Annotated in this window: 50 protein-coding genes and 1 tRNA gene (2 of these 51 cut by a window edge); 16 read left to right on the top strand and 35 right to left on the bottom strand. The window is 62.0% G+C overall.

The features are described from left to right. The 5 genes from Cocul_RS12245 to Cocul_RS12250 form a co-directional block, all read right to left on the bottom strand. Nucleotides 1–175, bottom strand: the start of a protein-coding gene (locus tag Cocul_RS12245) for a DUF8175 domain-containg protein (protein WP_150114364.1). Its footprint begins 452 nt before the window's first position; only the first 175 of its 627 coding nucleotides appear in the window; the start codon lies at nucleotides 173–175; its stop codon lies off the left edge, out of view. A 312-nt stretch (nucleotides 176–487) separates the two neighbouring features. Next, on the bottom strand, nucleotides 488–796 hold the full coding sequence (locus Cocul_RS04215; protein WP_055122081.1) for a hypothetical protein: 309 nt from the start codon (nucleotides 794–796) through the stop codon (nucleotides 488–490). A 44-nt stretch (nucleotides 797–840) separates the two neighbouring features. Then, on the bottom strand, nucleotides 841–1,482 hold the full coding sequence (locus Cocul_RS04220) for a DUF6668 family protein (RefSeq protein WP_150114365.1): 642 nt from the start codon (nucleotides 1,480–1,482) through the stop codon (nucleotides 841–843). Nucleotides 1,483–1,528: 46 nt separating this feature from the next. Continuing rightward, nucleotides 1,529–3,382 carry a cutinase family protein gene (locus Cocul_RS11785; RefSeq protein ID WP_160318489.1) on the bottom strand — a complete coding sequence of 618 codons (1,854 nt, stop codon included), beginning with the start codon at nucleotides 3,380–3,382 and terminating at the stop codon, nucleotides 1,529–1,531. 140 nt (nucleotides 3,383–3,522) lie between these two features. Continuing rightward, complete coding sequence (locus tag Cocul_RS12250; RefSeq protein ID WP_150114367.1) at nucleotides 3,523–4,152, bottom strand: hypothetical protein; 630 nt, start codon at nucleotides 4,150–4,152, stop codon at nucleotides 3,523–3,525. Between the two features lie 234 nt (nucleotides 4,153–4,386). On the opposite strand from Cocul_RS12250, the gene Cocul_RS04235 reads away from it, so the two are divergent. From Cocul_RS04235 to Cocul_RS04245, 3 genes are all read left to right on the top strand, one after another. Continuing rightward, nucleotides 4,387–5,193: a helix-turn-helix transcriptional regulator gene (locus Cocul_RS04235; protein ID WP_055122085.1), complete on the top strand. Its 807-nt coding sequence runs from the start codon at nucleotides 4,387–4,389 to the stop codon at nucleotides 5,191–5,193. 867 nt (nucleotides 5,194–6,060) lie between these two features. Beyond that, on the top strand, nucleotides 6,061–6,843 hold the full coding sequence (locus tag Cocul_RS04240; protein WP_150114368.1) for a class E sortase: 783 nt from the start codon (nucleotides 6,061–6,063) through the stop codon (nucleotides 6,841–6,843). A gap of 2 nt (nucleotides 6,844–6,845) precedes the next feature. Further along, on the top strand, nucleotides 6,846–7,052 hold the full coding sequence (locus Cocul_RS04245; RefSeq protein ID WP_055122087.1) for a hypothetical protein: 207 nt from the start codon (nucleotides 6,846–6,848) through the stop codon (nucleotides 7,050–7,052). Between the two features lie 1,540 nt (nucleotides 7,053–8,592). On the opposite strand, the gene Cocul_RS12255 is transcribed toward Cocul_RS04245, so the two are convergent. The 4 genes from Cocul_RS12255 to Cocul_RS04260 all read right to left on the bottom strand — a co-directional run bounded on the left by Cocul_RS12255 (nucleotide 8,593) and on the right by Cocul_RS04260 (nucleotide 12,001). Further along, complete coding sequence (locus Cocul_RS12255; RefSeq protein WP_055122088.1) at nucleotides 8,593–9,774, bottom strand: hypothetical protein; 1,182 nt, start codon at nucleotides 9,772–9,774, stop codon at nucleotides 8,593–8,595. Nucleotides 9,775–10,047: 273 nt separating this feature from the next. Continuing rightward, complete coding sequence (locus tag Cocul_RS04255; protein WP_055122089.1) at nucleotides 10,048–10,509, bottom strand: hypothetical protein; 462 nt, start codon at nucleotides 10,507–10,509, stop codon at nucleotides 10,048–10,050. A 38-nt stretch (nucleotides 10,510–10,547) separates the two neighbouring features. Then, nucleotides 10,548–10,778, bottom strand: coding sequence for a hypothetical protein (locus tag Cocul_RS12260; RefSeq protein ID WP_150114369.1), 231 nt, complete (start codon nucleotides 10,776–10,778; stop codon nucleotides 10,548–10,550). Nucleotides 10,779–11,095: 317 nt separating this feature from the next. Further along, nucleotides 11,096–12,001 (bottom strand): hypothetical protein, encoded by a 906-nt coding sequence (locus Cocul_RS04260; RefSeq protein WP_150114370.1) that lies wholly within the window; start codon nucleotides 11,999–12,001, stop codon nucleotides 11,096–11,098. A gap of 409 nt (nucleotides 12,002–12,410) precedes the next feature. Between Cocul_RS04260 and Cocul_RS04265 the strand changes: the two genes are divergently transcribed. Continuing rightward, nucleotides 12,411–13,265, top strand: a complete 855-nt coding sequence (locus tag Cocul_RS04265; protein ID WP_055122091.1) for an MT-A70 family methyltransferase — start codon at nucleotides 12,411–12,413, stop codon at nucleotides 13,263–13,265. On the opposite strand, the gene Cocul_RS04270 is transcribed toward Cocul_RS04265, so the two are convergent. The 3 genes from Cocul_RS04270 to Cocul_RS04280 form a co-directional block, all read right to left on the bottom strand. Next, nucleotides 13,237–13,950 (bottom strand): BglII/BstYI family type II restriction endonuclease, encoded by a 714-nt coding sequence (locus Cocul_RS04270; RefSeq protein WP_055122092.1) that lies wholly within the window; start codon nucleotides 13,948–13,950, stop codon nucleotides 13,237–13,239. The two genes, Cocul_RS04265 and Cocul_RS04270, sit on opposite strands and share 29 nt — an antisense overlap. 73 nt (nucleotides 13,951–14,023) lie before the next feature. After that, the gene (locus tag Cocul_RS12995; protein WP_160318490.1) at nucleotides 14,024–14,335 is read right to left on the bottom strand and encodes an antirestriction protein ArdA; all 312 of its coding nucleotides are present in this window, start codon (nucleotides 14,333–14,335) and stop codon (nucleotides 14,024–14,026) included. A 341-nt stretch (nucleotides 14,336–14,676) separates the two neighbouring features. Then, nucleotides 14,677–15,000, bottom strand: a complete 324-nt coding sequence (locus Cocul_RS04280) for a hypothetical protein (RefSeq protein ID WP_055122093.1) — start codon at nucleotides 14,998–15,000, stop codon at nucleotides 14,677–14,679. A gap of 469 nt (nucleotides 15,001–15,469) precedes the next feature. Here Cocul_RS04280 and Cocul_RS04285 point away from each other — a divergent pair, with 469 nt between their 5' ends. After that, nucleotides 15,470–15,772: a hypothetical protein gene (locus Cocul_RS04285; RefSeq protein WP_150114373.1), complete on the top strand. Its 303-nt coding sequence runs from the start codon at nucleotides 15,470–15,472 to the stop codon at nucleotides 15,770–15,772. Nucleotides 15,773–15,825: 53 nt separating this feature from the next. Here Cocul_RS04285 and Cocul_RS12795 read toward each other — a convergent pair whose 3' ends face one another. The 6 genes from Cocul_RS12795 to Cocul_RS11820 form a co-directional block, all read right to left on the bottom strand. After that, nucleotides 15,826–16,122, bottom strand: coding sequence for a hypothetical protein (locus tag Cocul_RS12795; protein WP_082422215.1), 297 nt, complete (start codon nucleotides 16,120–16,122; stop codon nucleotides 15,826–15,828). Nucleotides 16,123–17,024: 902 nt separating this feature from the next. Next, on the bottom strand, nucleotides 17,025–17,951 hold the full coding sequence (locus tag Cocul_RS11805) for a cutinase family protein (RefSeq protein WP_082422171.1): 927 nt from the start codon (nucleotides 17,949–17,951) through the stop codon (nucleotides 17,025–17,027). Between the two features lie 90 nt (nucleotides 17,952–18,041). Continuing rightward, the gene (locus Cocul_RS04300) at nucleotides 18,042–21,026 is read right to left on the bottom strand and encodes a hypothetical protein (RefSeq protein WP_150114374.1); all 2,985 of its coding nucleotides are present in this window, start codon (nucleotides 21,024–21,026) and stop codon (nucleotides 18,042–18,044) included. A 143-nt stretch (nucleotides 21,027–21,169) separates the two neighbouring features. Beyond that, the gene (locus tag Cocul_RS11810) at nucleotides 21,170–21,820 is read right to left on the bottom strand and encodes a DUF3710 domain-containing protein (protein WP_082422172.1); all 651 of its coding nucleotides are present in this window, start codon (nucleotides 21,818–21,820) and stop codon (nucleotides 21,170–21,172) included. 524 nt (nucleotides 21,821–22,344) lie between these two features. Continuing rightward, a complete protein-coding gene (locus Cocul_RS12800) occupies nucleotides 22,345–22,803 on the bottom strand; it encodes a pyrimidine dimer DNA glycosylase/endonuclease V (protein ID WP_082422216.1) in 459 nt (152 codons plus the stop codon). 15 nt (nucleotides 22,804–22,818) lie between these two features. After that, on the bottom strand, nucleotides 22,819–23,727 hold the full coding sequence (locus Cocul_RS11820) for a TIGR01777 family oxidoreductase (protein ID WP_082422173.1): 909 nt from the start codon (nucleotides 23,725–23,727) through the stop codon (nucleotides 22,819–22,821). 163 nt (nucleotides 23,728–23,890) lie between these two features. On the opposite strand from Cocul_RS11820, the gene Cocul_RS04320 reads away from it, so the two are divergent. Beyond that, the gene (locus tag Cocul_RS04320) at nucleotides 23,891–24,322 is read left to right on the top strand and encodes a pyridoxamine 5'-phosphate oxidase family protein (RefSeq protein WP_055122101.1); all 432 of its coding nucleotides are present in this window, start codon (nucleotides 23,891–23,893) and stop codon (nucleotides 24,320–24,322) included. Nucleotides 24,323–24,449: 127 nt separating this feature from the next. Here the strand turns inward: Cocul_RS04320 and Cocul_RS04325 are convergent, their stop codons facing one another. The 4 genes from Cocul_RS04325 to Cocul_RS04345 form a co-directional block, all read right to left on the bottom strand. Then, nucleotides 24,450–24,869 carry an HNH endonuclease family protein gene (locus tag Cocul_RS04325; protein ID WP_425388770.1) on the bottom strand — a complete coding sequence of 140 codons (420 nt, stop codon included), beginning with the start codon at nucleotides 24,867–24,869 and terminating at the stop codon, nucleotides 24,450–24,452. Nucleotides 24,870–25,652: 783 nt separating this feature from the next. Next, nucleotides 25,653–27,068, bottom strand: coding sequence for a helix-turn-helix domain-containing protein (locus tag Cocul_RS04330; RefSeq protein ID WP_055122102.1), 1,416 nt, complete (start codon nucleotides 27,066–27,068; stop codon nucleotides 25,653–25,655). Nucleotides 27,069–29,230: 2,162 nt separating this feature from the next. Continuing rightward, a tRNA-Met gene (locus Cocul_RS04340) sits at nucleotides 29,231–29,304 on the bottom strand. 125 nt (nucleotides 29,305–29,429) lie between these two features. Then, nucleotides 29,430–32,402 carry a UPF0182 family protein gene (locus tag Cocul_RS04345; RefSeq protein ID WP_055122104.1) on the bottom strand — a complete coding sequence of 991 codons (2,973 nt, stop codon included), beginning with the start codon at nucleotides 32,400–32,402 and terminating at the stop codon, nucleotides 29,430–29,432. Nucleotides 32,403–32,567: 165 nt separating this feature from the next. Between Cocul_RS04345 and Cocul_RS04350 the strand changes: the two genes are divergently transcribed. Together Cocul_RS04350 and Cocul_RS04355 are read left to right on the top strand one after the other, a co-directional pair. Next, nucleotides 32,568–33,089 carry a PPA1309 family protein gene (locus tag Cocul_RS04350; RefSeq protein WP_055122105.1) on the top strand — a complete coding sequence of 174 codons (522 nt, stop codon included), beginning with the start codon at nucleotides 32,568–32,570 and terminating at the stop codon, nucleotides 33,087–33,089. Nucleotides 33,090–33,132: 43 nt separating this feature from the next. Further along, nucleotides 33,133–33,783 carry a hypothetical protein gene (locus Cocul_RS04355; RefSeq protein ID WP_069723568.1) on the top strand — a complete coding sequence of 217 codons (651 nt, stop codon included), beginning with the start codon at nucleotides 33,133–33,135 and terminating at the stop codon, nucleotides 33,781–33,783. A gap of 34 nt (nucleotides 33,784–33,817) precedes the next feature. On the opposite strand, the gene Cocul_RS04360 is transcribed toward Cocul_RS04355, so the two are convergent. Continuing rightward, nucleotides 33,818–34,870, bottom strand: coding sequence for a YlbL family protein (locus Cocul_RS04360; RefSeq protein ID WP_055122107.1), 1,053 nt, complete (start codon nucleotides 34,868–34,870; stop codon nucleotides 33,818–33,820). Between the two features lie 81 nt (nucleotides 34,871–34,951). Between Cocul_RS04360 and Cocul_RS04365 the strand changes: the two genes are divergently transcribed. Beyond that, nucleotides 34,952–36,340, top strand: a complete 1,389-nt coding sequence (locus tag Cocul_RS04365) for a zinc-dependent metalloprotease (RefSeq protein WP_055122108.1) — start codon at nucleotides 34,952–34,954, stop codon at nucleotides 36,338–36,340. Here the strand turns inward: Cocul_RS04365 and mmuM are convergent. Both mmuM and Cocul_RS04375 read right to left on the bottom strand, forming a co-directional pair. Continuing rightward, entirely contained in the window at nucleotides 36,337–37,227 is an 891-nt protein-coding gene (mmuM, locus tag Cocul_RS04370) for a homocysteine S-methyltransferase (RefSeq protein ID WP_055122109.1), read from the bottom strand. The genes Cocul_RS04365 and mmuM overlap by 4 nt on opposite strands. Before the next feature lies 1 nt (nucleotide 37,228). Next, complete coding sequence (locus Cocul_RS04375; RefSeq protein ID WP_055122110.1) at nucleotides 37,229–37,780, bottom strand: M48 metallopeptidase family protein; 552 nt, start codon at nucleotides 37,778–37,780, stop codon at nucleotides 37,229–37,231. A gap of 409 nt (nucleotides 37,781–38,189) precedes the next feature. Between Cocul_RS04375 and Cocul_RS04380 the strand changes: the two genes are divergently transcribed. Beyond that, nucleotides 38,190–38,687, top strand: a complete 498-nt coding sequence (locus tag Cocul_RS04380; protein WP_055122111.1) for a hypothetical protein — start codon at nucleotides 38,190–38,192, stop codon at nucleotides 38,685–38,687. 6 nt (nucleotides 38,688–38,693) lie between these two features. Here the strand turns inward: Cocul_RS04380 and Cocul_RS04385 are convergent, their stop codons facing one another. The 7 genes from Cocul_RS04385 to Cocul_RS04415 are packed head-to-tail and all read right to left on the bottom strand — an operon-like array spanning nucleotide 38,694 to nucleotide 50,249. Continuing rightward, on the bottom strand, nucleotides 38,694–40,742 hold the full coding sequence (locus Cocul_RS04385; protein ID WP_055122112.1) for an ATP-dependent DNA helicase UvrD2: 2,049 nt from the start codon (nucleotides 40,740–40,742) through the stop codon (nucleotides 38,694–38,696). Next, nucleotides 40,739–41,830, bottom strand: a complete 1,092-nt coding sequence (locus Cocul_RS04390; protein ID WP_055122113.1) for a potassium channel family protein — start codon at nucleotides 41,828–41,830, stop codon at nucleotides 40,739–40,741. The genes Cocul_RS04385 and Cocul_RS04390 overlap by 4 nt, the downstream gene beginning before the upstream one ends. 56 nt (nucleotides 41,831–41,886) lie before the next feature. Beyond that, on the bottom strand, nucleotides 41,887–45,204 hold the full coding sequence (locus Cocul_RS04395) for an ATP-dependent helicase (protein ID WP_055122114.1): 3,318 nt from the start codon (nucleotides 45,202–45,204) through the stop codon (nucleotides 41,887–41,889). Next, on the bottom strand, nucleotides 45,194–48,277 hold the full coding sequence (locus Cocul_RS04400; RefSeq protein WP_055122115.1) for an ATP-dependent DNA helicase: 3,084 nt from the start codon (nucleotides 48,275–48,277) through the stop codon (nucleotides 45,194–45,196). Before Cocul_RS04400 ends, Cocul_RS04395 begins: the two co-directional genes overlap by 11 nt. A gap of 2 nt (nucleotides 48,278–48,279) precedes the next feature. Beyond that, nucleotides 48,280–49,155 (bottom strand): TIGR02569 family protein, encoded by an 876-nt coding sequence (locus Cocul_RS04405; RefSeq protein WP_055122116.1) that lies wholly within the window; start codon nucleotides 49,153–49,155, stop codon nucleotides 48,280–48,282. Then, nucleotides 49,152–50,021, bottom strand: coding sequence for a DUF3152 domain-containing protein (locus Cocul_RS04410; RefSeq protein ID WP_055122117.1), 870 nt, complete (start codon nucleotides 50,019–50,021; stop codon nucleotides 49,152–49,154). Before Cocul_RS04410 ends, Cocul_RS04405 begins: the two co-directional genes overlap by 4 nt. Then, the gene (locus tag Cocul_RS04415; RefSeq protein WP_055122118.1) at nucleotides 50,022–50,249 is read right to left on the bottom strand and encodes a DUF3107 domain-containing protein; all 228 of its coding nucleotides are present in this window, start codon (nucleotides 50,247–50,249) and stop codon (nucleotides 50,022–50,024) included. It abuts the gene before it with no gap. Nucleotides 50,250–50,360: 111 nt separating this feature from the next. Between Cocul_RS04415 and Cocul_RS04420 the strand changes: the two genes are divergently transcribed. Further along, the gene (locus Cocul_RS04420) at nucleotides 50,361–51,689 is read left to right on the top strand and encodes a DEAD/DEAH box helicase (protein WP_055122119.1); all 1,329 of its coding nucleotides are present in this window, start codon (nucleotides 50,361–50,363) and stop codon (nucleotides 51,687–51,689) included. Next, nucleotides 51,686–52,927, top strand: coding sequence for an Rv3212 family protein (locus Cocul_RS04425; RefSeq protein WP_055122120.1), 1,242 nt, complete (start codon nucleotides 51,686–51,688; stop codon nucleotides 52,925–52,927). The genes Cocul_RS04420 and Cocul_RS04425 overlap by 4 nt, the downstream gene beginning before the upstream one ends. 58 nt (nucleotides 52,928–52,985) lie before the next feature. Here the strand turns inward: Cocul_RS04425 and Cocul_RS04430 are convergent, their stop codons facing one another. Continuing rightward, nucleotides 52,986–53,399, bottom strand: a complete 414-nt coding sequence (locus Cocul_RS04430) for a hypothetical protein (protein WP_055122121.1) — start codon at nucleotides 53,397–53,399, stop codon at nucleotides 52,986–52,988. A 541-nt stretch (nucleotides 53,400–53,940) separates the two neighbouring features. On the opposite strand from Cocul_RS04430, the gene Cocul_RS04435 reads away from it, so the two are divergent. Continuing rightward, on the top strand, nucleotides 53,941–54,198 hold the full coding sequence (locus Cocul_RS04435) for a WhiB family transcriptional regulator (RefSeq protein WP_055122122.1): 258 nt from the start codon (nucleotides 53,941–53,943) through the stop codon (nucleotides 54,196–54,198). Between the two features lie 130 nt (nucleotides 54,199–54,328). Next, nucleotides 54,329–54,403: a 50S ribosomal protein bL37 gene (locus tag Cocul_RS13140; protein ID WP_370513925.1), complete on the top strand. Its 75-nt coding sequence runs from the start codon at nucleotides 54,329–54,331 to the stop codon at nucleotides 54,401–54,403. Between the two features lie 90 nt (nucleotides 54,404–54,493). On the opposite strand, the gene Cocul_RS04440 is transcribed toward Cocul_RS13140, so the two are convergent. Both Cocul_RS04440 and Cocul_RS04445 read right to left on the bottom strand, forming a co-directional pair. Next, complete coding sequence (locus Cocul_RS04440) at nucleotides 54,494–54,754, bottom strand: hypothetical protein (protein ID WP_055122123.1); 261 nt, start codon at nucleotides 54,752–54,754, stop codon at nucleotides 54,494–54,496. Further along, complete coding sequence (locus Cocul_RS04445) at nucleotides 54,751–55,365, bottom strand: sigma-70 family RNA polymerase sigma factor (RefSeq protein WP_055122124.1); 615 nt, start codon at nucleotides 55,363–55,365, stop codon at nucleotides 54,751–54,753. The genes Cocul_RS04440 and Cocul_RS04445 overlap by 4 nt, the downstream gene beginning before the upstream one ends. A gap of 107 nt (nucleotides 55,366–55,472) precedes the next feature. Here Cocul_RS04445 and aroA point away from each other — a divergent pair, with 107 nt between their 5' ends. Further along, a complete protein-coding gene (gene aroA / locus Cocul_RS04450) occupies nucleotides 55,473–56,765 on the top strand; it encodes a 3-phosphoshikimate 1-carboxyvinyltransferase (protein ID WP_055122125.1) in 1,293 nt (430 codons plus the stop codon). Next, a protein-coding gene (rsgA, locus tag Cocul_RS04455) for a ribosome small subunit-dependent GTPase A (RefSeq protein ID WP_055122126.1) crosses the window boundary here: on the top strand, nucleotides 56,758–57,671 show its 5' portion. It continues 82 nt past the right edge of the window; 914 of the gene's 996 nt are visible here — the first part of the coding sequence; its start codon is at nucleotides 56,758–56,760; its stop codon lies beyond the right edge, outside the window. The genes aroA and rsgA overlap by 8 nt, the downstream gene beginning before the upstream one ends.

The raw sequence follows: 57,671 nt of genomic DNA on the forward strand, positions 1-57,671 counted from the left end.
AAGGCAAAACCAAACACCCCACCGAAGAAGACCACGTCATCTCCTGCGGCGCCACACCGGTATCCCACCCCTGTGCCGATAAAGACTCATCCCCACCTGAGGAACACCCCACAAGCAGCGCAGCGCACAGCCCCATCACAACACCGACAGGCTTGAAACTTATACAATCAGACATTCAAAACACCTCCCTACTCTTCCCCATGAGGAAAGATAATTCTTCCTCAGAAGAAGACTTTCGCTATAGAACCAGCACTTGTCATCACCAAGACACCAAGAGCAATCTGAAACACCCTCACCGCAGGAGAAGTAGCACTCACCGGCTGACCTCGATCACGATCCAAAACCAACATCGCACCGAAAATAATGACCGCGAGAATAGAGCAAGCCAAGCCAACATAGAGCGCTATTTCCAACCACCTCACAATGGTGTTGAGCACATCATCCGACGGACGCCACGGAGAAACCGGAGGACTCGAGGACAACATCATCACATCAACATCTGCACAACACCGCTAGCACTACCCACCAGCAAACACCCACCACCGATACGCAGCGCCATTTCAGTAACCTCCTCAGACATCCCCCTGTTGCGCGCAACCAAAAACGTGATACCCGAAGCAATCACACCAAAAATACAAATAGCAATCGCAACCCAGGTCGCAATGTTGAGAAGATTATTAATCTTCGCACCAAACTCACCGGGAGCCTGCGGCCGAATATTCTGCCCAGGCATCGCCACCACATCAACAAAACCCATCACCGCATCATGCGATTGGACAACCATATCCGTAATCATATTTCCCACCTATCCTATCTCCACATTTTACAAGATGGAATGTTTTACATTCTCACTTTCCTCATCACTCTTTGAAATGAGGTAAAAATTTCTTGCCCGATCTCCCCCACAACAGGAGGTACCACTCCAGGAGGCAGCCTTCCGCGACGTTTACGAGGCAGTTCATCTCCCGGCACCCACACGGGCAGATCTTCACGCATCTCACCACGCCACTGATCGATATACGGCACACGCCATACCTTCTGAGTGATCTGGCTAAGCACGGCGATTTTCTGCTCCAGGGTTTTCGGTGTACGCCCTGGGGCATCAGCAACAACCACCAGCCCCAGCACCACCACATCTCCTGCCAACCCATTGCGGGCTTGGATCAGCACATCATGAGCGTCCTCCAAACCCATCGCCGTCGAACGGCACACCAGCACACAGCACATCGAGCGCTCACCTGAAGGCCACATCATCCCAGCATCCCCAGCCGGAGCCAGGACATGTGCCAGAGTGGACACCCCAGCACCACCATGAGCACCAACAAGCCACACGGCCGGATCATCCTCCCCCGGTGCTACCCGCGAGGTAGCCGCCACAGGCAGTTTCAACTTAGAAGGATGAACCACAATCCCCTTGGCCTGTACCTCCTCTTCCTGAGCAGTGTTTTGCTCGACATCGACCTGCTCACCGGGTAAGTCCACGGCTCGTAACGCTCCCATTGCCTCTCCTTCCTCCACTGCCAAGGACTTACGCCGCGACCCCGCGCAGATTCGTCAAGAAATCAGAAGCCGCACCAGCATCAAAGCCCACCATCTGGTCTGTCGCCGGAACCGTGGAATCACCACCGGCCAAAGCAGAAATCCAATCCACCGTGGCATCCGTGGCACTACGCCCATCAGCAGTCATCGGCACCTGCGCATACGAATCCGTCGAAGCCAACCGCTCCCACGTCGCCGCATCCGTGGCCACCGACGCCACCGCCTGCTCATTAAGCCCTGCCGCCTGCACCTCATCAAAAACCCGAGCCGCCGCCCCCGTCGCCGTCTCGAAACTGACCGTCTCTAATGCAGCCTCCGCGAACTTCGCCGCCGCCACCCCAATCCCCAACAAGGGATCACTGGTACCAGCAGCTGAAATCGCAGCCAGGTTTCCCGGCGTCAACGTCTTACGCGCCACCGTGATCCCCGCAGCCAACCCCATACCCGCAATCTTCGACGACGCCGCCAAAACCCGCGCCCCCATCTCCCCCAACGAACGCGAATCCGCCCTTTGTGCCTCCGTGGCAATCCGGCCAATCAATGTCTCATCAGGACTCGTCGCCCGCGCCACCTGGAAACCACCAGGCCCAAAGCTCACATCCTCAGCCACAGACTCCAAACCACCAAGAACCACTGCAGGCCCTAACGTATCCGCGACTGCCATCAACGACGCCACCGGGTTATCCGTATCCAAATCCGGGGCCACCGCATTCACGATGGTGCGCGTGGCTGATCCCTCCGGCATCCCGCAAACAAGATCCCCGTCAATACACCACGACACCGTCTTCGCAGCCAAAGCACCAAAATCACCCACACCCGACGTCAAACCTGCAATACCACCGCCGGCAACCGGGCCCTGAGGACGTGCAAAACTTCCAGGCAACAAGCCCGCAGCACCACCATCGCCACTGCCATAGCCCTCCGGGGCGCTACGAGGCAAAGAGGAAATACCCGCCGGCAACTCCACAGAAGAATGCGGAACCACGGAACTAGACGCATCAGTATGTGCCACACTCGGCCGTGCCGATTTCGTCACACTGACCGAAGTTATCGCCTCATCACCATGCCGTGAACTCGTCGTAGAAACAGCAACGTCATCACCTTCTTCGGGACCCACAGTCGCTAGAGCACTCATCGAAGCGGCGATATCATCGACATCCACATCATGAAAAGATTCCTGCCCCAAAGCCCCCACCGGCATTACCTCCGGAGTATCAGCCCCCGAAGCAACCACAGGCTGACCATCATCACGCAACGGATCAGAAAAAAGCGCCACACCAGCAATTTTTTCTGGTGCAACAGCCCCTTCAGCAGAACCAATCTGACGCGCCACCATGGAGGCCACCTGCGCACCTTCAGAAAAACCAGTCAAAATCACCCTGGTATCAGGACACGAACGCTCCACCTTACCCAAGGCTTCATTAACAGCTACAACCGCACCATCAATATCAACCTCATCCCCGACCGATTCAATATTAATGTACGTCCTAGTCAACCACTTCCCATCATTATCCTGCCCACTTGCACCACCCTCACGAGAAAAATCATCGCTCTCCTGTCGCGATGAAAAATCAGCGTCCTGCTGCTCTTCTTCCAGCTCAGGAACATCAGCACTAGTGGTAGATTCCCCCCACCAATCCTGCGACGAGGACCATGACGTCTCCCCACGACGCACGCCCCAATCAGTATCCCGGTCATCAGTGATACCACCAGAACCATCACCAGAAACTGGTTGACCAACTCTCTCTAACACCGGCAACGTAATATTATCCGCAAAAAATCCCGCATCCTCATCAGAATTACGATCAAAGACAGAATCCTGCGCAGAGTTCACCGCAATCATGTGCATCTTCCCGCACGTACCAAAATCCCACTGCGGTTCCGAGACTTCCTGCGCTCCTGCAACCCCCACACACACCCCACCCAGGCTCACCACACTCCCCAGAGCCAGAAAAATCTTCAGCCTAGAACTAACTGATCTATTCACTTTTTGCTCCTATCTGAAATCTCCATGATCTTAAACCCGCCCTTACTTTCCTCTAAGTGATATTCCTGCAAGTACACATTCCTCCCGACCTCATCAGTAACCACCACATCTGCTGCGACCGCCTCATCAGACATCACCGTGGTCGTGGTACATACCTGCGCCTGCGGCACCGCGCGAAGCACTTCCTCCCAATTCGTCGCACGCAACGCAGAATCATCAGCAAGCAACGCCTCAAGCCCAGCGACATCCCCGGAGTAATACGCCTGCTGAAACGCCACCACCACGCCTTGAGGATCATCCGCACGCGCATCGACTTGGTCACACACCGCCACCGAGGCCGTCTCCTCTACCGATGAGCTCGCCGCCACCGCAGACGACACCCCATCTCCTGCCCTCTCCGAGGAACCAGACGACAAAGACATAACAACCCCACCACCGCCTACAACCACGACCACCAAGACACATAAACCACCGACAACCCACCAGTTGACCGGCGGCATCTTTCCCGCCTTGCGCTCTTTGCCCTGCTGAACAGCATCAGGCTCTTCAACACGATCAACCCAACCCGACCGAGGCCCAGAAGGCGTTCCTTCACCACCACCGTCAACACCATCAAACCAGTCCACCCCGCACCTCCTCCACACAGCAGAGCTAAAAATAAAACAGACTATATGTAATATTATTACAGCAAGGAGGCACGAGACAAGACCAAACAAGCAGTACAGCACCACCAGATCATCCACCACCCCACCGTTGGGCGATGATGAAAAATCGGATACTCGCCATGTTTCCCTTTTGCCACAGCGTCATCAGCAGTCACAAGGCAGGCAAGAGAAAATCAGCACGCTATCCTGATACCCATGGACTCAAACTTGCGGATCAACGGAAAAAAGATCATCGAGCGCCGCACCATGCTAGGCCTCAAACAAGTACAACTAAGCGAACTAAGCGGCGTCACCCACGGAACACTTCGAGCCTGGGAACACAGCACCCCCTACACACAAGACGCTGATCGCCTCTACCGGCCAACGCTACGCATCGGCGACATCGCCCGCGTCTTAGGCTATAGCCCCCGCGACCTTTTCTACCCCGTCGGACCACTAAATCTCTCCAGCTACCGCTACCTTGCCCAGAAGGACATCGCGGAAGCCTCCCAGGACCTACCATTTTCCACCGCCACACTCACACGGATCGAAAATGGACACCGCACCCCAAACGAAACGGAACTCTCCGCCCTCAGCAAGGCCTACGACACCCCCCTCATACTCATTGCCGCCGCCGCCGAAGAGACCCTCCGGGCAGCAACACAGCTACCCGCACTGGACTATTCCTACTCCACTGCACCCACACCACCAGAAAAAGACATTGACCTCCTCACAACACTGCACCAGCTCATCTGCCTCCCCTGGACAACACCAGAAGATATCACCACAGTCCACCACCACCTTGGCACCGAAACAGACCACATCGACGCCCTCGACCAAGGAACACCTTTTACCGAGCTACCCACCCGCACCACAATGGCCTACGCAACGTACCTCCACCTCCCCATCACATCACTACTCAACCGCACCGAAGCACAAAACCATCTCATCCTCCTATCCCAGACACATGAATGCCTCAAAAACAACCCCCTCATCCTCCGACAAAAAAAGAATAGAAATTAAAAACACGCCACATTGCCGCCAATCCAGCATGCCAGCATGCCATATTGACACATATCCAGATTGCCAAAAAAATGGCATATGAGCTGGTACGATACCCAGAACAAACGCAGTGGCCACCCCTTTTACCCATACTGTTATTCGTGTTATATTCACAGAAAGACCAGTATCACTCTACCAGTGAAAGGGGACCGTAATTATTATGCGATCTCGTTCTCTCTTCTCCGCTGTGGCAGCAAGCGCCCTCGTCGCCCTTCCCGTAGGGATAGCCACAGCCGACGAAAGCCAACCGGCAACCGATCTCACGACACACCAGTCGGGCACCGTCACCGATGGCACCACGTCTCAGCCAGGTACCACCACCGAAGCCGATATCACCCAACCAGGCACAGCTCCTGGAACCGATACCGCCCAACCAGGCACCACAACCGAGGATCAGCCCACCCAACCCGACGCTGCTGAGGAATCAACTCAACCCGACACCGCAGTCACCGATACTGAAAGCGTCCCCGAAGTAACCAACACGGCACCACAAGCCGAAGAACCTACCGGCACTACTCAAACACCAGGCCCGGCAGAAAACTATCAAGCCCCCACGCGCTCCACACCGCAATACCAAACCCCCGCCCCTCAGGTCCCCGTCATCAGCTCCCCCGCACAGGTGGCTGCACCAATCCAAACAGCCCCGGCTACCCCTGCTGCACCCAAAGCAGTCGCTGCCCCCACACCGCAGCTGGCACAAACCGGTGGCGGTGTAGGAGCCATAGCCGCAGGAATCAGCGCCCTTGCCATCGCCGGCGTTGCCGCTGGCCTCCACCGAGCCACCGCATAACACCACACCATTTCACAAGGCCAGCACGCCACCGCGACGTGTTGGTCCTTTTTCTTGACCCTGAAAGAAGGATGATGCATAAAAAAGCACTCCACTACCTCAGCGGCATCCTCCTTGATCTCGCTGTCACCACCTGTGTACTGATCACGATGCTCACAATCCATCTATTCATCATCACCCCGCATACCGGTGCCCGCCACGAATCCAACACCGTGGCCTCACTCAACGAGCAATGGAAGAAACCCGATCCCCTCACCCCACCCGACCCCATCCCTGCACCCGAATACGGGGACACCTTCGCCACCGCATCCATCCCTAGACTGGGTGACGACTGGGAATACAGCATCAAAGCCACCACCAGCCTAGAAAACCTCCGCACCGGCATCGCCTGGTACTCTTTGACCTCCCTCCCCGGCGAAACCGGCAACTTCTCCCTGGCCGCGCACCGCGATGGCTCCACCGCACCCTTCGCCAACATCGATACCCTCCAGACCTGCGATGCCATCACCATCAACACCCAAGGTGGCAGCTACACCTACACCGTCTTACCCTTAAGCACCGACCCATCCGAGATCGACGCCTTCACCCACTGCGCCCCCGAGGCCGCAGAACACCACCCCGAGATCACCGACGGCACCATCCCCGGCCAACGCATTGTTGAACCCACCGCCGTACAAGTCGTCAACCCCACCCCCGGCGAAGCCCCAGATGTACCAGCCACGGCCGCGTGGCTGACCTTGACCTCCTGCCACCCCCATTTCTCGAACGCGCAACGCATCATCATCCACGCCATCCTCACCCAAGCCCACGGAAGGAACTAACCATGCTCACCATCTGGATCTGGAACCACATCCCACCACGCAAAAACCCCGACAATAAGCAACCCCACTTCGCAAATCGCCACCCCCGCGCTACCCCCGCCATCAAAAGCGCGATCCTCCTCGCCGGGTTCTTCCTCCTGACAATTCTTGGATCCATGACCATCTTCCCCTACCTAGGGCAAATGATCTACAAAATGCCAACCTTTTAAGCGTTCACATGGACTTTTGTAGATACATACAGAGAAAACTAAATATAGACCAAAAGATGCCGTTCGCCAGCATCAAACACCGGAGTAAATCTCCAAACTCAATACACGGGTTGGTACAAAATATTCAGATTTTTCACATCTCTTGACAGCTAAGGCTTATCGTGCGATCTTCTAGGTATCACAAATTACTGCAAACAATTGGTGATGTTCACTTCCAACAGGGTGAGACGATCATCCCCAATCATCGAAAGGAAGCATGCATGCAAACCACCAGCAAGCACAGACTGCTCATTTATGCAACCACACTAGTGGCAGCAATCATGATTCTGTCCATCATCATTCCCGTCAAATAACTCATCACGGGATGTCGTTTTTCACCGAGTTGCAGTTGATCTCGAATCTGACACTGTTGCTGGAGCGCAAACATATATCATATCCGAAGCAGAGAATGCAGAAGGAGAGCACGAAGCATGGGTTTTGTTCGATAAAAAAGAGCTATGGCACGGCGCTGTCGATGCCGACGAGAACATCACCACGTATAGCGAAATTGACCCTTCCGAGCAAGAGTACGGCGCCTGCGAATGGGCCATGGGATTCTGTGGGGAACAGGCGGAGGAGCGGGGTGCTATGGAATTTGTATAGCACTTAGACTAGTCAAGAAGCTGAGCGGCCTTGCTTGCGCAACAGCGTGTAGTATGATTGCATCTATCGGATGCATAGCCGAAACAAATAAAATCTGCAGATAAGGAGTATCATGGCTTTGCAAGCATTATCAATATTTCTATTCATCTATTCGGTAGCAATAACACTTCTCCACCTGAAATCACAAAAGAGAGATGGTCGCTGATCTGCGGAGCGCTAGGCGCAGGCACCGGAGGTGTTGCTGCCGGAGTGTGCGGACTCGGCGCTGCTGGAGTAGAGGATAATATCAACTTCGATTCCGTTCGCTAAAGAGGTTTGCAATGGTCAGTAAATTCAAAGATTCAAAAAGGGTGCTAGTTTCGGCAGTGTCGATAATGTTGGGGTTATGTCATACTGCTTCATCATTGCCCCTATTTTCTCTAATGGCCCATACTGGGATACCGCTTCACATCAGTTCCTAGATAAAGGGATTGGATATTCTTCCATCGCAATAGCACTTGGAGCAGTATGGCTTGCAGTGATATTTATCTCAAAAAAAGGGGGGAGGGATTGAAGTGAACCAAAATATGCCTTCATGGTCGGCCTACTAGTTGCCGGATACCTCTCAGGAACAAAAGCTGTAACACATGCAGCAATCAATGATCCTTGGACATGCCAGAGACCAGGGATCTTCCAGCTCAGCCAGCCACGGGGATACGCTCCAGTTGCCGATCATTATCCAGCCCTCTCCCAACCTGGATCTAGCTAAACCATCCAGGATCAAATTAATGGACTAGCGTAAAATATCTACTGGTGTGCCTGATTGTAGGCTTCAATCACCTCAGTAGAGAGCTTACCACGCCATACAATCCCATCTATGACAACCATCACCACAAGCAAAACCCCACCAGCACGAGAACTAACCGGAAACTGCGTTACCCACCCCCTCTTCCTCTAACGCCTCTCTCGTGGCTTCATTCGGCACCGGCATCATCGTTAATGCTTTCGTCACAACTCGTGCTTCCGAGATCTGCTGGTCCCGCAACCCCTCCACTGCAGCGTTAAGCATATCCTGAAGCCCTGCTACGGAAAGCGCAGTCTGCGCCGCCGTGCTTTCTTGTTCACGTGCCCAAACGCCCACGTCGCGGTACACGCGAGCAACTTCCTCCGCGACAACCTGGACTTGTTGGACAGCCTTCCATTCCGGGGTATCTGGTTCTCGGGTGTTTTCCCACTGGTCAAGCTCCCACCGATTTTCCTCAGCGGTTTCTGCCACAGCGCTCCACGTCTGGGCGATCTGGTGGCGCGCAGCCACAAGATCCTCACCAGTCAAGGACTCAAGACCTTCAACCTGCTCCATTGCTTCACCAAAACGCTCATGCACACGACGAACCAACCCATAAGCCTCAACTACCTCAGCAAAAACAACATCCTGATCCACACGCGGAGACAACAACGAATCACACGAAGATCGCTGTTCCACCGCCTGTTTCGTCGCCTCCGAAAACACCCGAGCACCACCAACAACCTGATCCAACACACCAACGACCTCCCCCGGAATCCCCGCTACAACCCCCATCGCTTCCGACACCACCTCCTGATGCACTACCGGATCCTCCACACCAGCCCAACGATCATCACCCACCACACCACGAACCCGCGCTGCCCCATCACCAACCACCTGCACCAGTGGAACTAAAGCACCACGAAAATCAGTGCCCTCTACCCCATCATCTGGGCGCAGAACCTTCACAGGAGCATCAGCGTCCACCTGCTGAAGACGCCGCGTGATCTCTACCAGGTCATCCGCAGCTTCCCCTAGTCGTTCTTTCCACATCACCGCAGCGTCACTAGGTGCAAGACCCACCACATCCTGCGCCGTAATAGTGAAATCACGAGAAACACCCTGCGTTTTCGTAATTTCACTACATACTGTGTCGTAATACCCCAACACCTGTTCATCGACATGAGCATGAAAGACATCCACCGCCTGCTGATCGACCACCATACGCCCCGACGTAGTCATCACCGCTACCGCACCACCCAACACAGCAGGTACCCCTACCAACACCGATGCCACGATGATCTTTTTCCCTCTCATCAACACTCCTTACCCCCATAATCCCGTGAAGAAAACGAGCGACACCACATCACCTATCACCTGAAGACACCGCCTCATCCAGTACCAACTATGCAGGGCGATTCCCTCACAGCACGGCACTCCCATCAATCCCAAACCAACAACAAAAAGCCACCCCACCCCAACACACCTACCGCTATTTTTATCCCTGCACACAAACCCCATCGAGATGTCACACCATACTGCTGCGGACGCGTTGTGGACTGTTGATCGTGGACACCCATCCTCTTCTTCCTATTCATAGATATTTTTCGGTAGAAGAAAACTACACTCCCTACTTTCCCCAAGGCTCTTCTCTCCGGTGACGATCTTCTCCGAGTAATCCCACCGCTGATCCCCGATCCATAACATCCCCACGCCGAGACACACCATCACCGCCGTCATACTGACAGCCCACATCGAAGGAACAATATCTACTCTCATCACCTGAGAACCTGACATCTGAGCCAGAACGAACGCCACAGTGACCACCAGCCATGAACAAAGCACCACAAAGACCACCACCACCACAGCAGTTCGTAACCACCTCAATGCAGCAAAAAACGTCTCAACATGCCCTAGCCACGTTTCCTGATCGATAGCACCACGCACCAGCTTCACCGTTGCAGAAACGCACACCTGCGCCCGCAACCAGAACAGAACTGAGGCAGAAAAGAAAAGCCCGCCACAGCAAAAAACCGTTGCAGTACCTACCATGACACGACTTCTCCTTAACTCTCGTCGAGATATCTATCTCAACTGGTCAACCCGAAAATCTGCGCCGAAAACAAGCCCGCACACACCACCGCCACGCATACCAACACAGCAACAAAAACTCCTCCCAGGAAACGCCACGAACCCTGCGGAGAAGCCACCATGATCACCACTGCAAGAACCACCACCACACCAGCACAGACCACCCACAACGCAGAAGGAATCACCCAACCACCTAAATACGCATGCAACAAGACGGGAAGTAAGGCCATCGATGCCACCCCCAGAGCACACATCACCACCGCAAGACCCCGCCACCGGGAACGCAGACGCCCATCATCTTCCGGCAGCCCCCGCCGAGACCGAGATGATACTGACACGTGGGATTTCTCCCACCAACCAGACCGCTGCCTACCTGCTACATCATCAGGATCAAGAGACACCCACCGTGACTCCTCAACGTGTTCACCCCTAGCCCATACACGCTGCTGGTTGATCTCCCGATCATCTAATTCCAACATGTGCCTACGGTGAGTGTGTTTTTTCATCTCGACGCTGGCCTCTTGCCTACCTATACATCTTCCAAGGATTACTTCTTAAGAAACTTCGGCAGGATCGAACCCTGCATCTTCGCCGCCGAACCATCACCCTCCGACTGCTTTTCTAAAGTAGGCACCTCCCCCGAGATAAAAGCAGCCACATCCTGATCAGCTTCATCCTCCCCATGCTGCTGGTCATCTCCCCTAGCATCATCAGGATCAACGCACCCATCCGCAAGCGCTACCACCTGCTCGTACTCCTCCGCCAAGCTATACTCACGACCCAACACCACCATCAACGCCGCCAAACGCCGCGCACGGGCTTTATCCTGATGCTCCTGCACCCGTGCCTGTGCCTTCGCCACCTTCGCTTCAGCTTCTGCCCGCTGACGATGATCCTTCGTCTGACTCACCGCCGCCTTCGCCGCCATCAGCTCCATCTGGGCGTTTTCTAGCCCACCATGAGCCCCCTGCTGCATCAACGCCGATGAATCCCCCTCCAACAACGCAGTCAACGCCGTCCTAGAGCGACGAGCTTTCTCACGCTGACTCACACCACCAGCAGCAACCTCCCACTCCTCCACCACAGCATCGGCATACCCCAGCGCAGACTCCCACACCGCAACCGGCACATGCGCCTTGAAAAACTCCTCAACAACCTGCACATCACTCACCTGCGGAACTACCCGCCCCTGAGAACGAATCGCCTCCGCTACACCCAGCACCACCGGCCAATTCTCCGAGAAACACCGAGCCGCAAAACGCCGCACAAGCTCATCATGACCAACCATCACTCCATACCTCCTACAGTCAACAACCACAAACACAAGAACACATATATCTGGAAAAATTCCAGCACAGAGTGGTTCATGAAAAAAAATTACGATAATATTATTACAGAATAGTTGCCCCTGTGTCACCTCCAGCAGCCCAGCAGGCACACCCGCACCAATCATGAACCTCGTCGGTCATACCCCAGCGCAATCCACGCCTCAAAGCACTCCCCCACTTACCATCGCCGAGATCATGCGTACTTCTAGGAAATCAAACACACCGGCAACGGCATACTGCCCACACCCCAAGAAATCAGCACACCCAGCACCACACAGACCAACACCGACAAGCAGGTCTACATCGCCAACCACACGAGCCTGGACCCAAAGCGATGTAACTTCAAAGCCGAGCCCCGCCACGGAGTTGCAGACCGACGACGACACCGACAATGACGGCTCCAGAGCCCGGCAGCGATCTGCCGGGACACACCGAACGTGGGAATCTACGTGTGACGCTCTCGCGACGAGTAGCGAAGCTATCAGATAAGATCTAGTTTGCGCTGATTAGATCTTTAACTGCTAGACTGGCCACATGACGATGAAGACAAGCCCCAGCGAGGAGATTGCGCCGCTCGCAACGACAGAGGGAGGGTTCAAGACAGTCCTCGCCGATCCTCCGTGGCGGTTCGCCAACCGAACGGGAAAAGTTGCCCCAGAACACCGCCGCCTGGGGCGATACGGCACGATGGCACTCGACGAGATCAAGGCTCTGCCAGTCGGCGACGTCGTCGCGAAGGACGCCCACCTGTACCTGTGGGTACCTAACGCACTCCTACCCGAAGGCATCGCAGTCATGGAGTCCTGGGGCTTCCGGTACGTCTCGAACATCATCTGGGCGAAGCGACGGAAGGATGGCGGACCGGACGGACGTGGCGTCGGCTTCTACTTCCGCAATGTCACCGAGCCGATCTTGTTCGGGGTACGCGGCTCGATGCGCACCCTCGCGCCCGGCAGGTCGACCGTGAACATGATCGAGACCCGAAAGCGCGAGCACTCGCGCAAACCGGATGAGCAGTACGACCTCATCGAGTCATGCTCTCCCGGCCCCTACTTGGAGATGTTCGCGCGCTACGCCAGGCCCGGATGGTCTGTGTGGGGCAACGAATCGGAGGATGACGTGACACCACAAGGCAAGGCCCAGCGAGGGTACGGCGGCGGAGAAATCGAACGACTCCCCCTACTGGAGCCGAACGAGCGGATGAGCGACTGGCTCTCAGATCGAGTAGCCCGCGTACTGGCCGAAGAATACGGAGCTGGCGCTTCCGTCCAGCAACTTGCAACTCAGACCGGCTACTCGATCGCTCGCGTGCGCACTCTGCTCGCCAAAGGCGGCGTCACCCTTCGAGGACGAGGACGACCTAAGAAAGCCGAGCCCCCGTCTGCGTGATGGCGTTCTCGAAGGTGCGACTACAGATGGCAATAGCGAGGATCGGGCAACCGCCGGCATCGCCACGAGTCAGCCTCGGCATGAGCTTTTCCAGGTTCGTCGTCGTGGTCGTTGCCAGCATCTTCTTCGCTTCACGCTCCTCCATGCCGTGCGAGAGCCTTAGCTGGGTCGCGAAAGCGCGAAGCTCGTCTTGAGTGCGGGTGACGATGATCCCAAGGTCAATGAACCCGGCATCATAGAGTGCACGGTAGGCGCCGATGTCGCGATCAAGATTGCCGTCCTTGGCATTCCACTCCAGATCGAGCGCAACACGACCCTTGAAGTTGTCGACCTTGTACCCCTTGTTACTCACAGGCGTCGAACGTTCGCGAACCACCCTCTCACCTGCGGGCTTGTATGGCATGATCTTGAGCTTCAGTTCAATATCCGTATCGACTCTCGCTTCACGCCAGCCGAGAGACCGGAAAGCGTCGTTGAAACGCCTTGCGAGAGTCGACTCTTGACCGCCCGCAAGCAGGAGATCATCGGCTTCGATCTCGAAGGAGTTGAGAGAACTGACAAGCTCGTCGAAGAGATCGGGATTCGTCGCCTTGAAGATCGCCGCAGCATTGCGGGTCTCTCGAATCTCGTAGCGAGCCCGCACATCTTCAGGCAGTACCGCCTCGTATGAATGCGTGAAGTCCACCTACTAAGGTTACCAGCGCTGACAGGTCGGAAGAAGGAACCCCGGTCACCGTGTGGTGACCGGGGTCTTGTTCTCAGTGCGAACGGAAGACGTAGACGCCTCCGTCAGAGGCGTCGCAGATCGTGTAGTCGTGTCGCTCGTCGCGCCACCAAGCGTCAATGTCGAAATACGAGTGCAGGTGTTCCGGAACCTCATCCCAGATGACTAGCTCTTCGGCAAGATGCGAGGCGTAGTCGGGCTCAGAGTCCCAGCAGCCGCAGAACCAGTCCTCAAAGTCTGACGAGCACGGCAGGCCGTCGGAGTCGGCCACGTAGCAACCCGTCTCAACCCGAGCAAGGAGGGCGTCCCACTCGTGCTCGCCTACCTCCTCGAAGAGCTCACCCACGGGACAGCAGCGGACGGGAAAATCTCTCCGACCCCTCGCGGGAAGCCTTCGAGATCGAACACCCAGAGCTCCTCGTGAGTCCTCGGGGTGCCGTGCAGATCGTCAGCCCCAAGGTCACCAGCATCAGCGGCATCGATACACTCGCCGACGAGACGGCCCTCGTTGTAGCAGGACAATCATAGCCAGATTTGGCGCAGGCAGCGGGGTACGTAGTGATGGAAACCATGTTACACTTGAAGAACTCCTTTACAGATTGGGTGTTGAAAAAAGGGTAACGATAGGTTAAAGCCCCCGCAGTTCACGACATACTGCGGGGGCTTTAACCTATGGCTGGGGTTGGGTTACTTCCCAAAACCGAACAGGCCACCGAGGCCACCGAGGGTGTCCACGATGGTCTTAGCGGTCTCCACGCCCTTCTTGGCGTTGTCGAGGCGCTTGCCGGTCAGATCAGCCTGCTGAACCTGCTCCTCATGGCTCTTGCCAGGAAGGGCCGGCTTCACATCGGTCTTGATGGTGGACAGGTCAAACGCCGGCTTCTCCACAACGGGAGCGTTATCCGGGATGGCGGCTGCGCCGTTGTCAACCTCGTAAGCCATTGCGGGGGCAACGGCGGTAGTCGCGGCAACAGCAAAGGTTGCGGCCGCAATAGCAGCCTTACGGAACATATAGTCCTCCTAGATCGGGGTCACCCCTACATGTGCGTAGAGGCGTAGTTGTATTATATTCCAGCTCAGCTGATGCAAGCTAGGGTAAAAACCCCCGCACCCGCGCAGCGGAGTTCTTCTCGGCCCATTTCTTACTTGGAGTGCAACTTTCGCTAAGCCGTCATCGCTACTGCAGATTATTACTTCGTCGGGCTTATCCATATTGCATTTCTTTCCATGAGATAGCTCGATCAGGCTAATCAAAGGGACCGTAACAGACAAGCAAACCAGCTAGGAATCCCGGAGAGTTCACCCGGCGTCGATGATCCGCTCCGCTCACCAGAGCCGTCACCCTACCTCCACTAGATAAACCTCTACCTCTAGCTCATCTGCAACCGCCTCCAGCCAGTAGCCCACTTCTTTTCCGCGCGCCGGTACCGACCGAGGGTCATAAACAGCTGGTCGCGTATCCATCCACTACTAGCTCCTGGTGGCCGACACTCTGCTTGATCCAGCTATCGCTCGCGACCGTGATGTGCAGGTTGTTGAGGAGTTTTTCAAGGCGCATGTGCCGGTTGCGGTGTGGGAGTCTGCGCTGGGGTATGCCGATGCTGTGGTGGAGGAGTGGGAGGTTGCTGCTGGTGGTGTGAGTCAGCGTGAGAAAGCTCGTCGCTCTAGGACGGCGTTGACTGCGTTGTTGGAGGGGGATTCATCGGCGTTGATGCAGCAGGGGGCTCATGGTGGGCTAGAAAGGCTGCCTGAGACACTACGTGGCAACCTCCCCACGGAATAAGAAGATGACCCCCACCCCGAGACGGGGTGGGGGCGTTCTTTTACGAGGATTAGTTAGTGCTCATCCCAGTGGCCCTCATGTGCGGCGTGGCGGTGTCCGTCATGGATGTAGTCCACGTGGTCTCCGTGGGGGATGGCGACATGCCCACAGTTGGGGCCATGCTGGTGATCGTGGGGTTCATGAGCCTGGTGCTCATTATTTTCACATTCATCCCAGTGACCGTTGTGCTCCTTGTGGATATGTCCATCATGGATGTAGTCCACGTGATCTCCGTGAGGGACCGCGACGTGCCCACAGTTAGGGCCGTGCTGGTGATCGTGGTCTTTGTGGGCAAGGCACGTCTGCGTCATGTGCTGCTCTCCTTCTTCTAACTCGGTGTCCTTATTGAGGGGGTGAGTCCATTGTAAGGGCATTCTCGATAAGATATCAATAAGGGAATCGGTGTCAATAACACCGACAACGATTCCCGGCATCTGATGCCTGTGCAGCCAAAGCATGCCCAGCGTCCACACTCTAGCGAAGTGTCCAATATAGGGCCGCTCCCGGCGGAGGAGCTTCCAGATTTCCCTTTGGACCAGATAGCCTGACCTGCAACTACCCGTGCTGGCGTGACAAAAAAACTTGACGGCAATTGACTACATTCACGACCGTATTTGGCCATGCTTCGCCGCACTCACCACGAGGGGAAAACGAGAATCCCCAGGCTGCGGGGCGTTTCCCCGCTAGAGCCTGGGGTGACAAAAGCGCCCTCAGCAAGATCCCCCAGAGGAAGGCGCGAAGACCACCACCCAGCAGGTGTTGTCACCCATGGGTTTAGATTAGGACTTGCCTGCTAGGAGGCCTGGACTGCGGGTCTTTACCCCCTGATGGGCAGTATGGGAGAGATATGGTTCTACTCTCAAGTTGATCTCGATCCTCATCAGACGGCAAGGATACTGACTATCCACGCAACCAATGAGCCCATTCACCCATGTAGAGATTGCTTGGGCAAGCAAATCCACATCACCACAACCCCACACAAAGACAGGGCTGACGTGCACCTAATGCCAGATAAGCTGTCGTCCAGCCTGGCTTATACTACCCATACCACCTTGCCAACAAGCCACCACACCACCATGTCACCATGTCACCTTGCCAACAAGCCACCATGTCACCTTGTCAGCAAGCCACCATGCCAGCAATCTTCCCGAGGTCATCATCGATGATCGACGATGACCTCACCTACCCCTATATCGTCTGCCACCAACATGACTTACACAAAATGCGCCCGAAGGAAAGACTCACCCGCATCCAACCCATCACCAGGCATGAGATAACTCCCATGAACCGCCCACCCCATCAACATCCCCGGAGTCTCTGCCACCATCGCCGGCAACGTCGCAGGACCTGCTGACCCCAGCCACTCTACGACTTTGTCCCAAGCAACCTGACCCCGCAGCAACGCAGAATCCTGCAACACCGGAGTATTCATCGCATTCATCGTCGGCGCGACATGATCGGTATCGCAGACCACATCACCGGCATTGCAAATCTCCAACACACGCTCGGCCAACACTCCGTAGTCTTTCACCGGACGTAACGCCTCACCCGGAGAAGCTGAACCCCACGCCAAAGCACCATTAAACCCCCGAGAAGGATTCGCCATTAACGCTGCCGACCCAAACCGCTCAGGCCCCACCGGGCCACGATGAGCATTGATCGCTTCAACTACCCCCGCAGCAATATCCGCCCCCTCGGAATACCCAAACAGGCTTATCCTGGCCGAAGGACACGCCTGCGCTTCCCGAGCGATAATCCCCATAGCCTTATCCAACCCCATCGCATAAGAATCAGAATACGAAACCACCCCCACCGGCCATGCCGAATTAAACGGGATCATCCGAGCAGAAACCCCTGGAGTTGCATTCAAACGGTATGCAATCCCCGTCGTTCCCGCACCATGCGGTACCGTCTCGGGGAAAAACGACGCTGTATTCGCACTACCAGGCACCACAAACACGAGATTCGATGCGCACCCTCCCACCGGAAGCGACGAACCAGACGAGGACTCCCCAGCTACAGCAGCCCCCACGCTGGTCATGCTTGTCGCTGTGCACGCAGCCAGCACGAATCGCATGAACTTATTGATATATTTTTTCTTCAACGACATCGCAATCTGATCCTTATATCTATCGATCATGTGCTATAAGCAAGTCCCCACCTGCTTCCCCACATCTGCGGGGATAGTCGTTGTCACCGCACACACACGGCTCTGTCAGCACAACAGCGTTTATGCCGACACCAGCGCCGTCACATCCGTCAGGGAACGATCCACACTCCCCTGACCACCACGCACACCAAACATTGGCGACGCAATCGCAGGCACTGCTACCCGCTCAGGCTCCTTGGCCCCAGTCAGACCAGGAATCCACGACAAGGAGTCACCAAACCCCCCGTGGTTGAGCACACGCAGATCACCAAAAGCCGTCTCCGGATCCCCAGGGACAACCCCACCATCACCGCGCAGGTGCGTCAACAAAGCCACAAGGCCACCCAGAAGACCACCAAGACCAGCCCCCAGACCGGCACCCAGCCCACTCCCGCCCAGGCCGTAGACCACAGCACGCACCACAGCAGGAATGATCGTGCCTAGCACGCCACCGACACCCGCACCTAGCAGACCACCAAGAATGCCGCCTACAGGAACGGTCAGCAGCGATGACAAGGCGGTCACCCCAGTACCAAGAGCAATGGCCTCCAGCAGCGACATTCCCAGCGCCATCGGCAACAGACCCGGCAGGGAAGCAAGCCCTGCCAGACCTAAGCCCAACGCTGGGAACGCGAAGAACGGCAGCGTAACCAAGAAGGTGCCCACCCCGACCGTTAAAGCCATCACGCCCAACAATCCCAAAACCGCCAGAGTGTTGCCCGTTGCGATCGCGAGAGCAGCAGACCCCACGATAAAAGACACCAAGGGCGCGATACCCAGCGTCGGAATCCACAACAGCGGATTCGCCATCACCAGAGCAAATAAACTCATGGCACCGGCTAATAGGAACAACGGCACACTCCAGGGCATTGCCAGCAAGAACGTCGCAAGGAAGGTCACAGCCGTAGCAATCACCAACGGCGGGATGATCGTTGCCGCCCCCGCAGCCAACGCCAAAGGGGTCAGCAAGGCAGCCAGACCCAGTGCCAGCAACGCCAGATTCGGCAGGAACGTCAACGGGATCGATCCCAGTCCTGCAAGCGTGCCCAACAGCGGAGCTAAAAGCCCGCCACCCAGCGCACCCAACAACGCACCCGGGATCAGACCCGCCAGCGCACCCTGGATACCATTAAGCAGATTCAACGGGTTCAGCAAACCGGCCATCATACCCAGGATTCCGCCAAGGATTCCCCCACCAATCCCACCAGGAACAGCGCCTAAAAGCGCACCCCGCAACAGCATCTCCCGGAACCTGCGCCCATCAAGAAACGCCAGGATCTCCCCCAACGCAGTGATACGACCAACAAGATCAAAGATCACCTCACCACTACCGGTACGACCGAAGTTGTCGGCAAAGCGGTCCACCAGCCCCTTCAACAGGGAGCGGTTCCACCCCTGCTCCGCTGCCTGGCGCAGCTGCCCCAGCGGAGAGGTCGGATCAGCCCAGCTACGAGCAAACCAATCCCCGAACTGGTTACCCAGGATCACCCCCGCTACTCCAAGCGCCACGGGGATGCCCGCACCAAAACCGGCCAAGCCTCCAAGCAAGCCACCAAGGATCGCACCTAGCACGCCACCGATACCAGCACCCAGCAACGTATCAATTAACGTGGTGATACCCCACCCTGCTAAGGCCCCGAGCACACCACCGATGATCGCCCCCGGAAGTGCCGAAAGCGCGGTCAACAAGGGAACACCGATCAGCGGAACCGCAAGACCAATCAGCGTACCCAGACCCAGACCGGGAAGCATGCCTGCCAGCAGCACCGGAATGAAACCCAACGCATAGATCGCAATCGGGATCCAGGCCGTCGTAATCACCAACCCCAGACCACCCAAGAACATCAGCTCTAAGGCCACACCGAGACCGAAGAAGAAAGCAAACGGGATAGCAAAGGGGTTAAACAGCGACAGTGCCCACCCACCTAACCCTGCTGCCGTACCCGCAGCCAAGGAACCAAGGATGATCACCCCCGCACTAAGAGCGTAGAACACCCCATAGGTGCCGAATACGGCCGTAGCCCACGCCGCAAGAGCAAGAACCGAACCACCAGCAGCACCAATCAGCGGAGCCATAACCGTCACGGGAAGCGTGAGAAGCAACGAGCCGACCAACCCCGCAATACCAGTGGCAAGCCCACCAAGAGGTGCCCCAAGAAGCGCCCCAGGGATCGCTCCTAAGAGATTCAACGGATTCAAAGCACCTGCAAGCGCCCCAATCCCACTGCCATGCAGACCACCTAGGGGAATACCTGCCAAGATGCCCGGAATCGCCGTAGCAAACGGGATCAACGCCGCAGGTGCCGCCTTGATCAAACCCTCCACACCTTGCTGGGCAATCTCACCGAGAAGATCATGGACCTGCACCATCATCTCCGGGCCCACCACACGGGCAAGCACATCAGCACCAAAACCCACCGGATCACGCAGGAGCCGACCGGTACCACCACCAGACTCGATCAGCGCAGTCACCGTGCCAATCGGATCTGCCGAGAGCCCGTCGATGATCAACCCAATACCCGCAGCAGCACGATCAATACCAACCACGCCCTGCTGATCAAGGCTCTCCAGGCTCACCTGGCTATCCCGCCAAGCGACAAACTCCTGAGAGGCTAACGTACGCTCGATAGCGTCCTGAGCATCCGTGAGGATCTCACCACTGGTGATCTTGCCGACCACCGTGGTCACATCCGAGACTATCTGGCCAAGATTATCCCCCGAAGGCACCGCTGCCACACCCGCAAGCTGCCCAATAACATTCTCCTCGCCTGCAGCCATCAAAGAATCCACCCCGAACTGCGGAGACTGAGCCACCACACCGGCAGGAGCCCCCGCAGCTGCTCCGGCAGCAACCGGCAGCTGGCCTGGATCATCCTGAGGCGGCGCTTCGACATTATCACCAGCAGCCAGCGTGTTCTTACGCAGCAGATTCGATGGCATCACACCCTGAATCTGGGAAAGAAACTCCGGCAGTATGGGAAGCTCCGGCAACGACGGTGCCGGGGCGGGCACCTGACCAGTTACCGTCCCCACAGCCGTATCAACCAGCCTATTAGCATCCGCCAACACATCAGCATGCGCCGGAGATGCCCCAGCTACCCCCGCTCCAGCAGCCGCGAACGCCGCTGCAGCAGCGATACCAGGACGCCGCACATCCATCGTGTGAACATCTCGCCGCAACCGACGACGAGAACCTACCACTACAAGTGTCATATCAACCTCTCTTGAGAATTGTCGATCACCCCAGAAAAAGGTGTCGTCACGTGACGAACAGGAGAGGCATAAACAGTCATATCCAATGGCAACCCCGGCCCCACAGGACCAGCACCGCGAAAGACTACAAAATCCGCCAACAGATCATCCAGGAGACCATGCACATCACAACCATCAAAGTCGTATCCATAAGCCACAGCACGCACCATCCATCGCGGCCCATCAACACCAGCAGCAACAATTTCCTGACCAGGCAGCATGGCGCAAATACGCTCACCACCAACCCCCGGCACCACCGAAACATCACCACCAGCAGCCGCAATCTCCTCGATCATGAAATTTCGATGCTGTTGCCACAACGGCTCGGACTTCGCAGCACCATGCACACTGATCACCACACGGACATCACCAAGCACCACATGAAGCCCATCAGCACGGCCACCTGCAGGACGCTCTTCAATAACCCGAGCCCCCCGAGGGACATGAAACTGCGCACACGCAGTATGCACATACGCACCCAACCAATGACGGTCACACGCAACCACCGATTCAGGGACCACAGCCGAATCCCATGGCCCCACCACCGAAAACTCATCACGAGCACCCACAGCCATCTCTTCGGCACGCACGTCCATCAAGGCACGCATCGACTACCTCCTCACACATTGACAGGTGCCTCACCTGCTCACTACATGAAACTACCCCACCGCAAGCAAAAAAGCACGATCCTAGCACAGAAAAGCAAAGATATTTTTTCAGATAGGAACGGCAAGGGGAAGTAGCACAAAGCGCACAGAACTGCTAAGATAGCGACAAGAGCGCCCAGGAAGTCAGCTCCCCACCTGCCCTGAGCGCTCTTGCTATAACATCATTTGACCGATGAAGAATTGGTCATATATCATCATCTTCGCGTCAACACGATAACTACCTTCCGTTTGACGCGTGGTCTTCTCAGGAGGCACAGCGGGAAATCCACCTCATTTCCTGAGAAGACCACGGCCCGGGCGTAGAGCACTCTCGCGCCCGGGCTTCCCCTCACCCCCCTTGCCGCCAATCCAGCATGCCGTATAGCCAGCACCCCACCTTGCTGACAAACCACCTTGCCGACAGGCAGGCACCTACCTACCCCAACAAGTCGACACGTACCCCCTAGAGCGCCTACATGTCGCCGCTATATTTTCTCCCAGGACTCCACAGGCCCATCAATAGGGATAAAACTTCGATGACACCGTACAGTCCCCCCATCCATGAACGTAGGGATAGATTCATCAAGTAAAGCAAGCCATGATGGATCACGCCGCGCAATCTTCTGCTTAAGAAATGCCAGCTCATACTCAAGCTGGCCACGCGTGACAGGTATAGCCGGAACACGCGACTCCCAAACGTTCATCACCACACGAGACCGATCAAAATTATATGATCGCCTATCAGCTTCATCAGCGATACCGTGCAGATAACCACACACAGCAGCAATGGGGGCATCGTGTCTGGCGAATCGATGTAGCTGCGGATGATGTTTATATCCCTTGGTCAGCCCCCGAAGAACCTTCTGCGCCAAGAGCCCTTCACGCCAGCAAGCCACGAGACCACGCTGATCAAGAATCGACGGGTGAACAGACCACAACCGCACCACACACCGCCTCTTCTAGGAAGCTAATTCAGCGCGTATCGCCGAACGAGCATCTCGATAAGAGAACTCAAAACCCCGTTCACCTAGCACCCTTGCCTTAACGTGCTGACTGGCAAGAGCCAGCTCTTGAACCCCTTGACCACCAAGAATAAGCGCAGGAGCAAACCCCGGCACAGGGATAATCGCAGGACGCCGCACCACGTCAGCAAGCATCTTGGTAAACTGCTTATTCGTCACCTTCTCCGGGCCTACCGCGTTAACCGGACCGTGAAGATCAGAATCAACCACCGCATGCGCATAAATCCTGACAAGATCCTCACCTGCGACCCACGCAAACCACTGTTGCCCACCAGCAAGGGGACCCAGTAGCCCCGTCTTCGCTAAGGTCGCAAGAACTTTCAAAATCCCACCTCGGCCATCAAGGACAAGACCAGTACGGATATTAACGACACGAAGCCCTGCCCGTCGGGCAGGTTCACAGGCCCTCTCCCAGCTATCGCAGACATCAGCTAAAAAACCCTGCCCCCGAGGCGAGGACTCATCAACAATCTCATCAGCTTGGTACCCGTAGTACCCCACAGCTGAGGCCGTGATCATCGTATTCACACCAGGAGTCTTTGCTGCCAATTCAGCAAGCCCATGAGTAGGGCCTACCCTGGAGTCACGGACTTTCTTTTTATGCTTATCAGTAAAACGCCCAAAAATCGGGGCCCCAGCAATATGAATGAGCGTATCTACGCCGTCCAGCAGAGCAGGATCAGGCCTCATCGGATCCCACAAGCGCTCACCCTCCCTCGGATCGCTCCGCACCAAGGAGATAACATGATGGCCTTGTTGCTCCAGAAGATTCTGGAGTCTACTCCCCACAAGACCAGAGGCACCTGTTAAAGCAATGCTACGCTGGGCCGCATTGACATCGACCATAATCCAACACCTTCCTTAAGCTACGAGGAAACCCGCACCACAAACGTAGCACAACGCCACTCCCCCGAAGCGAAAACTTCAGCTAAGATGAATACCAACAGGCTCTTCAATTACTCTCAACATTGAGAGCAAATCATGCCGATATACCTCCAGGAGGACAAACATGGATTACACCGAACACCTCTCAGCGCTTGACATCCTTCGACGCAACCGTCTTGTCATGCTCACAGCAACAAACACTGATGGCGCACTGCAAGCACAGCCAATGGCAGCCCAAAAGATCACTGATGACGGGACTGTCTGGTTTTTCTTGAACACTGACAGTGATCTCGCAAAAGCTACCCAGCATAAGCCTGAGGTCAATCTTGCCGTAGCAGAAAAAGGATCATGGATTTCCTTTTCCGGTACCGCAACCCTAGTAGATGATAAAGAAAAAATCGACCAACTGTGGAGCACTACCGTGGCAGACTGGTTCCCTCAAGGAAAAGAGGACCCTGCTGTAGCACTGTTGAAGTTCCAAACCGAAACGGCAAAGCGTTGGGATTCACAGACCAACAACGATTCACAGACCATTTCTTTCAACACGAACCAGTAACTCGTCGCTCACACCCCACCACGCGACGCCCTAGCAGCGGACAAGGATCCCGCGCAGGGCGTCCTTTTCCGCCGGGGTTACCCACAGCCCATACCGCTGCTTCACCGCCACCTGCCGCCTGGCATAATCACACCGGAACCCCACATTCGGCGGCAGCCACGTCGCCGCGTCCCCCCGCGCCCTTCTGCGCGTTTAACCCCCCGTCCACCGCCATAAGGTTCAGCGGATCATTAGCCAAGTTACGCCGGGTGACCTCATCCATCTGCTGCGCACCCTTCACCCAAGCATCCGCCAAGGCCACCACGTGATCTATCTGCACTACCCGCGAGGTATCCACCCCCCGGACAAAATCAATCGACCGCCCGGAATAGGGATCATGCAGCACCCCCGAGGCCACCACGCACCCATGCGTGCCCGGTTTGAGCACCACGTTGGCCAGGTCTCGGCGCAGCATATCGTTGCGGGTATCGCAGCCATTGTGCCCGCCTTCTACCTCCACGTCATCGGACCACGCCTGACCAAAGGCCTCACGAGAATAGCCGGTCATAGGCGCACGCCCCTTAACCGGAAGTAAGTCAAGTTCTTCTTGCGTTGTATCAGCAGAAGGTATTCCATCAGGCAGTGATGACATCTCAGCATAAACTTCCTCGCCTTCTCGAGGTGTCATCGTTGAACCATACGACCACGCCGCAAGCATCACGATCACGGCAACAACAGTCATCCCCATACGCATAGCCACAACTTTGACGCTCATGCTCCCCTACCTACACGCCCAACTCGCGCACGACGAAAACGCTGGATCTCACGTTCATCATGCCGAAGTACTCGTACGCACTTGATGTCGTTGCGTTGTGACCATACTCGAGCGATTTGTTGAGCCTTGCGATAATCTTTTCCACGATACACCTGTGTTACCACACCACCATCAGCCCCTCGATAGACCGCATACGTGGTGTACATATCTCTCACGCCCATGTTTCTCCCCAACCATAAACATGATGCGGACCGCACTGACACAGACAAGAACCAGGAACCGATAGGCCCTCATTGTCGGTCATGTCTTTCCACATCCCATTACTCATCTTCAGCATAATGCCTGACCCCAGGCTGTCCCCTATCAAAGTTCCCGGTGGCACTACGTCATAATCCCTGCTGGAGAACAAATCCTGCGGGAATAAATGGAACCATACCTGGCAATACTGGCAAGCTAAGACACTTTTCTGCTTCCCAAGGACAGGGCGAAGCAGCCATATCACGACCACCAAACCACGCCCGATAAGGCGCTCACATCCTTCCGCGAACCACAAGGCACAACAAACACGAGCGCCGGTCATCCCGCCTCCCCTTCTTGTTGTTGATTGCGCTGGTGGTGCTGCTTTTTCGACAGCGCCTGGTCGATAAGCGCTCGTCGATACTGGCGAGCTTGCACACGCTGTTGCGGGGTTAAAAGTTCATCCGGGCGCGGCGAAGTAGCCGCGCGGTGCGCAGTAGGCCCATCCCCACGACGGTTTCCCTTCCTCGGGGGTGCAGCATGCGGTGGCACATCATCACGCAAACGCACTTTGACCAGGCCAGGAAGATAGCGAACCTCGCTAGGCAAAGCCCTAGACGCCAAAGTCTTGCGCAAACATGCCAGTGACCAGCCGCCCCGAAGACGCAGGCGGATCATCTCGGCGATAGCAGGGACCTCCCGTGGTGGTAGGTCCTGCATGGATTCCGGCAGCGCTTGGTAGATCAACTCCCAGTCCCGGGATAGCTCCCGATCCGACGATGCAGATTCACCCGACCCTTGATCGTCATGCAATTCACGAGAGTCCCGATTTCCGGCCCCGAACCCCTCCAGATGGGTGTTTGTACCACCGGAGGGCGTTTCTTCCGCCAGAGGGGCCTTCTGGTGAGTTTTTGAGCCATCAGAGCGGGAGAAATCCTCCCCAGATGCACCATGCGATCCGCCAGAGGCCGGATTCTCGCCGCACGCCCCCTCCAAGGACGAGAGGTCGAGCAAGCCTGCCGGGGTACCACGCGAGATGGCCTCAGGGGCACCCTGAGGACCATCAGGGCTTGGACCGTTAGGCGCACCGGCATCATCAGCGATCTGGTTCTCGTGAGCCACCGATGGCGTTTCAGCGATGGGAGATTTTCCCGCCCCAGGCGCGGTAGCGCCGCCCGCCCCGACCCCGGGCTCCTCGTCGGCATCGCCGAGGGGGACGGAGGGGGAGGGGTTGGTATTTATGTTTATCTTTCTAGGGGTGTCACCAGTGACACCCAAACTCTGGGGTTTTTGACACCCATACTCGCCTTTGGGTGTCAGATTGACACCCTTACCCTGACCTGGGGTTTTGGGTTTGAGTGTCATTTTGACACCCATAGGCCTCGAGTCGGTCGAACCGGCCGAATCTTCGACCTCGGTGGCAGTGATTGCCATGAAGTCACCCTGCTGGATGCCAGGGAGATTGATGATGTACTTGTTGGTCGCCTGGCGAGCTTGCCCGCTTTCATCGGTGTACCACCGCTTCTCAACGTCGATGATTCCTATCTCGTTGAGGTAGCTCAGCTGACGCAGCACGGTAGACTTCGACTGCGCAGTGCGGCGCACCAACTCCCGGATACTCGGCCAACACTCCACTTTCCCATCAGTGCGCCCTTTACGATCTGCGCGATCCGCAAGCATGGCAAGAGTAAACTTCGGCCCGGGCTTAAGGGTGGTGACATGTTCAACGACGATGCCCATTTCAACGAATCCCATTATGAGCCCCTTTTCACGCGCTGCTGCACTGCAGCCATAAAATCCCCGACGATCTCAGGGGTATCCGCTATCGGTGCGACATATCCACCTACTACCGGTGCACTAACGGCACATTGCTGTTGACGGATACACACCCACACACGATTGACTGGGTGAAAGAAAAAATACTGGCCCACGACAGCGGAAAAATCCCCTTTATCCGTATCAACAGGCCATAACAAAGCCTCATATACCAGCCCACTAACCGCATCAACCCAAGAACATGTCACCGCGTAGATCTCCTGCGGCAGGCGATGATTCCGCCCGTCCTCCTCACAGGCGAGCACAACCCCCACCGCAGTTGTCTGCGGAGCCGGAGATACTATCCTCCACACCTCACCGAGGTCCCTACCGGCGATAGTCGAGGCTAGCCCTACCTGTCGGGTCGCTACCCCAGATCGAAGATCGATCTGATACACGTAGTCACACCCCTCAACCATGTGCGCTCGGGCGGGAATCTGGCGAACTAATCGCAGTACCGCAAGACCGCAAGCAAGGTCATACTCATCCGCCAAGAACATGTGGTGGAATTGTCGCGCCATCCCTGGCGGTGCTGGACTATACGGGTAGTCCTGCCACCTGCACCGCAGATACATCCCCTGTTGCTTCCTTCCCGTGACGGCATCGAGATACCGGCACTGATCGGAAAATACCGTCATGAGCTCAGCATTTGACATAACATACACCCTTATTAATAATGGGAATTACTTTCGTCTCTTAGGTAACCCCGGTGCGACTCTTCAAAACAGTGCCCACCGGGGTTGCCCTTTTGCCACGGCCGCACAGCGTCCTAGCGAGGCAATCGATAGCGGTGCAGCATCACTGCGAGCCGATCAGGTGCCCACACGAAAAAGTGGGGCCATAGATGAACACCCAGAGGAAGCTGGTCATCAGCACCGATGGCGTGGGGTCGCGATAGCCACGCACGCGGTGCCCCCTGACACAGGGGCACAAAACAGGCTTCGTAGGCCCACTGCCGATCAGTCCAGTAGCACCCCAGGCCTATGAGGTCTCGGGTTTGAGGTAGTCGATAGTCATCACTATCGGCGAAAAAACCGATAAGCCCCTCTTGTCGCGCAGGGAACAATGCTGGACGAAGGAGAGCGTGCCAGTAGTCGTTGAAGTCGCCGCCGTGGTCTTCGGTGGCCTGTGGGTAGGTGTAGGTTGCCGATATGGGATCGATAATCACACTAGCCATATCTGGCAGCCCTGGCATGAGATGTTCAGCGACCAGCTGAGCACCAATAGCCTGAAGAGGTTCGCAGTAGTCCGCATCATCAGGGTGGGTCAGTGCGACAGTCGTGATGGTGCGATCCCAGCGGTATGGCGCCCAGCCGTGCCAGACGCGATGCGCTAGCCGATAGGCAGGGGCCATGGAGCCCTCTAGCGGGTGCGCCTTAGCGATAACGTCAGGAGGCCCAAGCTCTACTCGGGACAGATGCGGAGCGGGACGCTGGTGCTGGCCTCCCTCCCCTAGCGAGGTTAGAGCCGAAAGTTCTGGCACCTCGGTCAGCAGTGCCGCAGCAGATGTGGTCATGCTGCCGCCTCCCCCGCGATGATCGCCTCCACCGCAGACACCGGGATACGCCAATGCCCATTGGGGAGCCTTACTGCACCAGGCAGAAGGCCTTTTCTGCACCATCCACGCACAGCAGCGCCACCGAGACCACCAGGGATCCTCGCGCCCACCTGGTCAGGGGACAACCATGTAACATTATAGCCATTTTTGTCTATTTTTGTTTCACTCATAGCGGCCAGGATAGCCGCACCCCGTTACACATGCAATGCAATGTTGCAACCGTTTCATTTGTACTGTACGATTACAGACATGACACAGACGATGGATTCACCCATGAGCGCAGACGAGGCTATTGGCCTCAAGGTGAGTCAGCTCCTGCTGCGACAGCGATCCACGCGCAAGGCACTAGGAAGCGCTCTTGCGATCACCTCACAAGGCGTCAGTCGGAAAATTTATGGGCAGACGTCATGGAAGATGGATGAGCTTTTTGCGGCCGCTGATTTCTTCGGTGTGGACATCACCGATCTGCTCCCCCGTCGCGTCTCGGCCCCGGATATGGAAAAATCCCCTGAGACCGTAGTCTCAGGGGATTCCCGGAAATTAGTAGCGGGGGCAGGATTCGAACCTACGACCTCTGGGTTATGAGCCCAGCGAGCTACCGAGCTGCTCCACCCCGCGTCGAATACTTTTCAGTATCGCGCCGCCTTGGCGACATGTTGAAACTATACGCACGATCCCCCGAAAGGACAAACCCCCTGGTCACCGCAGCGCCTCGGCGTCACGGTCACCAGGGGGGTGCCGTATTAGTTCTGCCCCTCCACCGAGCGGTACCCCTCCACCGCACGGTCTAGTTCGTCAAGCGCCTTGCCGTATTCCTCGAAGGAGCCGTCGCGGGCGCTCTCCAGCTTGCGGAGGGCGTCGTTAATCTTGCCAATGGCCTCGCCCTCCGAGCCGGACGCGCTCGCCGGGGGCGTGGGCGTGCTCCCCTCCTCGGCGGGCTGCGTTTCTGCGGCCTCCGCCGGCTGCTCGCCGGTGGAGCCTTCCACCTCGCGGATCTCCTGGGCGGCGCGCGGGTCAATGCCCACCTGCGTGAGCGCCTCGGAGATGGTGGGCGCATAGCCGATGGAGCCCTTATAGCTCACCAGCACGCGCAGCAGCTTGGGGAAGGCGGAGTCCTGGTTCTTGCGCTGGGAGTACAGAGGCTCCACGTAGAGGATCTCGCCGCCGCCCACGGGCAGGGTGAGCAGGTTGCCGTCCTTGAGATCGTTGGTGCCTTCCCACAGGGTGCGGTCGCGGGAGATCTGATCGGAGGAGGACATCGTGTCCTGCACCAGGCGCGGGCCCTGGGTGAGCGTATCCGTGGGCAGCACGCGCACGGTGATGTGGCCGTAATTCTCCGGGTCCGAGGTGGCCGTCATGTGGGCGGAGAGGAAGTGCCGCTGCAAGCCACGGAACGGGGTAATCAGCTGGAAGGAGGGCTTTCCGGTCTGCAGGTCGGCCGCCACGATGTGATACGGCGGCTGGGGCAGTTCCTTGCCGCTGTCGTCGGTGGGGTCGGCCGGGACGGACCAGAAGGCGTCGTTGGTGAAGAACACGTGGGGATCGTCCACGTGGTAGCGGGCCAGCAGCTCGCGCTGCACCTTGAACAGATCCTCCGGGTAGCGCAGGTGATCGCGCAGTTCCGGGCTGATCTCGGAGTTGGGCTTCACCGCGTCCGGGAACACCCCCTGCCAGGCCTTGAGCACGGGGTCTTGGGTATCAAACTCGTAGAGTTCCACGGTGCCGTCGTAAGCGTCCACCGTGGCCTTGACGGAGTTGCGGATATAACCCACCTCGTTATTAATCAGGCGCTGGGTGGTGCCGTCCGGGGTGAGGGCGTCCTCGGTGACGTTTTGCAGCGAGGTGCGCGTGGAATACGGCAGGGAGTCCAGGGTGGTGTACCCGTCCACGATCCACTTCACGCGGCCGTCGATCACCGCCGGGTAGGTCTTGGAGTCCGTGGTGAGCCAGGGGGCCACCTTTTCCACGCGCTCGCGGGGATCGCGGTCAAAGAGGATCTTGGAGTCTGCGCCCACGCGATCGGAGAGGATCAGCTTCATCTCCTGGTATTTCAGGGCAAAGGCCGCGCGGTTAGCCCAGTTGCCCACGTCCACGCCGCCCTGGCCGGAGTAGGTGTAGCTCTGATCGTCCGTGTCATACTCCACCGGGCCGTTGCCGGTATCGCCCACGATGGCGTAATCCGCGCCGTCGCGCGCGGAGGCGATCACGGGGCCGAAGTAGATGCGGGGCTGATCCACCTTCATGCCCAGTTTGTCCGCCGCCTCGTTGCCGGAGGCGTTGGCGTTGGTCTGGAGATCGGACACGGTGTACACCGGGTAGCCGCCTCGGGTGGAGCCGACGTCGCGGGCCACCTCATCGACCTTGTTCGCGGGCGCGGCGATGAAGCCGTTGCCGTGGGTGTACACGGTGTGGCGGTTGATCCAGTCCGCCTGGTTTTCCTTCAGGGAGTTCGGGTTCAGCTCGCGGGCGGCCACCACGTAATCGCGCATCTGGCCGTCGGCGGCATACCGATCCACGGAAAGGGTCTCCGGGAAGCCGTAGAAGTTGCGCAGTTGCTGCTGCTGGGTGAACGTGGGGCTGAGCACGTCCGGGTCGAGCAGGCGAATGTTGGAGATGGTGGCCTCGTCGGCGGCCACCTTGTCATCGCTGGCGCCCTCGGCTCCCCAGTTATCCAGGTAGGTCACCTTGTCATCGGTCAAGCCATACGCCTCCCGCGTGGCCTCGATGTTGCGGGCGATGTACTCCCGCTCCTTGGCCTCGCGGTTGGGGTTCACGGAAAAACGCTCCATGAGCAGCGGCCAGGCCGTGCCGATGGTCAGTGAGGATACCACCAGCAGTACCGCACCCAGCGCCGGAATGCGCAGATCCTTCACCACCACGGCGGAGAAGAACGCCGCGGCCACCACCAGCGAGATAATCATCAAGATGATGCGCGCGGGCAGGTGTGCATTAATATCCGTGTAACTCGCGCCCGTGAAGGTCTCGTTGGAGTTATTCATCAGGGTATAGCGATCCAGCCAGTACCCCAGCACCTTCACCAGCATCCACAGCCCGGCGATCACCGCCAGTTGAATCCGCGCGGGGCGGCTGATCTGCCCCTTGAGCCCTGCGGCCTGGTTGCCCACGCGGATGCCGCCCAGCAGGTAAAAGCCCACGGCGGACACCAGGAACGCCACGATCAGCAGCAGCGAGAGCGAGGAGGCCACCACGCGCAGCAGCGGCAGATCAAAGGCATAAAACCCAAGGTCCTTGCCGAACTGCGGGTCGGTGGTGCCAAAGGACGTGCGATTGATAAAGAGCAGCACCGTGCGCCAGGTGTTCTGCCCCACAAAGCCCGCCAGGATTCCCGCGAGGACGGGGACGATCAGCAGCAGCCCCCGCACGGACTGCTCGATGACCCTGCGGTACTGGTGCACCGGGGAGTTGAGGTCATGTCCGTAGAGATCGCGCGGGCGATTGCGCCAGGTGAAGTACCCCGCGGCCCAGGTGACGCCGCCGGCCACCAGGCCAAAAAGGAGAAAGAGAACGATGCGGGCGACGATCACGGTGGAGAACACCCCGCGGAAATCCACCTCGCCAAACCACAACCAGTCCGTGTAAAAGCCCACCGCGATCGGGGCGAGCATGACCACAAAGGCCAGGATTCCCACGATCCAGCCGATGATCCTGGGGGGTCGCCGCCGGGGGGTAGACGGTGGGGAAAAAGCATTCGCCAACGTGGGCTCCTTAACCGTATATATCTGTTATTGCCAGCGTGTATTACGAGATATACGCATTAGTCTCCTACCATACGGAAGCAGGAGGAAAACTGGCCACCACGGCGTCGGCAGGCATGGGCTGCGTATCGACGCCGCGGAGAGCCCACATAAGGGAAGGACACCATGCCGGAGAAAACTCAGCAGGCCCTCAACCGCGCCATAATGGAGGCCGTGGACTTTATCCACGCCGAGGGCTGGGACGCCCCGCCCACCCTCTTCGGCCTGGTGCCCAGCGAGTACCTTCCCGATCACGTGGACGATTCCGGCGACGCCCCGCTCACCCTCGTGGTGCAGGACTGCCCGCCCGGCCTCGCCCCCGGCTCGGCGGAGCTGGCGGATTACCTCTCCCGCATCGCCTGGCCTCCCCAAGTGGCCGGGGTGATCCTGGCCCAGGAGATCCGATTCCGCGATACCTCCGAAGGAGCGGAGGCCGCCCCGCGCCCGGCGCGCCTATTCTCCGGGGTGCTGCGCAGCGGGGAGGAGCTCACGCTGGTGCAGCGCCGCCCCTCCGAGGAGGAACTGGCCGCCGCCGGGAGCTTCGCCCAGGACGAGGTGGAGCTGCGCGGCGGGGATTCCGTGGCCCCGGAGGTGATTCTGGCCCTACGGTACGGCCTGGAGCAAGACCCCGAGGCTTTTGATGTTTAAGATGAGGATCGTTCCATCACACCAGCACCAGAGGAGAACAGCCGTGCGCAGCACCCCGTGGAAGGTACTCCCCCTCTTTCTCGCCGCAGGGTTGATGCTGAGCGCCTGTTCGTCCGGGGACGGGGACTCCGGCGAGGCCACCGATACCCCCGACGCCGCTGCCGACGTCGCGAACACCAAAGCGCCGGAGGACTCCTCCCCGAGCAGCACCGCAGCGAAATCCTCCGAGGAGGATACTGTGGCCCAGGTGGCCGCCACCTATGCGTCCCTAGCGCCCAAGGAACTCTTTGAGAAGTTCGATTCCTGCACCCCCAACGGCCTGGAGGGTTCGCACGAGTGCTCCGGCGCGCAGGTGGGGCAGTTCCAGTTCTACGATTCCTCCGCCAAGGCCACCTCCAGCACCCAACAGCTCACGCAGTTGCGCAGCTCGCACGTGATGCGCGATACCGGGGACATCGTGGTGGGCTGGTCCACCCTGGGCACCTCGGCGGTGATTACCGTGGTGGATAACAAGGAGGGGTTGGTGCTTCAGCAGCTGGTGTCCTCGGACAAGGTGGACCCGGAAAAGCGGATCGTGGAACTGGGCCTCGCCGAGGCTGAGACCAAGGACTCCCCCACCAGCGCCAAGAAGAGCGCAGAGAACACCTCCGCCCCGAGCGAAACGGCGGAGGAACCGGAGTCCGCAGAAAACTAGCGCCCCCGGCGCGGTGCCTGATCGGGGCACCGCGCTACTCGCAGGTGCGCACCTCGCGCCCTGCGGCAAAGTCGGACATCGCCGCGATGGCGTCGTCAAGCGTGTCCACCGAGGCGATCACGGTGTTGCCGGTATTTCCTGAGAGCGCCTCCTGACAGTTGGCCGACGGGGATAAGAAGAGTTCCGCGCCCATGCCGGAGGCCGCGCGCACCTTGTGCTTGATCCCGCCGATGGGCCCCACGGTGCCGTCCTCCGCGATGGTGCCGGTGCCCGCCACGAACTTGCCGCCGGTGAGATCGCCTTCGCTGAGCTTATCCACCACGGCCAGGGAGAAGATCATGCCCGCGGAGGGGCCGCCGATGTCGCTGAGGTTGTACTCCACGCTCACCCCGGTGGCCGATTCCGAGCCCATGAGCACGCCCAGCCGGGGCCGGCCCGCCTCCTGCGGGTCCTCCCCCAGAATGAGGCTCAGCCGCCGCTGCTCCTCCCCGCGCCGCACGGTCACCGCAACCTCCTCGCCGGGGGCGCGTCTCCCAATGAGATCGCGCACCTGGCTGGGCTGATCCACCGGGGTATCGTCCACGGCCACGATCACGTCCCCCTCCTCCATCTGCCCGCTGGCCGGGGTGTCCTCCACCACGCCCGCCACCGTGACCTGAAGCGGCAGGCCCAGGTGCTTGAGCGCCGCCACGGTGGCGCTGGCCTCGGAGGCGGTAAAGGCCGCCTGGTTGGATTCCTGCACCTGATCCTGGGTGGCCCCCGGCGGGAAGATCTGCTCGATGGGCACGAGGGTATCGTCCGTGAACAGCCACCGCGCGGTGGCCTGCGCGAGGGTCATATTGCTGCGCACCGAGACCGTGGTCATGTTCAACTGCCCGGCCGTGGGGTAGGTGTCCGCGCCCGCCACCTGCACCACCTCGGTGCCGTCCACCTCGCCCAGGGTGTCGATGCTGGGCCCGGTGCCTTCGGCCGCATAGGGGACGGTCAGGGCGATATTCGTGCCGGGAATGTGGTCGGCGGATACGAGCGCGGTGAGCGCCACCACGGGCAGCGCTCCCCAGGCGATAGTGCGGATTCGGCGGTTCACATCGCTTTAGGCTACCCGTGTTCGCTCTCAGCGTTGCACACCCGATGGCCCAAGGCCCATGAGCGCCGGTAGGTTGGTGCTATGAATAACGGTGGCTTTGGTTTTTCCTTTGGCAATAGCGGCGACGATGACGACAATAAGCGGCGGGGAGACAATAATCCCTTTGGGGCCTTTGGCTTTAGCGGCGGTGGCTTGGGCGATATTTTGAACCAATTTGGTTCCATGCTCTCCGGCATGGGTTCCTCCATGAACTCCCCCGAGGGGGCCGGGCCGGTCAACTATGACCTCGCCCAGCGCATCGCCCGCCAACAATTAGGCAACCAGCCGCAATCCGTGCCCGCCACGGAGGCCGAGGCCGTGCGGGAGGCCGCGCGCCTCGCGGAGCTATGGCTTGGCGACGCCACGGTGCTCCCCGCCGCCCACACCACCGTGGAATCCTGGACTCCCGAGGACTGGCTCAATAAAACCATGCCGATGTGGAAGCGCATGGTCACCCCCGTGGCGGAGAACATGAACCAGGCCCAGCTGGATTCCCTGCCCGAGGAGGCCCGGCAGATGATGGGGCCGATGAGCCAGATGATGAAGCAGATGTCCGGCATGAACTTTGGCATGCAGCTCGGGCACGCCCTGGGCGACCTGGCCGGCCAGGCGCTCACGGGCTCGGACTTTGGAATGCCGGTGGCCCCCTCCGGCATCACGGCGGTGCTGCCCACCACCATCGAGCGCGTGGCCAAGGATCTCAACGTGCCCCCGCAGGAGGTACTGATGTACATCTGCGCCCGCGAGGTAGCCCGCCAGCGCCTCTTCCAACACGTGCCCTGGCTGGTGGAGCGCCTGGTGTCCTCCGTGGAGGAATACGCCCAGGGCCTGGTGATAGACACCTCCCACATTGAGGAGGCCGCCCGGGGCCTCAACCTGGAATCCGGCGACCCACAGGCCATTCAGGAGGCCATGCGCCAATTGCAGGAGATGGACATGAGCCCCAGGATTAGTTCCCGCAACGCGGGCGCGGTCTCCCGCCTGGAAACGCTGCTGGCTCTGGTGGAGGGCTGGGTGGAATACGTGGTGACGCAGGCGATGGGCGAGCGCATCCCCTCCACCGCCGCCATGAACGAGGCGTGGCGGCGACGCCGCGCCACCGGTGGCTCCGCCGAACAGGCCTTTGCCAAGGTGGTGGGCATCGAGTTCGCCGCCCCCAAGGTCAGCGAGGCGATGGAGCTGTGGCGGCGCGTGGACGCGGCCGTGGGCGCGGAGCGCCGCGACGCCGTGTGGGATCACCCGGATTTCCTCCCCACCGCCGAGGATCTGGATAACTCCGCGGAGTTCATCGACGGCCTGCTCGACGAGGGCGGGGTGCATGGCTTTGACCCCATCAGCGAGATCGAGGAGCTAGAAAAGCGCCTGGCTGAGGGCGAAGAAGGCGAGGAGGGCGACGAGAACAAGCCCGGAGACGATACCAATAAGGACTAACCGGCAGAGACCTCCGCGGCAAGCCGCGCTATCTCCCGTGGCCCCACCCGGCAGCAGCCGCCGAGCAGGGCCACGGGGGCGTCGATAAGCGCCACCGGGGACTGCCCCGGGCCGTGTTTCCACCGGCGCGCCCCGGCGTCCCATTCCTCCCCCGAGTTGGGATAGGCCAGCAGCGGCACGATGGCGTGCTCCGCCAGGATCGCCAGGGCGCGGCGGGCCTGCGCCACGGAGCAACAATTGATGCCCAGCGCGCACAGGCTGGGAATCTTAGCGGCAGCGCGGGCGGCCAGGCGCAGGTCAGAGCCATCGCACAGGCGATCCCCCGTCACGCTGAGGCTCAGCGCCACGGGCAGGTTGACCTCGCGGAAAAGCCGGGCGAGCGCCCGCACCTCCGGGAGGGAGGGAATGGTCTCCGCGAGAAGAAGATCGGGCCCGGCGGCGGCGAGAATCTCCACCCTGGCCCGGTGCCAACGGATCAGATCTGCCACGCCCAGCCCATAGGCGCCGTCATACTCGGTTCCCGCACCCGGCCCCGCGCCGTAAGGCCCCACCGAGGCCGCCACCCACCGAGGCTGGCCGGTGGCGTCCTCCGCGCCCCGGGCGGCCTCGCGGGCCAGGCGCACGCTGCTGCTCAGCAAAGATTCCGTGCTCGGGCCGCAGCCCTCGAAGGTCACCTGGTAGGAGCAGGTGGTGGCGATCTGCGCCCCGGCGGCAAAGAAATCCGCGTGGGCGGCGCGCACCTCCGCCGGTTCCTCGGCCAGCACGCGAGCGGACCACAGCCGCCCGCCGAGGTCCTGCCCGCGCCGCTCCAAGTGGGTGCCCAGGCCGCCGTCGAGAAGCAGCGGTTCGGGGTGTGCTTGGTGCAGGTGGTCAAGGAAGGAGGGCATCTCAGCCGCCCCGACCGTAACGCTGATAGGCCTCCAAAAAGCCCCGGGCCCGCTCAGCCCTGGGCGCGCGATCCGCCCACCGATAAAACTCCGCGCTGTGCCCGCCGGGCACGAAGGTGTGTACAAGCTCGTGGATCAGCACCGCGTCAAGCACGTAGGCTGGGACGTCCCGGAGCCGGTCGCTGATCCGAATGTCGCCGGTAGACACCGTGCAGGACCCCCAGCGATGCTGCTGGTTACTCACCCACCGCACCGAGTCCGCCCTCGCCCGCCCCTCCAAATACTCGGCGTTGAGGCGGCGAGCACGCTCGCGCAACTGAGCCTCGGTGTAGCCCGCGCGCATCTTGCGGCGCAGCGAGGCCACCACCCGTGCCACCGCCTTCTCCCGCTCCGCGGCGCTCATCGCGGCGGGCACCCGCACCTGAATGCGGCCGCCCACGAGGCGAGCCTGCACGGACTTGCGACGCCGCGGGGAGGCGATGACCTCCACCTCCGGGCCCGCAGCGCCCCCGTTTTCCTCCACCTCGGGGGTAGCGGAATAATCGACTGACATGACACGGCAGTGTACCTGTGCTGCAATGGAGGAATCAGGGGAGGTTCGGGGGAAGGATCCATCATTTGTCCATGCTGATGCTCGCGCCCGCCGCCACGGTGGTGGTGCGCGACGATACCGCCGTGCAATGCGGGGTGGATTCCCGACGCGCCGGAATCATCGAGGTACCCCACCCGGCCGCCGTGGCCGCCGTGCTGGGGGAAGCGCGCAAGCCCACCCCCAGGGCGGATCTCATCGCTCGCCTGCGCGCCGTGGGGATCCCCGCCCTCGCGGCCGCCGCCCTGGTGCAAGAACTAGAGGACTATCGGGTGCTGCGCCGCCCGCCGAGCACCGAGGCGGCGATCACCCTCCTCGGCCGCAGCCCCTGGCCGGGCTCAGCGCCGCCCTGCTGCGCGAGGAGGGCTGGCGGGTGCGCCGCCCTTATGGTGCCGACCCCGCCGATCTGCACCAGGCCCCCGGCCCCGTGCTGGTGGTGGATTGCGCCGCCGACTACGCGCGGCTCGTGCCCCTGCTGCTGCGCCACTGCCCCACGTTCCTCCCGGCGTTACTGATCGACGCCCACGGGGTCATCGGCCCCGCCCGCATCGCCGGGGTGGGCGCGTGCCCCCTGTGCGAGGTGCTTTACCGCCAGGCGGAGGACCCGCGGTGGTTTCCCGTGGTGCACCAGGCTCAGGCTGCCGCCCAGGCCCCCGCCCCCACCTTGCACGCCACCGCCGCACGGCTAAGCGCCTACGCCGCGTGGCTCGCCGGGGGCGCGCCCGAACCCCCGGGACGCCCCGATATGGCGTTGGCCCCCGGCGAGATGCTGCGTCTCGATCCTTATTCTCCCTCGCTGTTGGAACGGCGCGAGATCATTCACCCGCACCCGCGCTGCGCGTGGTGCCGGGGTGGCGGCGAGCGCCCGTGATTCCGGTCAGTGGTAGCGCGCGAGGGTGGCCAGGAGCGAGGCCCCAAAGCGCTCCACTTTCACCGGCCCCACCCCGGAGATCGCCAGCAACTCCTGCTCCGTGGTGGGCAGCGCCTCCGCGATGGCCACCAGGGTGGCATCGGTAAACACGATGTACGCGGGCACCTGCATCTCCTGGGAAAGGGCGCTGCGCCAGGCACGCAGCCCCTCGAACACCGCGGCATCCATCTCCCCTGGGCAGTCCTCGTGCCTGCCCAGGGTTTTCTCCGTGGCCCCGTGCAGCGGCCTGCCGCACACGCGGCATCGCTTAGCCTTAGTGCCGCGCGGGGGAACCTCGCGGGCATCTATCTCCGGGATGATCCCATCGAGGAACCTGGTGCGCTTCCGGGAGGCGCGCCCGCCCTCCTGCCGCGCCAGCGACCACGATAGGTGCAGGTGTTCGCGGGCGCGGGTGATGCCCACGTAGAACAGGCGGCGTTCCTCCTCAATCTGGTGCGCCCCGGCCTTGATCGCGTGGCTGATCGGCAACATATTATCCGTGAGCCCCACCAGGAACACCGCGTCCCATTCCAGCCCCTTGGCCGCGTGCAGGCTCGCCAGGGTCACGCCCTGCACCGTGGGTGGCTGCTTGGAATCCGCGCGCCTGCGCAGCTCCTTCAGCAGGCCGTGCAGATCCAACCCCGGCATGTCCCGAGCCAACTCCTCCGCCAGATCGGCCAGGGCGCCCAGAAGTTGCCAGCGCTCCCTGGCCTGGGCGCCGCTGGGCTCCGCCTCGCTGAGCCCCAGGGGAGCAAGAATACGCCGCACCAGGGGCCCCAGGGGCGCATCGGGCACGTCCTGGGAATTGGCCACGCGCACCATCTGGCTGATCGCCTGGGTGATCTCCGCGCGGTGGAAGAAGCCCTCACCGCCGCGTACCTGGTACACGATGCCCGCCTCGGAAAGCGCCTGCTCGAAGGCCGCGGACTGCGAGTTGATCCGGTAGAGCACCGCGATCTCCGAGGCCGGCACCCCCCTGCTCAGCAGGGTAAGGATCTGGCCAGCCACCTCACGGGCCTCCGCCGGCTCATCGGGGTAGGAGTGGTACTCCGGCTCCGGGCCGGGGCGGCGCATGCCCTCCAGGCGCAGGCGCGTGCCCGCGAGACGCCCGGTGGCCCTATCAATCACCTCATTGGCCAGCCCCGTGATCTGCGGGGTGGAGCGATAATCCCGCTGCAACTTCACCACGGTGGCGTGCGGATAGGTGCGGGAAAAGCGCAGCAGGCTCTCAGGGCTGGCTCCGGTGAAGGAGTAAATCGTCTGATTCGCGTCCCCCACCACCGTGATGTCATCGCGCTGCCCCAGCCAGGCATCGAGCACCCGTTGTTGCAGGGGGGTGACATCCTGGTATTCGTCCACCACAAAGCTGCGGTAGCGCTCCCGGAACTCCTCGGCCACCGCCTGAGAGTTCTCCAGGGCCCCGGCGGTGTGCAACAGCAGGTCATCGAAGTCCAGCAGCATTCCCTCCGGGGTGACCTTGAGTTCCTCATAGCGGCGGTACACCTCCGCCACCTTCTGCGCGGAGGTGGGCGGGGTGCGGTGCGTGCCCGCCACTTTTTCGGCGTACTGATCCGCGCTCACCAGGGAGGCCTTGGCCCACTCGATCTCTCCGAGCAGATCGCGCAGCATTTCCGTGGTGGGCTCCACCTTGGCGGCCCGTGCCGCCCGCCCCACTAAGGGGAACTTGTTATCCACCAGTTTCCACGGCAAATCCCCGGCCACCTGCGGCCAAAAGTACCGCAGCTGACGGCGCGCGGCGGCGTGAAAGGTCAAAGCCTGTACCCCGCCCGTGCCCATGCGCTGAAGGCGATCCCGCATCTCCCCCGCCGCGCGCGAGGTAAAGGTCACCGCAAGCACCCGCTGCGGGGCCACAAAACCGGCGTCGATGAGGTGGGCGATGCGGTAGGTGATGGTGCGGGTTTTTCCCGTGCCCGCCCCGGCCAGGATGCACACCGGGCCGCGCGGGGCTAAGGCCGCCACCCGCTGATCGTCATCAAGGTCCCCGAGGTTCCTCATTGGTTATCCACGTCCTGCTGGGTCACGCGGCGCACGTACAGCAGGCGATCGCCCGGTTCCACGGCCTCCGCCTCCGGGGAGTCGATGCGGTACAACTCGCCCGAGCGCACCACCCCCAGCACGATGTCCGCCAGGTGGCGCGGGTGCGCGCCCACCTCGTCCTCCGCCACGGGGCGCTCCGCCACCGAGAATCCCTCATCCGGGGAGAGAAGATCCTCCATCATCTCCACCACGGAGGGCGTCACCGTGGCCAGGCCCAGCATGCGGCCAGCCGTTTCCGAGGAGATCACCACGGAATCCGCGCCGGACTGCTCCAGGAGGTGCTGGTTTTCCGATTCCCGCACGCTCGCCACGATCATGGCGCTCGGCGCCAACTCGCGCACCGAGAGCGTGACCAACACCGCGGTATCGTCCAGGTTGGGGGCCACCACCACGGAACGGGCGCGGTTAACGCCGGCGATCTTGAGCACATCGGCCTTGGTGGCGGAGCCGTGCACCGTCACCAGGCCCTGGTTCTCGGCGCGGCTGAGCGCCACCTTATCGGTATCAATCACCACGATCTGATTGGCCGGGACGCCGTCGGCAAGCAGGGCGGCCACGGCGGACCGCCCTTTGGTGCCATAGCCCACGACGATGGTGTGATTGCGCACGCGATTCCTCCAGCGCTGTATTTGCAGGGACTTGCGGGATTCCTCCGTGAGCACCGAGAGCGTGGTGCCCACCAAGATGATAAGAAAGGCGATGCGCATGGGGGTGATGAGCAGGATATTGACCACGCGCGCGCCCTGGGTAACCGGGGTGATGTCCCCGTAACCCGTGGTGGACAGGGACACCGCCGAGTAGTACAGGGCATCAATAAACGTCAACGGCTCCGAATACCCGCCCTTATCCAGGTACACGATGACCGCCACCACCACCAGCAGCAGCAGCGCATAAGCCACCCGAGTACCAATGAGCACCCAGGGGCTGCTGCGCGGCTTGCCGGGAATAGAGATCACGCCGAGGAGGGCGTGCACCGGCATGGCGTTGAGTTGCCCATCGGCGCGGAAGCGCTCACGAAACCTCTTCGCCACGGCCGCCTCCTTCATGCGATCTTGTCATAGCCGCTTTTGTTCCTCGTGCCCTCGGCCTTGCCCATGACACCTTAGTCCCCTCGGCCCCTCGGGTGGGCGGACTGGTGCTGGGCGGACTGGGTGATCAGCCGCGTCAGTTCCTCCCGGTCGGGCAGGCGCTCCGGTTCCAGCGTGCGATTCCACGCCACATAATGAAATACCGCGCGCACGTCGCGCTCCCCCAGCAGTTCGCTCAGCGCCACCCGGTACACGGCCAGCTGGATCTCCGCCGCGCGACGCTCCGGGCCCACGGGTGGAGCGCCGGTTTTCCAGTCCACGATGACCCAGCCACCGGTATCGGGATCGCGGAAAATGGCGTCCACGCGCCCGCGCACCACGGCGGAGCCCAGCGCGACCTCGAAGGGGTGCTCCACGTACACGGGGGTGCGCTGCGCCCAGGGGCTATCCAGAAACGCCTCCTTGAGCCTCTCCAGATCGGCGGCCCGCACCTCCGGCTCACCCATGCCCGGCAGTTCATCCTCGTCCAGGAGCGCCTGGGCTCCAAAACGCTCCTCCAGCCATTCGTGAAAGGCCGTGCCGCGCTTAGCATAGGAATTGGGTTTAAAGGGCACGGGACGGCGTTGCCGGCGCGCAAACTGCACCGGGTCTTTTTTGATATTCACCAGATCGCTCGCCGTGAGTTCCCCGGGCAACTCCACCGCCACCACCGGGGCATCCAGGGCGCGCTGTTCCTCGCACAGGGCCGTCACATCGGCCTCCCACTGGCTAAAAAGCTCCCCCTCCGCCACGGCGGGCAGGCTCTCCAGGGCCTCGCGCACCTGTTGCGCTCCGGCCGCCAGGTTGGCGGGCACCTCGAATTCCGGGAAGCGCGCCTGGGCCGGCGGCGGGCTGGCGGGGGGTTCTGCCGGGGATTCCTGCCCTGCTTCGCTCTCCCCGTACCACCGCGCCACGGCGGCGGGGGCTAGGGCCTTGAGCGCCTCAAGATGAGCATAGGGGGGCACCGCCTTGGTTCCCTCACGCAGGGCGCTGCCGCTGACCATGAGCACCCGCTCCGTGCGCGTGAGCGCCACGTAGAACAGGCGGGTGGCCTCCTCTGCCTCTACGTCTCGTACCTGGTCAATGTATTCCTGGGCGGTGTCCTGGAATTGCTTCCGGTCCTCCGCCGCCTCTGGGAGAAACACCGGGGTGCCCTCACTCGCGCTCGTGGCCTCCTGGATCTCACCGCGCAGGGTGGTGGGAATCCGCTTGACCTGGGTGAGGAAGGTCTCCGCCTTAACCTTCCAGGTGGACTCGTCCGCATGGGGTACCGCCACGTATTCCCATTCCAGGCCCTTGGACTTGTGCACGGTCATGATCTGCACGCGATCGCTGCGCACCGTGACGGTCCCTGGTTCCAGGCCGCGATCCCGTCTCCTGGCGAGATCGCAATAATCCAGGAAGCCCGCCAGGGTGGCACCCGGTACGGCGGCGAACCCGGCCGCCTCCTCCAGCAGGCGATCCAGGTGCACCGTGCCCACGGCTCCCTCGGCAAAGGGGTCTTGGCGCGCCAGCACCTCGGTGCGCACTCCCAGCGCCCACTCAATATCGCTGAGCACCTCCACCAGGGGCTTGCCCAGGCTGCGGGTGCGCAGGACGCGCAGTTTCGCCGCGAAGTCCGCTATCCGACGCCGCCCCTCCTCGCTCAGGTCGGCCCCCTCACCGAGGTCCGCCACGGCGTCGCCCAGCCCCGCGATCTGCTCCCGATCCACCGGCAGCGCCTCGGCCACGGTGCGACGCAGTTTCTCCTCCGGGTCTTGCGGCTCCTGGGTCTCCTCCCCTTCGCCGGTGGATCGGGCGCGCCCGGCGAGGTTGCGCGCCCGGCGCGCAAGCGCGCGCACGTCGGCCCAGCCCAGCCCCACGGAGGGGCCGGTGAGCAGACGGAGCGCGGCCTTATCCTCGGCCGGGCGGATCAGCAGACGGGCTGCGGCGAGGACGTCGGCCACCTCGGGAATGTCGATCAACCCGCCCAGGCCCACGACCTCGTAGGGGACTACCCGCTCGGCTAGTTCCGCGGCGAGGGGGGCGCTGTGTTTGTTGGCGCGCACGAGAATCGCGGCGGTAAAGGGGCGCTGATCGCTCTGCGCCCGCGCGTAATACTCCGCCATCTGATCCGCCACCCAGGCACGCTCCTCCTCAATGGTGGCCCACCAGGACAGCGCCACCGAACCCTGCTCCTCCCCAAAAGCGCTCAAGGGGGCCACCGTGCGCCGGGGATTTTCCGGAGGGCCCAGCACCGTGGTGGATACGGCGTTGGCCAGGGCCAACACCCCCGAGGGGTTGCGGAAACTCACCGTGAGCTCCTTTTTAGGCGCGGGGTGCTCCCCCTGCGGGAAGTCCTCGCGGAACGCCTCTAGGTTGGCCGCCGTGGCCCCGCGCCACCCGTAGATGGCCTGCATGGGATCGCCCACGGCGTTGACGGTGAGTTCCGGGTCCTGGCCCTTGCCGTAGAGTTCCCTCAGCAGCACGCGCTGAGAGTGGCTGGTGTCCTGGTATTCGTCCAGCATCACCACCCGGTACCTGCGCCGCTGCGCGGCCCCCACCACCGCGTGGTTGCTGGCCAGGCGCGCGGCCACGGACATGTGATCGGCAAAGGTGGCCACCGCCCGGCGCGAGAGTTCCCCGCGCAGCTCCTCCACCAGCGGAAGGTAATGCAGGCGATCCTCCTGCGCGTTGAGCCACTTCTGCATGGTCTGGTTGAGTTCCTTGCCCTGCCGCTTGCCCGGGGGGAGTTCCTGCATGAGGCTCACCAGGGGGTGAGTTTCCTCCCTGATCTGTTGGGGGGATACCTGGTGATTGAGCATGTCATTATGCAGGGCCAGGAGGTTATCCACCACCGTGTCCGGGGCATGTTCCACGTCCAGGCGACCCTGATAGTCCGCCACGATCTGCGCGGCGATGGTGTACAGTTCCGTCTCCGTGATGCGCCGGGCGTGCGGCTCCACGGGGGCGAGCAGGCCGTATTCCTGCACCAGCCGCCCGGCATAGGCATCGTAGGTGAGCACCGTGGGCTGCGCGTTATCCAGGCTGCGGGCCAGGTCTCCGCTGGGATCGACGTCCCTCAGCACGGGGCTCAGTGCCAAGGAACCCAGACGATTCCTAATCCGCTGGCGCAGTTGCTGCGCCGCCTTGCGGGTGAAGGTGAGGCCCAAAATCTGATCCGGCTGCACCAGGCCATTGACCACCAGCCACACCGCGCGGGAGGCCATCGTTTCCGTCTTGCCCGCGCCCGCTCCGGCCACCACCAGCATGGGGCCGGGCGGAGAGGAGATCACCTCCGCCTGCTGGGCGGTGGGGCCGGGTTTGCCCAGGAGAGCCGCGAGTTTCTTCGGGCTAATCCGATTAGCACTCAATGGTGGCCTTCCCTTCCGGTTGCACCGGGCACACGGCCCGCAGCGCGCAGGTATCACACGTCGCATTGACTTGGGCGAGCAGGTGCGGGCCGCGCAGTTCCTCAGCAAGTGCGGGCAGCAGGGCGGCCACCTCCTCCTGCTCCTCCGGGGTGAGCGCGGCCTGTTGCCTGCTAGAGATTTTCTGGGCGGTGCTGGCGGGGTACACCAGCACGGCGCCGCCCAGGCGCGGGTGGTTTTCCCCCGCCACCACGGCCTCGCCCCGGATTTCTCCTCGGGAGAGGGCCAGCTGGTAGGCCCGCAGCTGCATGTTTTCCTGGGCCTCCTGCTGCGTGGGCACGGAGGTGCCGGTTTTAAAGTCCACAATGTAGTGGTCGCCTGCGGCGTCCTTGTCCAGGCGGTCCAGGCGGCCGGTGATCGCCACCTCGTTCCCGATGGGCACGGTGATCTCCATCTCCACGCCCACAGCCTTGCCCCTGGCCTCGATCCAGGAGCGGGTGCGATCGAGCACGCGCGCCCACTCCGCAGCGTCTTGTTCCCTCCGCCAGCGGGGCACCGCGTGGTGCTCCGTCCATGCCTGGGTGACAATCTCCCTGGCGCTTTCCTCTTCCACGCCGCGATCGAGGGCCTCGGCGTAGGCGTGCACGAGGGTGCCCTTGAGCATGTGCGGGGAGTCCTCCTTCACCAGGAACCTCTCTCCCACCGCGCGCAGGGGGCACGCGTGAAGTTTCTCGATATTCGAGGGGGAAATACTCACGCGCTCCGCGTTCACCAGCTGTTCTTTCGTGGAGGGGCCGCGCGCTCCCCACCACTGATCGGGGTCCGCGCCCGGTACCCCGGCCTGGGCGAGGCGGGCGAGCTGCCGGGCCGCCTGTTGGCGCACCGCCTCGGGGGAGTTCTCCACGCACAGCGCCCGGCGTAATTCCGCTACCACGGCCGGGGTGGAAAGCACCGCAAAACGCGGGTGCTCCTCTTGTTCCGAGGAGGCTTGCTCCCCGCCGTTGCCCGGTGCCGCGGCCTCTTGGGTTACTCCCCCCGCGCGCGCCCATTCCTCGATGAAACGCGAGGGTTCGCGCACCTCGTCGGCCTCCTCCGCCACGGCGGTCACCAAGAGGCTGCCGGTGGCGCGGGTGGTGGCCACGTGGAATAGGCGGCGTTCCTCCGCCACCTTTTCCTTCGTGCGCCCGATGATGAGGTCCGGGTCGATCCCGGAGTCCACCAGGTCAATGAACTCCTCCTGTTCAAACAGCGTCCCGGTTTCCCCCAGGGCGGGCCAGGTATCGTCCTGCGCCCCGGCCACCACCACCGTGTGCCATTGGCGGCCCGCCGCCCCGTGCGCGGTGAGCACCGTCACGGCCTCGGGCACCGCCGAGCGGCGATCGCGCACCCCCGTGGGCAATTCTTGTTCCTCGATGTGGCGGATGAAGGAATCCACGCTGGCGTGGGGGCGTCGCTCCACGTAGTCCCCAGCGGCGTCGAAAAGCGTCATCATGGCGTCCAGGTCTCGATCCGCCTGGGAACCCGCGGCCCCGCCGCGCAGAGCGGCGGCGGAGAGGCGATCCGCCAGCCCCGTGGCGTTCCACAGCTCCCACAGCACCTCCTCCACCGATCCCCAGGCCCGCTTGGCGTTCAACCCCGCGCCGAGCACGAGGCGCATGCGTTGGAGGATGTCCCACTCGCGCTCGGTGAGGATCTCGCGCAGCCGCGCCTCCTGTTCCTCGTCCACGGCTCGCGCGGGGTCGATGAGGCGGCTGAGCGTGGTCATGGCGCGGGTGCTCATGTCGCTGCGTCGCAGGCCTCTCAGCAGGCGGCGCAGGGTGATGGGGTCTGCTCCGCCCACCGGGCCCAGCAGCAACGCTTCCCATTCTTCCGCGCCCAGTTCCTCGCGCAGAGCCCGCACCCCCAGGATCATTCCGGCCACCAGGGGTTGCTGGGCCAGCACCGTGTCCGTGGCCTCGATATGCACGGGCACTCCCGCACCGAGCAGCACGCGCCGCACGGGGTCGATCATGCCGGAGGAGCGCACGATCACCGCGATCTGGCTCCAGGGCACGCCGTCCAGCAGGTGCGCGCGGCGAATCTCATCCGTGTAGCGGGCCTGCTCCGCCACCGGCGTCTCCGCGATGTACACGCTGGCCCGGGGATCGCGGCGGGAGGCCGGCAGAACCACCTCGTGCTCGGCGCTAAAACCGCTCAGGAACTCCGGGGAGGCGCCACGGAAGTGAAAGATGGATTGCTCGGGGTCGCCTCCCACCACGGCCAGGTCGGCGTGCTGCGCCACCAGCTCCACCAGTTCCCCGGAAAGGGGGTCAAGGTGCTGGGCGTCATCGACGATCACGGTGTGCCACAGCCCATCGAGCACGGAGGCATCGCGGCGCAGGGCACGCAGCGTCACGTTCACCAGCTCGGAGGCGCTATAAGAATGCGTGCCGCTGAGGGCCATCGTGCGCTCGTACTCGCGCAGGAACGTTCCCGCCGCGCTCCACGCCGGGCGGCGGTGGTCAACCCCCAGCTCCTCCAACCTCTGCGCGCTCACCCCGCGCTCGGCCGCGCGCAGCAAAAAATCGCGCAACTGCCGCGCAAAGCCCACCAGTTCCAGCGCCGGGGCATGCTCCGCGGGCCAGGGGCCGCGCCCCTCCTCCGCATGACCGGCCAGGAGTTCCCGGATCACCGCGTCCTGCTCGGCACCGGTGATAAGCCGGATCTTCTCCTCGCTCACGCGGCGCAACAGCGCAAAGGCCAGGGAGTGCAGGGATCGCGCCACGGGCTCCTCCGAGGCGTACCGTTTCCCCTGGCCCAACAGGCGATCGTGAATCTCGCAGCGCAACCGCCCGGCGGAATCCTTGGCGGCGGTAATCACCAGCACCCCCGCAGAACCCCGCTGGCGCTCAATGGTCTGCACCGCGATGTCCACCAGCAGGGAACTCACCCCCGAGCCCGCCGGGCCGGTCACCCGCCAGCGACCTTGCCGGGGCAGTCCCCCCGATAATGCAGCCCAGCTCCGCCGATGCGGGGCCCGCTGCGGCGCAGTCAGCACCACCTCGGGGGTGGGAGCGGGGACGTGTGTTTCCTCCATGCTTACATTGTGGCAGAAAGCCGTGTCAGCACCAGGCGGGCAACCCTCTCCACATTCGAAATTATGTTCGGTTGCACATCCTCGATCTGGGCGCACACGTAGGCCCGGTACAGCACCGCGCGCACGGCCAGTTGCTCCAGGTCGGGGATATGGCTAAACCGCTCAAAGATGCCTTCGTCGGTAGCCTCCAGCAGCAGGGCATCCACCATCACCTGCGCGGCGGTATAGCCGTGCGGGCGGATCACCCCCACCAGATCGGTGAGAACCGGGCCCGATCCTTCCGCGTACACGGTGGTGCCCAGCATGTCCGCGTGGCCGATCCCCGTGGGCGCGGAAATATCCTCGCGGGCAGCGCGCAGCGCCTGGATGATCTCGCGCAGGCGCGCGTTCTTGAGGCCCATGTCCACGGCTCCCACGTCCGGGGACCAGGCGCAGCGATCCGCCACGGAAAAAACATCATCGCCGCTGGTATCTGGCTGTTCCTCCACCTTGGCCAGGGCAGCCTCCAGGCGCAGGGCGGCCACCACGGTCTCGTCCACTCGCTGCACTAGGTCACCCTCCTCGAAGGTGGAGGCGCGCCACCCCCCGGCCACGAAGCGGCCGTCCGTGGATCGCACGGGACGCGCCACCGTCAGCCCGGGCACGGTAAGCCGGTCTCGCACCCGCGCCGACCACGCCACGTGTGGGCCTACGGCACGCGAGAGGGCAACCCCGCCGATGCGCCAGCCGTGATCCCAGGCGCTTCCCAAGGCCGTGGGGGTGCCGGCATCGGCGTGAAAGACCGCCGCCACCTGATCGGGCAGGTACTCCGGGCGCGGCGCGAGCGGAAGGGAGGAAGAGGATTGTCCTGTTTTCATAGCCTTGTTCACAGTATTCACGGTGCCACCTTGGGGTAGGGCCACGGGTTATACATGCACGTGGCGTTATCGTCCGGGTAGACCTCATCTGGATCGAAGCCAGCGAGTTGGGAGTTATTCAAACTCAGCGTCTGCTGCATCATCACCGGGGCCAACTCCCCGTCACCCCCGCAGGGCTCGTGCTCGGAGAACCCCAGGCCGTGCCCTACCTCGTGGTTGATGAGGTACTGGCGGTAACTGCCCAGATCCCCCTGAAACGGGGTGGCCCCGCGCACCCAGCGCGACTCGTTGACCACCACTCGGTTGCCTTCGGAATAAAAGCAGCTGGTCTCCATCGCCAGGTTTGTTCCACAGAGCTCGTGCGTGGTGCCCACGGAGGTGAGCTGAATGCGCATGGTGGGGTTGTCCGAGGCGACCACGTGCTCGAAGCGATAGGCAGAATCCTGCGTCCAGCCCTTGGGGTTGGACAAGGTGGCGTCGATCATGGAGGCCAGGGCGTCGTCCCCGCCCAGCCCGGCGGTGTCCACCCCGCCTTCCACCTCGATCACGTAGCGCACCACCTTTTCCTTGCCCTCCCCCGCCGTCATGCCGGGGGAGCCGATCACGCGGTACGTGCCGTTGCCGCGCTCAGTGTAGGCCCCACCGGCGGGGAGTTCATCGGTATCCGTGGTCAACTCCCCGGCGTCGGAGGGCACCGGGCCGCGCTTGCCCTCGGCGGGCTGGGAACTGCTTGCCGACGTCTCCCGGGCCGGGGTTTCCTCGCCCGCGGGCGCCGTGACCATGTCCCACAGCACCCACACCGTGATGACCGTCAGCACGGGAATGGCGTAGGCGCGCCAGCCATAATCCCGGGCGAAGCGCACCAGCGTGCTTTCCGAGGAGGCCATTTAGGCCCCGGCGAAGCCCACGGCGCGGGGCGCGGCGGTGCCCATGTCCACGTAGGCGATGGTGGCGGTGCGCACCAGGTACGTGCGCCCCTTGGCGTCCTGCAACTCCAGCACGCCCTCGCCCCCGCTCAGGCTCTGGGCGATGCGCGCCTTCAGCTCGGCGTTATCCTCGGCCACGTGCACCACCAGTTCCCGCGGGGAATCCTGAAAACCGATCTTGATGTCCATAGCGCCTGCCTTTAATCCTCGTTCGCGTGCGTGCGTATTTCCTGATGCTCCTCACCGGGTGGCCCGGTGGTCATGGAACCATCATAGTCAGGTGTCGATAGTATCTAAGGTGTGTCTGTAGGAAACAACAGCCCAACCTTTGCCGAACTCGGCGTGGCCGTGGAGATCACGGAGGCGCTCAAGCAGCGGGGCATCGAGCGCACCTTTGCCATTCAGGAATACACCCTGCCGCGCGCGCTCGACGGCCGCGACATCATCGGCCAGGCGCGCACCGGCATGGGCAAGACGTACGGCTACGGCATTCCCCTGCTCGACCGCGTTTTCGACGCCGCGGACATACCCGAACTCGACGGCTCGCCCCGCGCCCTGGTGGTGGCCCCCACCAGGGAACTGGCAGACCAGGTGGGCGAGGATCTCCGCCACGCCGCCACGCACCTCCCCGTGACGGTCACCACCATCGTGGGCGGGCGGGGTTATGCGGAGCAGATCGCCACCCTGCGCCGAGGCGCGGACGTGGTGGTGGGCACCCCCGGGCGCCTCCTCGATCTCCATTCCTCCGGCTCCCTCGACCTCAGCCGCGTGGCCATCCTGGTGCTCGACGAGGCCGACGAGATGCTGGATCTGGGGTTCCTTCCCGACGTGGAAAAGATCATGGCCGCGCTCACCCACCCGCATCAGACCATGCTCTTTTCCGCCACCATGCCCGGCGCGATCCTCGCTCTCGCGCGCGGATTCATGGATCACCCCCTGCATATCCGCGCGGAGATGGACGAGGCCAAGCCCACGCACGACCGGATTCGCCAGGTGGTATTCCAGGCGCACCGCATGGACAAGTTGGCCGTGGTGGCCCGGATCCTGCAAGCACCGGGGCGGGGACGCACCATCATCTTCAGCCGCACCAAGCGCGCCGCCGCCAACCTGGCGGAGGATCTGGCCCAGGCCGGCTTTACCGTGGGGGCGGTGCACGGCGATCTGCCGCAGGCGTTGCGCGAGCAATCGCTTCAGGCCTTCCGGGAGCGCCGCTTTGAGATCCTGGTGGCCACGGACGTGGCGGCGCGCGGCATCGACGTCGATGACGTCACCCACGTGATTAATTATCAGGTTCCCGATGACCCCATGACCTATATCCACCGGATCGGCCGCACGGGGCGCGCCGGACACAGCGGCACCGCCGTGACCCTGGTGGGCTACGACGAGGTGAATAAGTGGCAGGTCATTGACGAGGAGCACTCGTTGGGCTTCTCTTCTCCGCCGGCGTGGTTTTCCACCTCGCCGGAACTCATCGAGGCCTTTGATCTGTCCCCGAACACGGGCGATACCGTCGGTGTGCCGCGCCGCGTGTTCGGCGGGCCCTCCGGGCGGCAGCGCTCCGGCGCACCGCGAGGCTCCCGCACCACCGGGGCGTCGAAAAGCACGCGGAGGGGGCGACGCGCACGGTGAGCACCGCCCCCCTGCGCCGCACCCGGCGCGACCTGATTGCCACGGCGGCCCTGGCGGTATTGGGTATCGCGGCGGTGGCCGGGGTGGCACTGACCGCCCCGATCCGCAGCGCGCACCCGCAGCCTTATGCGGGCGAATACACGGCCCCGCCCTCGCTGGCGGAGGTTCCCGCCTCCCTTGCCCCCCAGTGGGAGGCCCCCGATACCCCCACCCCGGGGGTAAATCGCCCGCTGTATGCCTACGGGCTGACCTTCAGCCGCGACGAGCACTCGGTGTATGCCCGGGATCAACGCGGCGAGGTGCTGTGGAGTTATGGCCGCGATGACCACGAGATTTGTTCCCTGGGCACGGCCTGGGGATCGGTGGTGGTGACCTACCGCAATGGCGGAGGGTGCGGCGACGCGGTGGCGCTGGACGCCAAGACCGGCGAGTATAAGCACACCCGTTCCGCGCGCAATAGCGCGGCGACCGCCGCGATCGCCTCGAACGATCGCCTTGGCACCGTGAGCCCGGAGCGCGTGGAGCTGTGGCGCTCGGATCTGGTGCGCACGGTGGAATACGGCGACGTGGAGGCCAAGCAGGAGCCCGAGTTGCAGCCCCACGAGGAGTGCACGATCACCTCGGCGCTGACCCGCAAGGACGTGCTGGCGATCACCGAGGTCTGCCCCGGCGAGGAAGGCACGTGGCTGCGCTTGCAGGAGGCCACCCCGGAATCCTCCCGCGAGCCGAAGATCACCGGCGAGGTGCTGTTACCCGAGCGGGGCGTGCGGCTGGTAGCCGTGGGCGAGAGCGCGGCGGCGGTGTATATCCCGGGTGAGCGGCCGCGCCTGGCCTCCTTTGACACCACGGGCGCGGAGCTGACCTCCCGCGAGGTGGAACGCTCCCCGCTCGTGGAGGACGCCGCGCCGGAGGAGGTTTTTTCCGCCCGCACGGCCGATCTTCCCACCCGGATGAGCTGGTTTGATGGCCAGCGGCTGTACCTCTTCCACCCCAACGATCTCTCCGTCACCCGGGTTATCGAGGACGCCGTGGGCACCGGGGCCGCGCTGGCGGAGCGATTGCTGTATCCCACGGCCTCCGGCATCGCCGTCGCCTCCGCCGAGGGCGAGCACGTGGAGCGCACCGTGGAGGTGACCCGCCCTCGGGATACCGCCGTGATCGCGCTGGCCGTGGTGGGCGATACCGTGGTGGAGCGTCGCGACGCGCAGTTGGTGGGGCTGCGCCCCACGCCCCTATGACGCCGCTCTCCCACGCCGCCAAGACCGCGTAGCCAACGCCCGCAGCCAAGCACCCGTACTAGCCCTCGTACATGCGGCTGGCCCAGGCCACCGCCCGGGGACTAAACATCATGGCCAGCACCGCCACGGCCGATAGCCCCGTGGCGATGCCCATGAGCCAGGCCCCCGCACCGCACATGCTCAAGGAGATGGGCAGCAGGATGAGGTTGAGCATGATGACCGGCCCGCGCCCCCAGCGCCCCTTGGCGCGCAGCACCGCGATTCCCCCGGCAAGCACGGTGCCAAAGATGATGAGGAAGAAGATCGCGGTGCCAAGCCCCACCCAGGAGGCGTTGGCGCTCTCGCTGACGATGGACTCATCGCGCGCGCCGCTGATCTGGCGCACGATAAGCAGGAGGGCGTAGCCGATCCCGAGGAGGGATTGCGCGAGGGATACGAGGGCGGCCCAGCGGACGGAGGCAGGGGGTGTCATGCTCACGGGGCAATTCTATCGCGTCCCCGCTCGCTGACCGACGCCCCGCCCTCGCCGCTCCGTGTCGCTCTGCCGCGTCGCTCTGCCACACGCCTCGGCGGCGCCTGCGAAGGGGGTTGAGGGAAGGGTGAGTGATTTGACTTATATGTTTTCCACCGTTTCTGCGCGCTTCGCCTAAAAGCCCAGCACAGCGAGATAAATAAGGGTAGGCTCACTAAAATTATCACCAGCCCTAGCGCCCTGAAAAGGAAGAAAAGGGGCGCAAATATGTGAGTTGTACCACTTTTTAGCCCATAACCCTAGCCAAGTTTGTTGATGCGTGCCATTATCTCCAGGTAACCAAAACGACTAGCTCGTTAACGGAGCATGAACGTGAGGTCACCGGCAGGTTAATGCAGCGTGAATAAAGCTCCCGCAGCCCGGGTGACCGCGCTACACCACTTTTTCTTGAACCTTAACGGGGTTCTTCTGGTGCGCCCTCATCGCTCCACCACCCGCATCCCCCGCGGGCACCGCAAAAACGTATGTTAGGAGAACCATTATGGATTGGCGCCACGAAGCCGTTTGCCGCGACGAGGACCCGGAGCTCTTCTTCCCCGTGGGCAATTCCGGCCCCGCCCTCGCCCAGATCGCCAAGGCCAAGATCGTCTGCAACCGCTGCCCCGTGACCTCCCAGTGCCTGCGCTGGGCCCTGGAAACCGGCCAGGACGCCGGCGTATGGGGTGGCCTCTCCGAGGACGAGCGCCGTGCGCTCAAGCGTCGCAACAACCGCGGCCGCCGCGTGCGCATGACGGTCTAGGGGCCCACGGCACCCAAATCTGCCCCAGGAACACCCCCGGTAACCGGGCGGCCAATTTCCTCCCTTACCCCGCCGCCACTAAAATCGGCGGGGTTGTCCTCCATACACCGATACGACCCAAGGAGTCATCATGAGCAAGCGTGGTCGCAAGCGCAAGGATCGCCGCAAGAAGTCCGCTAACCACGGCAAGCGTCCGAACTCCTAAAGAAGGCAGTTCTTTATACGCGAAAAAGAGCGGTGCCCGGTGCGCCCCTGGCGGGGACGACCGGGCACCGCTCTTTTTCGTTTTCCTAGCTCACCCCTCCCGCACGATGCGGATCTGCGCGCTGATCCTGCTGCGCAGCACCGTCGGCGCGGGATCGGAGCCGCAACACCCCCGCATGAGGGCCCGCATGGCTTCCTCTCGTTCTAGGCGAGAGAAACACTCCGGGCACCGCGCGATCTGCTCCCGCAGCGCCTGACATTCCTCCGCGGTGCGGGGGTTATCAAAAAGCGTGGCGAGCGCCTGTTCGATGGAATCGCGCTGGCAGCCGCATGGTTCTTTTTCGGACGTCATTTCTTCACCTTCTGAGCCTCTGTGCCGTTCTCAGGGTGGTCGAGGCCAATCCCCTGTTCCTGTGCCACTTCCTTTAACAACCCGCGCAGCTGTTTTCTTCCGCGATGCAGGCGGCTCATCACCGTGCCCAGCGGGGTGTCCATGATCTCCGCGATCTCCTTGTACGCCAGGCCCTCCACATCGGAGTAATACACCACCATGCGGTAATCCTCCCGGAGTTCATCAAGGGCGTCGATAATCTGCTGGTTGGGCATGCGGCGCAGCGCCTCCACCTCCGCCGAGAGCAGGCCCGTGGAATCGTGGGAGGAGGTGGTGTAGAGCTGGTAATCCGTGATCTCCTCGGTGGGGGTCTGGGCGGGTTGACGCTGCTTCTTGCGGTAGGAGTTGATGTAGGTGTTCGTCATGATCCGGTACAGCCACGCCTTGAGGTTGGTCCCGGGCTGGAAGCGATCAAAGGCCTGAAAGGCCTTCATGTACGTTTCCTGCACCAGGTCCTCCGCGTCGGCGGGGTTCCGGGTCATCTTCAGCGCGCCACCGTAGAGCTGATCGAGCAGCGGCAGTGCCTCCTCCTCAAAACGCTGGTGAAGCTCGCGTAGCTCAGCGTCCGCCATAATCAGGGTGCGGCCTTTCCGTCGGTCATGGTGCGGCACGGTGCTGCCCTGGGGGCGGCACAACCGGATAACGCTCCCTATTGTAGGCCCATCTCTATGATGGGAGTGTGCGTGATACCAATCCCTCCTCGCCCGCCCCGTGGCTCGCGCCCACCGCCACCGGCCCCCTGGACTGGAGCCAGCGCGTCCCCGGCTCCAAGTCCATGACCAACCGCGCGCTCGTGCTCGCCGCCCTCGCGGACTCCCCCTCCACCATCACCGGGGCGCTGCGCTCCCGCGACGCCGACCTCATGTGCGCCGCGCTGCGGGCGATGGGCACGGGGATCGCCGTGGCGGAATCAGACCCCACCACGATCAACGTCACCCCCGCCCCCCTGAGCGGGGCCGAGGTGGACTGCGGGTTGGCGGGCACCGTCATGCGTTTTCTTCCACCCGTGGCCGCGCTGGCCTCACAGCCGGTGGCCTTCGACGGCGATCCGCGCGCCCGGCAGCGCCCCATGCTCCCGCTTCTCGACGCCCTGGTGGCCCTCGGCGTGAGCGTCACCGGCCGGGCCCTACCCTCCCGGGTGGAGGGCCACGGCACCCCCGAGGGCGGCACCGTGGAGGTCGATGCCTCCGGCTCCTCTCAGTTCGTCTCCGGGCTGCTGCTCAGCGCCCCGCGCTTTCGACGGGGCATCACCGTGCGTCACCGCGGCGGCGCGCTGCCCAGCCTGCCCCACATCGAGATGACCGTGGACATGCTGCGCCGCGCCGGAGTCACGGTGGACACCGGGCACGAGGAATGGACGGTTCACCCCGGCCCCATCGCCGGGGGCGGCTGGGAGATTGAACCCGATCTCTCCAACGCCACGCCGTTTCTTTCCGCCGCCCTCGTGACCGGGGGCACCGTGCGGATTCCCGGCTGGCCCGCCGCCACCACGCAGGCCGGCGACGCCTTCCGGCGCATCGCCACCCAGATGGGCGGCGCGGTGATCCACACCCCGGAGGGGCTCAGCATCACCGGCCCGGCCACCGGGAGGCTTCAGGGCATTGACCTAGACATGTCCGAGATTGGGGAGCTAGCCCCCACCGTGGTGGCCCTGGCCACCCTGGCGGAAACCGAATCTCACCTGCGCGGCATCGCCCACCTGCGCGGGCATGAAACGGATCGCCTGGCCGCCCTCGCCGCAGAGATCAATGCCCTGGGCGGAGACTGCACCGAAACCCCCGATGGCCTGCGCATCCGCCCCGTGCCAGACCTTCACGGCGGGCTGTGGCGGGCCTACGACGATCATCGCATGGCCACCGCCGGGGCCATCATCGGCCTGCGGGTTCCGGGGGTGTCCATCGACGACGTAGCCACCACCGCCAAGACGCTGCCGGGATTTGCCGCCATGTGGGAGGCGATGGTGCGTGGCTAGGCGGCGCTACGACGAGTCCGACGTGCGCGTGCGCCCCGGAAAGGGCTCGCGGCCGCGCACCAAGAACCGCCCCGAGCACCGCGACGCCCGCTTTGGCATGGTGGTGACCAAGGATCGCGGCCGCTGGGGGGTGGTGCTCGATGCGGGGCACGACCCCGTGGTGTGCATGCGGGCCAGGGAGCTGGGCCGCACCCCCATCGAGGTGGGCGATCGGGTGGGCGTGGTGGGCGATACCAGCGGGACCCCCGGCACCCTGGCTCGCATCGTGAAACTCACCGAGCGCTCCTCCGTACTGCGCCGCACCGCCGATGACACCGACCCCTACGAGCGGATCGTGGTGGCCAACGCGGAACTCCTGCTCATCGTCTGCGCCGTGGCCGATCCCCCGCCGCGCGCAGGGTTCGTGGAGCGCAGCCTCATCGCGGCCTTCGTGGGAAACCTGCGCCCGGTGCTGTGCCTGACCAAGACCGACCTCGCGGACCACCGGGCCTTCGCCGCGGAGTTCTCAGACCTCCACGTTCCCGTACTCACCTGCGGGGTAGACGACTCCCTCGACGATCTCCTCTACACCATCGGCGGACACACCAGCGCCGTGATCGGCCACTCCGGGGTGGGGAAATCCACCCTGGTCAATCGCCTCGTCCCCCGGGCTGAACGCGCCACCGGGGAGGTCTCCGAGGTTGGCAAGGGCCGCCATACCTCCACGCAATCCGTGGCGCTGCGGCTGCCGGGAGACACCGGCGGTTGGATCATCGACACCCCCGGCATCCGCTCCTTCGGCCTGGCTCACGTGGAACCCAATACCGTGGTGGGGGTCTTTGAGGACCTCGCCGAGGTGGCCCAGGACTGCCCCCGAGGCTGCACCCACATGGGCCCGCCCGCGGACCCCGAATGCGCACTGGACAC

Source organism: Corynebacterium oculi (genome assembly GCF_001412105.1).
GTDB classification, from domain to species: domain Bacteria; phylum Actinomycetota; class Actinomycetes; order Mycobacteriales; family Mycobacteriaceae; genus Corynebacterium; species Corynebacterium oculi.

What these genes read in the sequence shown, in the direction of transcription:
- Cocul_RS04415 (WP_055122118.1), bottom strand. Translation starts at nt 50,249, where the DNA reads ATGGACATCAAGATCGGTTTTCAGGATTCCCCGCGGGAACTGGTGGTG.
- Cocul_RS04320 (WP_055122101.1), top strand. Translation starts at nt 23,891, where the DNA reads ATGGATTACACCGAACACCTCTCAGCGCTTGACATCCTTCGACGCAAC.
- Cocul_RS04410 (WP_055122117.1), bottom strand. Translation starts at nt 50,021, where the DNA reads ATGGCCTCCTCGGAAAGCACGCTGGTGCGCTTCGCCCGGGATTATGGC.
- Cocul_RS04365 (WP_055122108.1), top strand. Translation starts at nt 34,952, where the DNA reads ATGAATAACGGTGGCTTTGGTTTTTCCTTTGGCAATAGCGGCGACGAT.
- Cocul_RS04330 (WP_055122102.1), bottom strand. Translation starts at nt 27,068, where the DNA reads ATGGGATTCGTTGAAATGGGCATCGTCGTTGAACATGTCACCACCCTT.
- Cocul_RS04265 (WP_055122091.1), top strand. Translation starts at nt 12,411, where the DNA reads ATGACGATGAAGACAAGCCCCAGCGAGGAGATTGCGCCGCTCGCAACG.
- Cocul_RS04215 (WP_055122081.1), bottom strand. Translation starts at nt 796, where the DNA reads ATGATTACGGATATGGTTGTCCAATCGCATGATGCGGTGATGGGTTTT.
- mmuM (WP_055122109.1), bottom strand. Translation starts at nt 37,227, where the DNA reads ATGCCCTCCTTCCTTGACCACCTGCACCAAGCACACCCCGAACCGCTG.
- Cocul_RS04325 (WP_425388770.1), bottom strand. Translation starts at nt 24,869, where the DNA reads ATGACCGGCTATTCTCGTGAGGCCTTTGGTCAGGCGTGGTCCGATGAC.
- Cocul_RS04400 (WP_055122115.1), bottom strand. Translation starts at nt 48,277, where the DNA reads ATGGAGGAAACACACGTCCCCGCTCCCACCCCCGAGGTGGTGCTGACT.
- Cocul_RS12255 (WP_055122088.1), bottom strand. Translation starts at nt 9,774, where the DNA reads ATGAGAGGGAAAAAGATCATCGTGGCATCGGTGTTGGTAGGGGTACCT.
- Cocul_RS04445 (WP_055122124.1), bottom strand. Translation starts at nt 55,365, where the DNA reads ATGGCGGACGCTGAGCTACGCGAGCTTCACCAGCGTTTTGAGGAGGAG.
- Cocul_RS04245 (WP_055122087.1), top strand. Translation starts at nt 6,846, where the DNA reads ATGCTCACCATCTGGATCTGGAACCACATCCCACCACGCAAAAACCCC.
- Cocul_RS11810 (WP_082422172.1), bottom strand. Translation starts at nt 21,820, where the DNA reads ATGCGTGCCTTGATGGACGTGCGTGCCGAAGAGATGGCTGTGGGTGCT.
- Cocul_RS04350 (WP_055122105.1), top strand. Translation starts at nt 32,568, where the DNA reads ATGCCGGAGAAAACTCAGCAGGCCCTCAACCGCGCCATAATGGAGGCC.
- Cocul_RS04375 (WP_055122110.1), bottom strand. Translation starts at nt 37,780, where the DNA reads ATGTCAGTCGATTATTCCGCTACCCCCGAGGTGGAGGAAAACGGGGGC.
- Cocul_RS04260 (WP_150114370.1), bottom strand. Translation starts at nt 12,001, where the DNA reads ATGATTGGTGCGGGTGTGCCTGCTGGGCTGCTGGAGGTGACACAGGGG.
- Cocul_RS04430 (WP_055122121.1), bottom strand. Translation starts at nt 53,399, where the DNA reads ATGACACCCCCTGCCTCCGTCCGCTGGGCCGCCCTCGTATCCCTCGCG.
- Cocul_RS11785 (WP_160318489.1), bottom strand. Translation starts at nt 3,382, where the DNA reads ATGATTGCGGTGAACTCTGCGCAGGATTCTGTCTTTGATCGTAATTCT.
- Cocul_RS04385 (WP_055122112.1), bottom strand. Translation starts at nt 40,742, where the DNA reads ATGAGGAACCTCGGGGACCTTGATGACGATCAGCGGGTGGCGGCCTTA.
- Cocul_RS04435 (WP_055122122.1), top strand. Translation starts at nt 53,941, where the DNA reads ATGGATTGGCGCCACGAAGCCGTTTGCCGCGACGAGGACCCGGAGCTC.
- Cocul_RS04390 (WP_055122113.1), bottom strand. Translation starts at nt 41,830, where the DNA reads ATGAAGGAGGCGGCCGTGGCGAAGAGGTTTCGTGAGCGCTTCCGCGCC.
- Cocul_RS12260 (WP_150114369.1), bottom strand. Translation starts at nt 10,778, where the DNA reads ATGGCCTTACTTCCCGTCTTGTTGCATGCGTATTTAGGTGGTTGGGTG.
- Cocul_RS04235 (WP_055122085.1), top strand. Translation starts at nt 4,387, where the DNA reads ATGGACTCAAACTTGCGGATCAACGGAAAAAAGATCATCGAGCGCCGC.
- Cocul_RS04280 (WP_055122093.1), bottom strand. Translation starts at nt 15,000, where the DNA reads ATGTTCCGTAAGGCTGCTATTGCGGCCGCAACCTTTGCTGTTGCCGCG.
- Cocul_RS04255 (WP_055122089.1), bottom strand. Translation starts at nt 10,509, where the DNA reads ATGGTAGGTACTGCAACGGTTTTTTGCTGTGGCGGGCTTTTCTTTTCT.
- Cocul_RS11805 (WP_082422171.1), bottom strand. Translation starts at nt 17,951, where the DNA reads ATGATCGATAGATATAAGGATCAGATTGCGATGTCGTTGAAGAAAAAA.
- Cocul_RS04440 (WP_055122123.1), bottom strand. Translation starts at nt 54,754, where the DNA reads ATGACGTCCGAAAAAGAACCATGCGGCTGCCAGCGCGATTCCATCGAA.
- Cocul_RS11820 (WP_082422173.1), bottom strand. Translation starts at nt 23,727, where the DNA reads ATGGTCGATGTCAATGCGGCCCAGCGTAGCATTGCTTTAACAGGTGCC.
- Cocul_RS12795 (WP_082422215.1), bottom strand. Translation starts at nt 16,122, where the DNA reads ATGACGCAGACGTGCCTTGCCCACAAAGACCACGATCACCAGCACGGC.